This window comes from Alitiscatomonas aceti (genome assembly GCF_025567195.1).
Classification (GTDB): domain Bacteria; phylum Bacillota; class Clostridia; order Lachnospirales; family Lachnospiraceae; genus Alitiscatomonas; species Alitiscatomonas aceti.
Genome location: NZ_JAOQJF010000022.1, coordinates 1 through 55,254, shown reverse-complemented (window position 1 = coordinate 55,254; position 55,254 = coordinate 1). Strand labels below are relative to the sequence as shown.

Genomic DNA, 55,254 nt, shown 5'->3' with positions numbered 1-55,254 from the left:
GTACCCATCGTCCGAAAAATGCCGGATATTTCTCATGCCGTGCTGACGGGCATATTCTTCAAGGTACATTTTCTGAGATGGAATTTGTCAAGGGGCTTTTCTGCAAAACACAATGTTTCTGAAAATAGCGTTCAAAATATATGCAGAGCCGTTAGTCCGCAAAGGATGCGAATTATCGGCTCAATGGTTTTCTTTTATTTGTAATCATTACTTTTCCAATTCCAGATATTCTTGTCCCATGAAGAAGATTTTCAATTCGTTTTGATCTACTTCTATCTCAAATTCTACACTACTATTTCCCTGTGTAACACAGATTATATCCGAGTAAGAAAAACTATAATATGCGTCACCGCAGGATAGACCCGAATCGGGCATATCTTTACTCACAGCAAGTTCCCCGTTTTCTTGAAAGGTAAATATCTCCTCAGCATTTGCATCCTTCCATGTGCCAATAATATCTTTTTCGTTCTGAATGCGATTTACTTTACCAACACATACAATGGCAAGTATAACTGCACCAACAGTCAAAGCAATGCCTGCAACTCTCTTTACCAGTTTCTTTTTACGCAATTTCTATTACCTCTGTTTCAGTTGCTTTGTTAGATTGAATGATTACATATTGCTCAATTTCAGTTCCTCTACAATTTCCACCTTTGATACGCTTCTAACAGCAAACAGCATAGCGATACATACCATAGCGCCGACAGCCATAACTGCAAGAGCATAAATACCGCCGTTCATATAAAAAGCAAATGGTGTCATACCCGACGATATGAAGTAGTAGATAGCACAATGAATCAAAAAGCTCACAGGCAACGCAAGAACCAATGCTTTTACGCCGTACAAAACAGCTTCGAGCAATAGCGTACATTTTAATCCTTTGGCAGTCATACCAACAGAACGCAGAACAGCAAATTCGCTTCTTCTCAAATGAATCGTATTCGAGATAGTGTTACAAACATTCAAGCTGATAATAACCGTCATCAGGATCGAGAACAGGCAGATTACCAGTTTTGCAATCGTATATACCTGTCTGGAATTATTCGTTGCGGCTGCAATGTCCACAGTTTGCGGAAATCCTCTGTCAGCCAGACATTCCATTGCTTCTTTATGCTGTGCTGTCTGTATTCTCATTTCCACATAGGCGTTATCATCTATCAGCAAGTTAAAATAACTTAAAGGCACGATGAGGACAGCTCGATCTCTCACAAACATGGATTGGATATTTGCATTTTCTTCTGAAACGATTTCTTCCACGATAATCGGCAAGGCATCCTCGGATGCCCCCAGCGGAATGATTTCTGTTCCCGGTTCAATAAGAAACGGTGAGCCTGCAATTACCCGATTTTGTGCCGAATTATAGTATCCCATAGTCTGATTGAGCAAAATTCCATGATTGAAATTTGTCACATCCAGACTGAATCCATTTTCATCGCAAAAAGAGACAAAATGTTCTTCGTCCAATCCTACGACATATACCTCTGCTTTCGTACCATTGATAAAATATCCTTGCATATCAGGATTGATTTGTTCCTGCGAAAATTCAGCGGTCATATATCGCTGAAAAGAATAGGAAACATCCGCAGTGATATTTTCATCCGATAATGCCCCGATTGCGACAGGAATATCTTTGTATTGAATCATCGAAATCACATCAGTATAACAGGAACCGTCCTCCTTCATATCCAAGGATGTCTGATAAAGCATAAAATCAGAGAAACTATATAAGGAAAGGGCAATTACCACCGACAAGAAAATAGAGCCGGTAATCGCTCGGAAGCGTTTTGGATTACGCTTAATATTTTTTGCTGCTAACGAACCATAAATGCCAAAAACCAAAGAAACGATTTTTCCGTCACGGAATTTCTTTCTTGATACCGCATTGTTAGACTGGCGGATCGCTTCAATAACTGTAATTTTAGCTGCTTGCTTCACAGGCTTTCTACTTCCGAAGTACAAAGAAGCAATGCCGGATAATCCGCTGACGAGCAGGATCAATCCGTTTACCTTCAAGGACAGTTCTACGATGCCAAAAGTGAATGTTTCTCCAAAAGCTGCCCTGACCACACTTAATAACAGAGCAGATAGCAGGATACCAACAACCAATCCAAAGGGTATGCTCACCACTCCCAAAAGGAAGGCTTCTAAATATACGCTAAGGCGTTTTTGCCCTTTTGTGGCTCCAATACTGGATAGCATTCCCATCTGCTTAATTCGTTCCTGTAAGGAAATGGAGAGGGCGTTGCTGATCATTGAAGCAGATGCAGCCATCAAAAGACAAACGACCATGACCACCAAAGCAATCAGTTTTGCAGCTCCTTTACCCCCGGTAATTCCATGATAGACTAACAATTCCGAATGAAACTTTGCTACATGACTGTCTACTGCCGCAGCCACTTCTTCGGCTTCTGTATAGATCGAATTGGATAAATTCTTTGCCTTGACATACGCAGCAAAATCGGATGCCGTTTTGTCAACACCTGCAAAGGCATTATAGTTTGCTGCGATTTTTGAGTCATTCACATCTGACAGAATACCAACAACTACATACGCTTTCTCTTTTGTTGGAACGAAGCTTTCTTCTTCGCCCCTATAATTTGTCAGCCCGGAAAGCTGGGCATTATATTCATCCCAAATTCTTGAACCAAGAGTTAAAGAAATCGTATCTCCAATCTCTGTATTCATGTTGTTTTTCTTCAAAAAAGATTCTGAAATAACAATCTCATTTTCATCTTGCGGGAAACGCCCTGCAAGCAAATACTGATTTAACGAAAATCTTTGGGTAAAGTTCTCGTCAATCTCGCCAACGGAGAGCATTGTACTGTTGGATTTCTCCCCGTAAAAACTGTTTCCGGCAAAGCGGAGAAGCGAAACTTCGCCTACATTGTTTTGACTATATAGCTCTTGAACCTGCTCCCAAGTCAAATCCTCCATGTAGTAGTCATAATCGCCACCATACACTTTTTCTTTCTCTTTCAAAAAATCAACCAACGACCATCCCCCACAGAGAATAGCGGTTATCATACTGATTGACAAAAGAATGGTTAAAAGTGTGAGTAGGGTACGCTTTTTATTCGACAACAGATTCCTGAGTGTAAGCATGAAAATCATATTCATCAGCGTATCACCTCATCCCTCACAAGTCTGCCATCCTGAATTTCCAGAATACGGTCTGCCTGCATTGCGATTTCACGGTCATGGGTAATCAGGATCATTGTCTGGCGATAGACTTCATTGGATTCACGCAGAAGTTTCATAATATCCCTTGTGTTCTCCGTGTCCAGATTTCCCGTTGGCTCATCCGCAAGGATAATCGCAGGTGCGTTAATCAACGCTCGTCCGATTGCCACTCTTTGTTGTTGACCGCCGGATAACTGACTTGGCAGGTGCTTTCTACGCTTTACCAGTTTGAGTGTGGATAGCAGTTCTTTCAAACGCTCCTGATTGATTTTACGCCCATCCAATCGAATCGGCAGCGTGATATTTTCCTCGACAGTCAAAACCGGGATCAGATTATAAAACTGATAGACAAGCCCAACCTGCCTTCTTCTGAATACAGCCAATTCATCTTCATTTTGCTCATAAACATCCTGTCCATCCACAAATACTTTTCCCGAAGTCGGTCTGTCAACACCACCTAAAATGTGCAACAGGGTAGACTTGCCAGACCCAGATGCTCCAATGATTGCAACAAACTCTCCTTTATCGACGGAAAAAGAAACATCTGACAAAGCATGGACAGGAGCATTGTCCATTTCATAGGTTTTGCAGATATTCTCTACTCTTAATATCTCCATAAAAAGTTCCTCCATATATTTTTGCAATTCAGTATAGCAAAGCCAAGTGACTGCTTCATTACTTTTTCATTACAAAAATGTCACTTAAAAAGGGGCTGCATTAAGCAGTCCCCCGATAAAAGCAGATTTCAAATTTTGCACCGCCTGACTCCCGATTTTTCGCTTGGATGACACCACCCTGATTGACAATGATCGTCTTTGCCAGAGCCAACCCCAAACCGGCATTACCGATTGTAGAGCCACTTCCTTGATAAAATCGGTCAAATAAATGGGGGATGTCTTTTTCCTGAAAACCTGTTCCGCTATCCTCTATAATGATCTGTGTCAAAAGAGGTCTTTCTATTGCCTTGATTTCGATAGTGCTGCCCTCTGGTGAATGTTCGATACAGTTTTTGATTACATTCCCCAAGGCTTCAGCAGTCCAATCAGTATCAAGAGATAGTTTTAATTCTGCCGGAATCACTTGCGTGATTGTCTGCATTTTTAATTCTGCCGCAATCTCCAGAGGACGAATTGCTTTTTCTACCACATCTTTTAAGTATACCGCCTGTGGCTTTAGAGTAATCGTTCCTGCATCCAGCTTGGATATTTTCAGAAGTGTGGCTATCAGCCACTCCATTCTTGATAAGAGCATAGTCTGTTCGCGGATCAGCTCATACCTTTCTTCGTCAGTCAGTTCCTCATTACACAGAGAAGCATTTAAGATATTCAGCGATGTCAAAGGTGTTTTTAATTGATGTGAAATATCGGCTAAAGCATTTGCCAAATTACCTTTCTCCATTTTCAGAGCTTCTGCCTGTTCAATAAGCCGTCTTGTCATCTTGGATATTTCATCATGTAAAACAGATAACTCACCTTCTTGAAACTGCCCAAAAGAAATTTTTTCATCTCCATGTAACAGCCTATCAATATGCAAACTAAAATCAGCAATTTTCTTGTATCTCTGATATGTGAAAAAGAGGGAAACTGCACTGGATGAAATGATAGCCGACAGAACAATCCACACAGCTTTGCTATCAACGATAATGCCAATGCCGCCCCAAAATAGAATAAGAATACTGCTGACAACAATTTGCCTTTTAACTTCTTTATTTCTGATAAAGTCCATATCAACCCACCTTATAGCCAAGCCCACGAACGGTAATTATGATTTCCGGCTCCTGCGGATTGGTTTCAATTTTGTCACGTAGCCTTTTCATATAGACAGTCAATGTATTATCATTGATAAACTCCCCAGTAGTGTCCCATAAAAGCTCCAACAATCTTCTGCGAGAAAGGACAATACCTTTGTTACGCAAAAAGACTAACAGCAACTTATATTCCATAGCAGACAACAAAATCTCTTTCCCATTCTTTGATACGGTTGCTTGATTTGTGTCCACAACTAAGTCGAGGTAACTGATAATGTTTTGTGTGTTCTTAGTTCTCCTTAATACGCTGTTGATCCTTGAAAGCAGTTCTCTTGGTCTGAACGGTTTGCTGATATAATCGTCAGCCCCCATATCTAACCCAGCCACAACACTATATTCATCATCAGAAGCCGTTAAGAAAATAACTGGCATAGTTCCTCTTTCTTTAATTGCAGAACAAACAGAAAAACCATTTCCGTTTGATAATTGAATGTCCACCAAGGCTATATCGTATTGGTCGCTATCCAATTTTTCTATTGCTTCTTTTTGACCGGGAGCATTTTCGATTTTGAACCCTTCATTTCCTAAATAGTCTGATAATGAGGATACGATACTTTGGTCATCCTCCACTAATAACAATTTACTCATCGTGTGTTCTCCTTGTTGTCAGCTATAAATTCATTTTTATTTTGTTTATATCTTCCATCAGCCGGCTTTTGGGCATCTTGGGGAATTAGCCATGCACGAGGTAGCCGAACAATTCCATCAATGCGATTCTCCTCACACAGCTTTTGAACACGACGCACCGATATTCCCCAAAGTTTAGCCGCATCCTGTACTGTCATGTATTCAAACATAGTTTACCTCCGCATCAAATAGTTATATATATTATATACGCACAAACGAACAATATCAATGGGCTGTTTGTAAACACTTAAACACTAACTGTGTACGAATTAACTCGGCGCTAACAATTTCCGTCATCCTGTTTCGGATATTATTTATTTTTCCACCCAACCCATTCTGTCCGGGCAGCTACCTTTAATTTTTTGTTACGCCTCCTCTGCTGCGAGCAACTCTACCAAAACCGAAGGACCATATTTTCAGACTGCCGAGCGACCTCGACTGGTGCCAAACGATTTTGCTGAGGCGATAGAAAATAGAATTGCAATGTACTATAATAAAGGTGTGAAATTTTCCCTCGCTTCTGTAAGATTGTCCGCCAGATCCATAGTACATAGGTGAGGAGGTGGATACCTTGTTAGAGGATGTGAAGATCATTGAACTGTTCTTTGCTCGTACTGAGCAGGCAATAGCTGAACTTGCTGCAAAATACGGTTCAACTTGCAAAAGAATTGCAAACAACATTTTGAAATGCGAACCCGACGCAGAAGAATGTGTAAATGATACATACCTTGCTGCGTGGAATGCAATTCCTCCAGAAAGACCTGACCCACTCAGAACCTATATTTTTCGTATTACCCGCAATATCGCTACCGCAAAATACCACGCAAATACTGCACTAAAGCGAAACAGTTACTATGATGTTGCACTTGATGAGTTGGAAGAGTGCCTAACTTCTGCATCTACTATTGAACAGGAAGTGGATGCAAAGGAGCTGTCACAGGAAATTGATCGTTTCCTTGACAGCTTGGATCAGGAAAGCAGGGTTATGTTTGTAGCAAGGTATTGGTACTCAGATAGCATTACAGAAATTGCAAAGAGGCTTCGTACAACAAATAACAATGTGTCTGTTCGCCTTTCCCGAATCAGAAGCAAACTTAAAAATCATTTACAGAAAGCGGGGTATGATTTATGACACGAAAGAACATCTCTGACGCCGTTGGTGGCATTGGTAGCCGTCATATCGAAGAAACGGCGAGTTATCAGGCAAAGAAACAAAAAAGCATTTGGCTGAAATTTGGGGCAATTGCTGCGTGTCTCTGTCTAATCGTGGTGGGAGTGTTTAGTATGGGATTATTCGGCAAAAGTACAGAAACAGCTACATTAGGTGATGGAACTACCATATCTTTCACTAAAGCAGATACGGTAGCCTCTGCTCTGAGTTTGAACTTGCAAGCACGAGCATTGACCAAAGATGAGGTTCAGACTATTTTCGGTGATCTTCCGATTTCCGGAGATGCCCTCTTTACCTTGGACGATGTAGCATTTGTTGGCTTTGATGGTCATTACAGCGATATGAAATTTGTTGTTTCGCTGTCTGGGAACAATCTTATGGATACTACCGTAATTGGCAAGGGAAATGTATCTATGGTTGGAGATACGCCAGTTAAAGCTGGCTACTTCGTTACAAATGCAAACAGCGAAGGAATTAAGACTGTGATCTATTACGCCTATATCACATTTGATAACTATTCCATCTATATCGAAAATGCAGGCGGAGAAAGTGAAAGAGAGGCTGTTCGAGCGGAACTGATGGCAGCACTTGATAAGTTGTTGGAAAACTCTTTTGATTTTAAGTGATAGAATTCGATTAAATATTGCAAGCACCGGTATGGAAAACCCATACCGGTGCTTATTTTACGCTTGACGTATAGGGATTATCTCCATCCCCCTATGTCACAGACTTCACCTGAAGTTTCAACCTCCAGCACTTTTAACGTTCCATATCTCTGTTTTTCATCTTACGCTCAAGCCGCTCCGATCGCCGCCTTTGCCGCAGTTCTCGATCCATTGTCTTTTCCTGTGCATATTCGTCAAGATAGCCAGACACATCCCGTAGGCCACTCTCCATCAACCACCAACTGAACTTGTCGCCATAAGCCGCTTCAATGCGTTGGGCTGCTGCTTTCTCTCTGTCAGGTCGAAGTGCCTTCCGCTCCAGATAAAGCTGCAAGGAATCAAAGCCGGAAGCTTGCTCTTTCAGCTCGGCATACTCAGACAATGCAGCCTCCAGCTCTCCGGCATACTTATTCTCCTGCGCCTCAAGCCGTTTGAGATTATCTTCATAGCGGTCAATCTGGCGCTGGAAGATATCGCTTGTGGCGTCCTCTGGGTATTCCAGAGAATGAAGCAGCATAGCCTTTTCGCTTTTTAGCTCCTCTAACTTTTCCGTCAACTCGGCTATTTTGGAGGCAAGCTCACGGTGCCTGACAAAGTGGATCGCAGGAAGGGATTTCTTTTCAGCCAGTAGGGACTTCCGTTCTTTGGTTGTTTCCTTTATCTGCTGCACAAGGGAGCGGTACTGTGCCAGATTTGGCTTCAGAATATTCAAGGCACCGGTCATCTGTTTCTTGCTGCTGCGGATATGCCCTAACTGATAGCAGAAGATCAGCATATTTTCCCGCAGCTTTTCCAACGCTTCTGCAATAGCGGGCAGCGTGTTCTTCACCGCCTCCGTAATTTTCTTGAACTGCGCCTTCAGTTCCCGCAGGAGCCTGTTGTCCGCCTTGATCTGACGGTTGAGTTCGCACCTGTCGGACACGATACCTTTCTGTTCCAAAGCACGGGCAATCACGCCCTCGTGGATGGTGGGCTGCTCGTCAATGCCTCGCTCGACAAAGCTGCGGTGGTCGATGCGCTCCTCATGACCGTATCGCTCCAAATATTTGTTTGTCACATCTGCCCATGCTTTGCGCCAGATAAGGAGCTGTTCCTCGCTGTTCCAGCGTTCAGAAATGGGATTCTGTCTCCCGTATTTGGTGCTTTTGGGATACTTGCTGGCACGCTCATATCCATGTTCCTCAGCTGCGGATGGTGTCATATACACTTTCTTCCTGCCTACCTTGTACTGGTACTGTTTCTCCCATCCGTCAGCCTGTGCAGCCTTAAACTCGGCAGCGGTAAAGCCCCGTTCCTCACCGTCACGGCTGCAGAGATATTCCTTCTCCGTTTTGTATTGCCATTTGCCGCTTTCATCAAGCGGGCGCACCGTCAAGAGAATGTGGGCATGTGGATTATGACCCGGTGGATCAGGATCGTGGATTGCCAGATCGGCGCACATCCCGTCTGCGACAAATTGGTTTTGTACGAAGTCCGTCAACAGCGTCTGCCATTGCTCTAGGGACAACTCTATGGGCAGGGCTACCACAAACTCACGGGCTAAGCGGCTGTCCTTGGTTTTCTCGTTTTCCTCCACGGCGTTCCAGAGAACCTCTCGGTCTTGCCATGCGGGTGGGGCCATGTCCGGCAGGAATACCTCCTGCCACACAAGCCCCTGCTTTCGGGTGTAATCGTGCTGTACTCCGTCATAGTCATTGAGGATGTGGGAGCAGCTGAGATAAGCGGAGGCTGCACAGGCGGAGCGTCCGGCTCCCCGGCTGACCACCTTTGCCTCCAAGTGGTAAATTGCCATTTGCGTTCACCTCGATTCGTATTTTGTGAGGGGGTGGTAAAACGCCACCCCTTGGTTTCTGTTTCTCTTTGCAAAGAGAAAATGGGCTGCATTGCTGCCCATATCTGCGATAAAGCTGCCGGTGGCAGGTTTTCGCAGGCAGGAGGCGGGCAGAGTATCTGCCGGATTGGTGCGACAAGCAGCAATCTCTGCATCAGCAGAAGCGCCGACTGCACAGGGAATGCTGACTTGCGGCATTTCCTGCCCTCTCTGGAGAAGTGTCCGATGGACAGTTCGTGAAGAGCGCACGAGCCCGACCAACGGAAGGGATACCACCGCCTGCTTCGCAGGTGGTGAGTAAGTGCGCCCTTCGGGATAAAAAAGGAAGGGACGCCCCGGTTGCCCGGAACGCCCCTCGCAGATTAGTGTAGCTTCTCATATAACAAGTCCTCTAATTTTTCAAGCTCCATTTGCTGAGCCTCTGGAAATACTTTCTCCAAAACAGCGCCCTCCTGAATCAAGCGTCTGGTACGGGCCTTTCGCTCTTTCGCCCGATCCCGCATTTGTGCCTCCTCCAATCGGTGCTTGGCCTGCAATTCTTCCTTGGTCATGATCTTTTTATTTGCCATATCTGGCTCCTTTCTGCCGCTGGGCGGCTTCGTGATAGTAAAAAGCAGGGAACTGGTATCACACAGATACCAACTCCCTGCAGAACTGATGGTAAATTGTTTTCCTCATTCTGAGAATTGCCAATTTGGTAGCAAAGACGGATTGTATTGCCACCAACATAGTAGTAAAATCAAGAAAAGTAATTTCAAAAGCCGTCTGCAAAATCCAGCGCAGCTGAAATGTCCTCCTCGGTTTCCTCCGAAACAAGAGCAGCGGCAGGCTGTGCGCTCTGCATAAGCTGTAGGATACCGCCAAGGCTTACCGGCGTACAGCTCTGCAAGCTGCGTGAGATGGTATCCTCGATCCGGCTGAGGAAAGCGTCCTCCTTCTCCCGTGTTTCCAGATAGGGATCATCGGCAAGCTGCTTGCTACGGTCAAAGTAAGCGTTGACCGCCGAAACGACTGCCTTGCTGACTGAACGATATTCTCGCCTGTCAAGGCTCTGCAAATGCTCCCACGCCCTGCGGTCTGCTTCGTTCTCCAGATTCAGCCGAAGTGTTGTTGTGTAGATTTGCTTCATACAAGATCGCCTTTCTTTTGCATTTTCTGTGCAGACAGCAGCTCATAGCCCTTGGCTGTGGCGCAGATGTCATCATTGATCATCACCCGGCTGGCATCATATTCTCCGAAATTCTTCACCATGCAGCTTCCACCGCCGACAACATAGAGCCTCATCAGTTCCGGGTCATACTCATGCTCACGCAGTCTGCGGAAGATGCCTGCGGTGTAATCCCTCGCTGTGTTCTGGATAGCAGTTAGGTAGCGTTCGCTGATGTCTGCCGTCCCAAAGCGAATCACACGCTCCAGAATCGTATCATCTACCGATGCGCCAAACTGCCGCATGAGATTTTCCCGGACAGCAATCATGCACTGGTTTGTCCCGTACTTCTCCGTGAAGCACTTCTGAGATAGCGGACGGCGCTCGTTGATATACATGACATTCATCGTTCCGTTGCCAATGTCGCAAAGCATATTGATGCCCTTGAATCCCCGCAGTCTGTCCGCCACAGCGGAGAAGCCCTGCGGGAAGATGTCCGCTCCGGCAAACTCCACATGATAGCTGACACCACGGAAAATGAAATCCGCCATTTCATTCTGCAACAGGTACGCCTTGAAGCTATCCTTCTGTTCGCTGACCCAAGTAAGAGGGAGCCCCGCCGCCAAATGCACACGGGCAGAGGTCTGCTTGCGGATATTCAGCTCTCTTGCAATGGCAGCAAGGGTCAGAATATAGTAGTCACCGTCTGTCATTTTGTCAGAGATAAACTCCTTGTGACCTTCGCCCACGGTGTAATAGCTGCCGTTGTAGACAAGCAGATTGCTTTTGAAGGTCGGCTCCTTGTCAGAGATGATCACGCCCGTAGGAAAGCAGCAATGTGCAGTCTTGATATTCCCATAGCCGTGGTCGATGCCGATGATTATAGGGTTATTGTTCATATAGTTCATAGTTTGTCCTTTCTGCCGCTGTGCGGCCTTGAAAATAGATTGTTTGTGTACGGCTCTGTACGGTAAACGCCAGTGCTGTACGCCGCTGTACACCGATTGGTCTTTGGATTTTGCGTTTGCTTTGTCAAATCGCTGTTTATACCGCAAGAAAATGCGGTAATCGCAGCACATTGCACATAAAGAACGCTGATTTTGCGGTAAAATAGCTTTTTGAAAACGGAGTTGAGAACTGCCGTACATCGTGTACGGCATGTACGGCAGTTTTGAAGTCCAGTTCTCATATTTAATAAGGAAGCAAGTTCATCGCCTCCACTCCGATAAATCCACGCACCCGCTTTCCGGCTGCGTACACATTGTTGGTAGCCTCCACATTATAAAGCCGTTCATTCTGGGCCAGCTCTGAGCTGATACGATTTGCTGACATAGGCTTTTGTGCGTTGTCCTCGCACCAGCGGAGATAGGCTTCATAGATAGCCTTGGAGCTGGCTTCGCTGTCGGCCTTAAAGCGGATATAGCCCTCGGATTGCAAAAACTCGATCACATTGTTGCTGCTGCGCTTTACTGTCTCCATATTTTCTTTGGCTCTATCGCTGATGGTGAACTGATACTCGTTCCCAATCAACCGCCGCAGACCCTCCAGACACCACAAAAAGATGCCCTCACGCTCCTGTGTCAGCTTATCCACCAGAAATGGATCATCGGCTCGTCCTGCTGGCCTGTCCTTGGTGGTCAACACGATCTGCCTGCGGAAGAAGCCGTCTGACTTGTCGTGCAAAGCGGTTAAAGCGCCGTTGCCGAAGCAAAGAAAGCGGACATAAAGCTGGCTCTGATAGCTTTGAACACCCTTGCGTTCCATATCCATCTTGCACTCTGAGGTCACGATGGATTTGATATAGTTGGTCTTGGGCAGGGCACTCATATCCATATCGTCATCCACCATCAGCAGCTTGTTTTCCAGGTCTGCACGGCTGAAACGGTTGTTCTCTACCTTCTGGATGCTGGTGGTATTCATGTTATCTCCCAGCATGGAGCGCATTACAAGTCCGATTCGACTCTTTCCTTCGCCGCCCTTACCAATCATCAGGAGCATTTTCTGCCCCTTTGTGGTAGGCAATAGGCAGTAGCCCATATACTCCTGCAAGGTGGGAATGTCCTCCGGGACAAGCAGCTCGGATAAAAATTGCAGCCAGCGCACAGGCGGCGGTGCATCGGGGAGATAGGCCACACTCAGACGGTTGTTGCAATAGCTTTTGTCCTCGGTGAAACGCCCATCCAGAAAGAGTGTCCCGTTTGCCACATGGATACGGTCAGTCTCGATGGGCAGGGGCGGCGAATAGGCTTGCAGCTTGATACTGGCCAGCAGATTTGCCACCACCTTGGAAAGCCCGGAGGTCAGACAGCCGGAGATCTCCTCCAGAATGAGATTGCCGATTTGCGCCTCGTCCTCAATCAGTCCATCCACTGTGAACAGCCTTCCTCTGACACATTTCATGGGATGCTTTTTTAAGAACTGCTGACAAAACAGCACTTCGTTGATGCGTTTTCCATCATACCAATCGGGAATGCTTTCTTCAGGCGGCATAACCATTGGGGTATTCAATTCGTCCATAGGTTTCCTCCTTTCGCAGTTGTTCCAGACGCTCCTTTAGTGCTATGATTTCACCATCCGTCATCCAGTCCTGTACAATTTCCCGACGCTCATAGCTGTCACCAAAGGTGAGAATGTTCAGTTCATATTCAATCTGACTGAGCTTGTGGCAGGCTTCCACGAATAAATCATGGACTGGCTCATCCGGCGTTTGCGGCGCATAGTATGCTTTCCATTCCTCCAAGCAACGGTAATAGTCCGATAAAACAGAAAAGCACAGACGCTCGTTTTCTTTGAGCTTCTGTGCTTCTGTTCGGATACGCTTTGCATTGAGTGCCGCTGCGCTGGGCGGCTTGTCCGGGTCAAGATGAAAGTCTATCACCAGCTTCATGGCTGCGTCGTAGGGCTTGAGATCAAACAACCTTGCAGTGAAGTCAATGACATCTCCATGCTCTCCGCAGGTAAAGCAATAATAATGGTCGTTTGCCACATACAAGCTGGGGTGTCTGTCATTGTGAAAGGGGCAGAGCGCCTTGCCGTGCCGGTTGACCTCAAGGCCATACGCCTGTGCCGCTTCCCGCAGGCTGACGTTGTTTTTTACGGTTTCGAATAAATTCATGTGTCCTCCTTTGCGTAGAAAAAGCGGCTTGCCCTGATATAAGGCAAACCGCTTCCTCAAAATTTATTGTTTTATTGGAAATATTAAGCCGGAGAGGTAACTGTCTCCGCTGCCAGTTTTTCCTTCCTGTTCGCTGCATTGCGAACCCGCTGGCCTTTGATATGCCCCTCATATCGGCACTCATCACTGCAATACTTGACATTGCTTCTTGTGGTGGAAAAGGTCTTACCGCAGTTTTCACAAGTGCAGTCACGCCGCCTGTTTTCTGCCGCTTCCTGCCGGTAGAACTTCGCCCGGCAATTCGGTCCGCAGAACATAGCAGCCGAGCTTTTGGATTCAAATCCCTGACCGCAGCACTTACAGGTTAGCTGAAAAGGCTGCCCAACGGTGTGCTTCCCGGCCTTAATCAACTGATAGCGCTCCCGGCTTTTGATGCGATGCTGGCGTAGCTGCTCCTGCCGCTTGATTTCCTCTGCTGTCAGCTCCGGGGCAGGAAGTTCAAACTTTCCGATGAATTTCAGGAAGATTTCTACCTCCTGCGTTCTGTCCCCGTCGATGCGCTCCGGGGCATGAACGATGATTTTATCAATAAATTCATTGATCATCGGTGTAGTCAGCTCGGAGAAATCGGTGTACTTTTCTGCCAAAGCAAGGAACTGCTCTACACGGGCAGTATCTTCCTCATAGCTCGTCAGGCTTTCCTCCGTTTCTGCAATCTGTGCGGAAAGGTTTTTCTGTTCGACTTCGTACTCAGCAAGCAGGCTGTCAAAGCGTTCCTCAGAAATTCGGCCTACGGCAAAGGATTCATAGAGCTTTTTAATGATCGTATCCAGCTCACTGTGGCGCTTACGGTCTTTGTTCAGCTTTCGTTTGGCATCTTTGGCCGCCTCCACCTGCCTGACCTGTGAAGCGGCTCGTATCTTCTCGGTGAATTTTTCCCGATCTGCTATGGCAAGCTGGCTGACAGTGCGGATTGTCTCTAAAATAAGGATACGCAGCGACTTAGTGGTAATATAGTGCCCGCAGCAGTCCTTTCCATGCTTCTGATGTGCCAGTGTATAAGAGGAGCAGTCAAAGAAATCCGACGGATACGGAGTGCCTTCTGTACCGCCTCTGGAACGATGATTATACATCTTTGCGCCGCAGTCCGCACAGTATAAAAGCCCGGTCAGGGGATTGGCTTCGCCTATGGTATCAATACGCCGTGGCGTTTTCCGCAGTTGCTGAGCAAGCTCCCATGTTTCCGGCTCGATAATGGCCTCATGGGTGTTCTCGAAGATCAGCCAGTCCTCCTTGGGATTAGGAATAGAGGTCTTGTCCTTATATGACAGCTTGTGGGAACGGAAATTGACCGTATGCCCCATATACTCAGGCTTAGACAATATCTGCCCCACAATATAGCCGCTCCAGTTATAAGGATATGCGAACTCGGTCTTACTTTTCCAAACGCCAATGCCTTTCCTTGCAAAATAGACCGCCGGAGCTTCTACCTTATCTTCAAAAAGGATTCTGGCAATGTCATAGGGGCCTTTTCCCTCGATGGTCAGACGGAAGATGCGCCGCACAACGGCGGCGGCCTCCTCGTCAATCAACCAATGGTGCTTGTCGTTCGGGTCTTTCTTATAGCCGTAGATGGCACTGTTGGTGGTAGGCTTGCCTGATTCCCCCTTCACACGGATAGCGGTTTTCTGCTTGCGGCTCAGATCACGCAAGTACCACTCGTTCATGATGTTGAGGAACGGAGCAAATTCATTGCTGTTCTGGTCGTTGCTGTCCACGCTGTTGGCGATGGCAATAAAATGAATGCCATGCTGACGGAACATAACCTCCGTGTAAAAGCCGGTCTGCAAGTAGTCACGTCCGATTCGGGACATATCCTTTACGATCACACGAGCCACCTTGCCAGCTTCAATGTCTGCCACCAGCTTTTTCCATGCCGGTCTTTCAAATGTGCCGCCTGAGAATCCGTCGTCCGTGTAATGGGCAAAGTTTGTGTACCCCTGCTGTGCGCAATAGCCCTCCAAGTATTTCTTTTGATTCACAATGGAGTTGCTATCCCCAATCTGGTCATCGTCACGGGAAAGTCGTTCGTATAAGGCGGTGATCTTGTCCTCAGTCTGAATGATGCTCATGATGCGCTCCTTTCAGACTGACGGCTCATTTGTGGTACACCAATTATATCACAAGTTCCGTCGTTTGTAACTACTTCGTTGCGTATCATTCGTAAAATTTTATCCTCCATTGTCTCTTTCCCACTTTCACTGAAAGCGACTCTCACCTTGTAGGTGGTGCCGCCAATACGTCTTATCATATACTGTGCCTGTTTGTTTTTATCCATAGCGTTCCTCCTTGAAAAATTCATGTTCGTTTGATATACTAATGGTGGTTCCGACTGATGTAAGTCGGTGGCATCTTGTGTCATGTTTCATAAAGCTACCGCAACTTGCGTCCTCCTTTCTCTTGATACGGGTTGAAAAAGTAACCTAAATAACCGCTTATCAGATTACCCTCTCACTAATAGGAGAAATCCGGGGTGTAAATCGGAACTGTTTTTGAAAGAAATTCAAAAAATTTTCGGAGGTGAGGTCATGACAGATGAAAATAGAACATTTCTCCTGTTCCCGGATGACGGTGATGACCTAACCGAATGGGATGAAGCCTCCGATCTGACGATACAAAACGAGCAGTTAGAGGAAATCCTCTCCGAAGAACGAGCCTTAGAGCTGGAAAGAGAGCTGGAGCAGGACGAAAACCCAAGGGACTACACCGTAGAACTGGAGGACGAAGAGGAAGAAGCTGCTCCTGTCAGCGAAAAACGCTTAAAGCGCCAGATACGGGCAGAGGCGTTGGCACGGCTGGAGGATGCTGCAAGAACAGAGGACGACTTTCGATACGTTGTCAGCGAATGGGACAGGTTGGATCGGAATCGGGAACGACGGGAGCGTGACCATGAAAATCTCCGGGGAGATGTTCCGTTAGAATACATGGCAGTTCCCAATCCGAAGATGATTCCGCTGTATTTGAATCTGCCACGATACCGCCAGCTTGCCAGCGGCAATTTTCTGGATATCATTTTTTCTTGCCCCTATGAACTGCATGAGTTGGTTGCAAGCTCATTTATTTCTGAGCTGATACGCAGCCTTACCATTGATCAGAAGGAAGTGCTGTATTACCTGTCCATCCGGCAGTACAGCACCATACAGGTGGGTATGATACGGGGACAGACAGACCGAAACATTAGAAAGCTCCGAAAGAATATCCACAAGAAGCTGCAAAGAGCGGTTTATGATTACCTTTTGGAAAAACAGAACGACTGTGGAAGCCTAACGCTGCGGGAACGGCAGTTCTTAGAGGAATATGGGCTTTTGCTGAAAGCCTATGGCAAGGACGCCGTTATCCTCCGGGAGAACAAATCAAAGCCGAGGAAAAAGAAAGCTGCCCTTGGCAGCAGCAAGGACAGCGAATGATCTGATTGAATTTGATAAGCAGATGACCGAAAGGAAGGATTTGCGTTATGAATACATTTTTTGAGCAATCCCGTTCCCATTGGGTGCGGTATGAACGCTATGAAATCAAAACAGGCAAGGACGGGAAGAAATACATCACCCCGGCAAAGGATGCCAGGCCGGATGTCTATAACCCACTCAAGGAAGCCCCGGACATTGTGCTGGATGCTCTGAATGTGGGGATGCTGATGATGAACGGCAAGAAAAGCTCTGAGCCAGAGGTAGAAAAGGCAATCTTGGAATTTATTACCCACTATGGGCTGCTGGGCCTGATGACGGCCCTGCCCACCACGCCGTCCTTTATGGATTATGAGGCGGTATATCTGCCAAAGAACCATTTTATCAAGGAAGAAACGATGGAGACGGAGAAGTATCTGTCCCTGTTTTACCCCTTTGATAAGCTGGATGTGGTCAAGAACGGTGTGGAATCCAGTTGGAATGTGTCCAGCGACCGGGCAATGATTGCACTGACCATGACCTTTATGGACGAGCCGATGGCAAAGACCATGAGCTTCCAGCGGGCGTATGCAGAGCCTTACGATTGGGTGGCACAGCAACTCAAGGATTGGGCATTTAATATGCTGACCTCTTTCTTCTATTATAATGACTATGATTCCATGGAGGAAGAAAGCCGGAATATGCTGCGTAAGTCTATGGCTGCATTTGGCGGCATTGCACCCACCTATCATATAGAGCTGTTGGATAGGCCAACGATCTATTGGGATTTCCATTCCCTGCTGTTGGGGATTCAGATGATGTTCAGCTTCATGCTGGTGGACAGCACAAAGCCGTTGCGGATGTGCAAGCAGTGTCAGAAAGTGTTCCTGAGTAACCGGGCTAACTCCGCTTTTTGCAGTGCAAGGTGTAAAAATCAGTATAATGTTTATAAGAGCCGGGGAAAGAATAAATCAGAGGATGGTGATAATAATGCCTGAAAATCAGAACATAGAATGGAAAGCTAAGTGGAAGGATGACTATCTGGAATGGATTTGCGGCTTCGCCAATGCACAGGGCGGCAAGATTTATATTGGCTGTGACGATGATGGAAAAGTTATCGGCCTGCCCAATATCCGCAAGCTGCTGGAGGATGTTCCAAACAAAATCCGAAATGCCATGAGCATCGTGGTGGATGTCAATCAGCTGGAGCGTGACGGGAAAGAATATCTGGAAATCGTTGTTCCACCATATCCCGTTGCCATAAACTGCAAAGGTGTCTATTATTATAGAAGCGGCAGCACCATGCAGACCCTTTCTGGCCCAGAACTGGAGAGCTTCATTCTACGCAAACGTGGTGCTTCGTGGGATAATATGCCCTTGCCGGGATTTACGTTGGATGATATTGATGATGAGTTGGTCAAGAGATTCAAGACCCTTGCCGCCAAGAAGGGCCGGATCGACCAAAGCGTTTTAGACGAGGACAAAGCGGATTTAATGGAAAAGCTGCGTCTGACCAATGCCGGGTATTATACCAACGCAGCGATGCTGCTGTTCTGCAAAGACCCTGACCGCTGGCAGCTGGGCGCATACACAAAAATCGGCTTTTTCGAGAATGATGCCGATCTCCGTTATCAGGATGAAATTCACGGCTCCTTGTTGGAACAGATTGACAAGATCATTGAAGTCATCCATCTGAAATATATGAAAGCGAAAATCACTTACGAAGGGATGCAGCGCATTGAGCGTTATTTTGTTCCCGACGCTGCCCTGCGTGAAGCCCTTCTTAACGCTCTATGCCACAAGCAATATGAAAGCGGCGTTCCGATTCAGATCAGCGTGTATGAGGATAAGCTGTATATCGCTAACTGTGGTAGGCTTCCAGACAACTGGACGGCAGACAGCCTGATGTCCAAACACGCATCCCGCCCTTACAACACGGCGATTGCGAATGTGTATTATTTGGCCGGCTTCATCGAGAGCTGGGGACGTGGTATTGAGAAAATCTGTCAGGCTTGCAAGGAAGATGGAAGCCCGCTTCCTGCGTACACCGTGCATCCCGGCGATATTATGATTCAGTTTACAGCGTCAGAGGATCGGGTTATTCGATCTGCCACCTACAAGGTGACAGAAAAGGTAACAGAAAAGGTAACAGAAAAGGTAACAGAAACCTTGGATGAAAAATCCATGCAAATTCTGGCCCTGATTTCCGAAGATCCTGCATACACATCTACCACCATAGCAGATAAGCTATCTATCAGCAGAAAAACAGTTTCTCAGCGTCTGAAGGAGCTGAAGGAAAAAGGAATCATCGAGCGCATCGGGTCTGACCGAAAAGGCTACTGGAATATAAAGAGCTAAGTGATACAGAATTAGCCCCACACCAGCGTTCATTCATGCTGATGCGGGGCTAACATGTGTTTAGCAATATACAAGCTCCGTCAGAACAATTTCCTCTGCACGGTTATGAATGTTGTTCATGCGCCGTACCCATTCCATTTGATCGGTAGCTTTAAGTGCCTCGGTCACACCTTCCAGTCGTGCCATAGCTTCGCACATGATCTCCATACGCTGATTGCAGGATTTGTCTATCTCTGCAAGATGTTCATGCAGGGTGCAGCTTGTTAGGTAGTGTGCATAAAGGACGGGACGATGCTCTTTCAAGTAGCGGCGGCGCATACGGCCATACTTACCGATCTGATATTCCTCGGTCTCCGGCAGCGCAAGGTCGGGGATATAGTAATCGCCAACCTTCGTATATGTGCCGCCCATTTCTTCAAAAATAGACTTCATTTTCATGCTCCCTTCGTGCTAAAATGTCAGCAGTTATGCGGATTTTTTTCCTTTCCCACAACTGCCAGACCAATTCACCACAAATGAGCCGCCAGTCATGTAATAGTATTAGGCGGTAGAAACCACCCTCTACATATTACATCTTGATTCTGGATACTGTTGGATTCTCCGACCTGTTCATCATCTCTGGACAGTCGCTCATACAACGCTGTGATTTTGATTTCTTCTTTCTTTGCCACGGTTTTAACCTCCCTTCGTTATGTACTTTTATCTCGTGTGACACACCCTTTCTCTATCCTCTCCAAGTATAGCCCTTGGGGTCAGTGACCACATAGGAACTGTGCATCTGGAGAAGGTTTGGCTTCAACCAAAAGCGAGTTTTACCAGAACCCGAACCGCCGATAATCAGAACATTCTTATTTCGGGCATTGGCAGGATTCTTCGGGCGATTGCTCATCATCAGCCGCTCCGTTTTCGTCAAGATCACATTGTCCTCGAATTTTGGTGCAATAAACGGCTCAATATCTTTTGCCGTTCCCCAACGAGCAGACCCGTACTCAACATTGTGTCGGTACTTCTTTGCGTTTTTGCCTTTTAGATAGACAGCCAGCCGAAGTCCTGCGCCGCAGAGAATACCAATCAGCAAATCCAACGGGTGAAAGCTGGGCAGCGGATTGTTCAGGGCTATCGGAAGGGCATGAAAAAAGCTGAGGATTTTCGCAGATGAATCTGCACCCTCAGCCAATCTCCATGCTTCTCCTAAATTCGTAGCGAACAACCCTACCAGAAAATACGGTAAATTCAGAATCAGGAGCTTTTTAATTTTTCTCTTATCCATTACAGATCACGCTCCTGTTTCTTCTCTCGAACCTTCTTCGGAATCGCTGCGACAACTTCCTTGAACTTCTTCAGCTGCGCCAGAACGCTCGGTTTTTCATTCTTGGTTAATGCCCTTGCCTGATGTTCCTTGCAGATCGCATCCAAAGCATCTGCATCTTTGGAACGAACAAAGACAAGAAACCGGGGAGGATCAACGGACTTATCTTTTCTTACGGCAAAGTCCACGCCGTACTTCTTGGCGAGCTTTTCAAAATCACGGACACTCTCTTTGTCGATCTCAACATTCGTAGCACCCTGATTCTGTCCCAAAAGCTGTTTCACGGATTGCTTTCCATGAACGGCAGGATCTCGTGCCTTTTTCATCTTCACTTTTTCCCGGTGCTGCAAATACTTGCGGATACCGGCAATGATAGTGCGCCCCGTCAGCTTGGTTGTGCTGATCGCCAGGTTTACTGTTCTGTTTTCAACTTCTTCCTGCATGATTCATCACCTCCTGCAAGCAGTAGAGTGAACAGATTATCGTGCCATATCTCTGTGGTCGTAATACAGATTGCCCTTGGCAACTGCGGCATGGCTAATAATCTTGATATTGCCAGCTTTCTGGTTATCCAGAGCCTTCTGATAACCCACATCGCTCAAATACAGGCGATTTCTTTCGCCTTTCCAACCGACAGGCGATTCATCGGTCAGCACATCGAAAATAATCATGTGCCTGGTGGCTTCATCAAATCGTGCCAAGTCCATATAGGTGTGTCCCTGGTACTCCTTGGCACCATCTTGAATCCGCTTTCGCTCCATCAGCTCTCCAATCGTCGAATTTCTTTGCATAAGAACCTCCTTACAGAACATCTCGGTCAGGGTTGTTTTTGTGGGGAACCGAATCAGCTTTGACAGGTGTATCTTCTTTCCTCACCATGTCATCCGGCAGGGGAAGTGCCATAATGCTGCGCCCCATGCGTACAAAAGTCTCAGGCTGGTGAAAGTGTTCCTCAAACTGCTTCATCAGTTCCGGGGACAGAGAACAAAAATCATCCTCGCCCAATCCCACAACCAGAAAATCACCGGCGATAATGTCATAAATATCGCCGTCATCATCACGCAGCGCACGGTTCAGGTCTTTGCCTACGAGTTTACCTTCGTCGTGCATCACCAGTGCAACCGGCTCATTGAACGGATAAGTTGCCTCAATATCGCCACCTACGGCTTTCTGCAAATCCTCCAGCTCACAGCCGATCTGCACAGCCTGCGGATACATGAACGGCTTTACCAGCAACACATTCATGGTATCTGCCTGTTCTTTCTGAACCTCCCGTTCCTCGGTCGTGCCGAACTCAACACCGGTAAAGTTTTCGGAGTCCAGAATGTACTCCGAATTGTAATAAGCGGCTCTAACCTGTTCCTCTGCCGCATCGTGAGATTCTGCTTGTACCGTAACCGTTTTCTCCAAGGTTTCGGTAATCTTCACATCGTATTCTTTCAAGTTTCGATACCTCCGTTTCTTTGGAAATAAGAAAAGCAACCATCCATGAACCTGTTACAGTTCATAAATAGTCGCTTCATGCTCCCACTGGGGTACGCACATGGATTCCAGTTCCTCAATCAGTGATTCAGGGGAGAAGAACAGATCCTCCGAAATTTCCAAGGGCTTTTTGAATGCCCGATACTCTGTCACATATCCTGTATCCTCAGAACCAATCTTCATCTTGACACAGTGAACGATAGCAAAGCTCATATCCTCCAGAAGCCAAAGTTCCGTTGCATAGGTCGTTTTTGCTTCATCAAAGACCATCTGCTCTACATCAGAAAGAATCAGACAGCCACGCTGATTGAACAATTCCACGCCACGGTAGTCAAAGCTCTTTTCGTATCTGCCGGTTACGGAATACTGATAAACGGTCTGTACCGCATCTTTCAATGCCATACAGACTTCCGGCAGGCACAGCCCACCGGCATAGCCGATTTCTTCCTCGTCAAAAGCTTCGTAATCGGACGGGGAAAACAACTCAAATAATTTTGCGAGCGCAAGGCTCATTTCTCTTTCGTTAAACAACAATGGTTCACCTTACCTTTCCATAGATTTTTCTCTTTTTTTCTGCCATTGCTCCAAAAGCTGAATGATTTTATCCTCCATCTGCTTGTTGGTATAGGACTTCGGGAAGTATTTTCGCAACGAATCCGTTTTGAAGGTTACTCTATCCAGCTCTCCCTTTTTGATTTCGTTCATAATCTCGCACATCGCATCCAGCGTACACTCGCCCTCCTGTGCGAGCTTTTTAATTCGCTGTGCTTGCGAAAGGGAAGGAGCTGCTTGAGCATAATCCATTGCAGAAAGAAAATCCTTCTGTTCTTCACTTGCCAGATAGGAAAGCTCCACCGCAGGATTGAATTTGATCTGACCCGTATCTACCATATCCAGCAGTTCCGGAATCAGTTCGGTCAGACGGATATAACGGTGTACCTGATTTCTGCTTTCTCCTGCCTCCTGACCAACTATATCCATTGCCTGCAACTTCATCCCAACTTGGGATGAAGTTAAATCGGTGCGTTGACCTTGATGTTTAATCGCATCCAGCTTCATCTTATAAGCAAATGCTCTTTCACTCGGCAGGATACTCTCCCTCTGCAAATTCGCATCGACCATCAAAATAATGGCTGCATCATCGTCCAGGTCACGAACAATCGCAGGCATGGTTTCCTTACCCGCAAGCTCCGATGCCCGGTGCCGCCTGTGACCAGAAACGATTTCATAACCACCGTCGGGGTCAGGACGGACAATCGCAGGGGTGAGAACTCCGAAATCTCGGACGCTCTCCGCAGTTTTCATCATTTCCTCATCATCAACCACACGGAAAGGGTGTCCCTCAAAGGGGTGTAACTCAGAAAGCGGAATTTCCTGCACACGCTCCTGCTGGGCTTCAGCTCTGGATTGATCGGTGGAGAAAATATCATCGTACCCCTTCAAGCTGATGTTTGCGCCTTTTTTCTGCATTGTTTAACACCTCCTTCGTTAAAACTCGGTAGGCATCCGCCACTTTTCCTTTCGGATCATGCTGAAAGATACTGTGTCCTTCAGCGCTGATTTCCTCTGCACGGACAGAACGGGGAATATCTGTCTTGTAGACTTTCAGCTTTCCGCCGTAGCTCTCCCGAATCAGATTACTGATGTCTTTGGAATAGTTGGTTCTGCTGTCCACCATCGTCAGAAGAATCCCTTCAATCCTCAGTTTCGGGTTGATTTGTCTCTTGACCTTGTTGATGGTTCCAAGCAGCTGTTCCAAACCCTTTGCAGGAAGATACGCCGCCTGAACCGGTATCAGCACATTGTCGGCAGCTGCCAACGCATTGACGGTCAGCATACCCAAAGAAGGCATACAGTCCAGAAGAATGAAATCATAATTCTGTTTGACCGTATCCAGGTACTGACGAAGAATAGTTTCTCGGCTCATTGCATTGACCAGTGCTACTTCCATACCTGACAGTTCAATGTTCGCTGGCACCAAATCCACACCCTCTGGATGATGAATAATCCCTTCACCGGGAGCAATGGGTTTCTCCATCATAATCTTTCCCATCAAATCGGAAAGTGTCGGAGACAGGTCATCCGGATATGGGTTGCCCAAACTGACCGTTAGGGAAGCCTGGGGATCGGTGTCTACCAGAAGTACCTTTTTTCCTTCAAGCGCCAAGCCAACGCCCAGATTCTCGGTAGTGGTGGTCTTGCCGGTTCCTCCTTTCTGATTGACCACCGCAATGATGGTTGCTTTTTTCGACATTTTTCGTCACTCTCCTTCCTCTCGCTTCATTTTCAATTTTTTAAATCCTCCTTCCAAATATCCGTGTGACATATCGTGCCGAACAAGAGCATCGTAGTAGGTGTCTATTGTCGTCGGCGCATTGTATATCGTAGTCAGCATATACTGACGGATATTTCTAATCTTTGTGGTGTTCTCCTTGAAGCAGTCCATAACATATCGAATGTGTTCGGCATTCAGTTTCATAAACCGACTGCGGACAATTTCTGCCGGACGCTCCTCTGCACCAATGCGAATCAACGGTCGCTTCGTGCAAACTGTTTCAACGATCAACTCCAGAATGTTATCCAACATTTCGGAATCGTAAGGGTAATCCTTCTTCAACAAATCCATACTGAGCTGATCCGAGAAATAATCAAAGTATTCTTGATACCGGTCATTCTCGTCCATCATTCCACCATTTCCGGAAGGAAAGATAGAATCAGTATCATTAAATTCAGTATTATTTTTATCAGTATTATTACATTGTGATTTTGGAAGTTCTTGAGTTGTGATTTCCATTGTTCCAGAATTGTGATTTTCACAATTCAAGAGTTGTGAATCCACAACAGAGATAAAGTTCTTCACATAGATCAGGTTGGGCTTTCCCAGACCTTGGCGCTTGCGTTCAATCAATCCTGCTTTCTTCTCAAGTTCACTGAGCAGCTTGACAGCCTTTTGTTCAGCACAGTTCAGAGCCATCTTCGCTTCGTCGATTGTAAAAATGATATACACTCGACCGTTTTTATCTATCCAACCATTCTTGGCAGACAGGCTCATGCGGTCAAGCAAAATGCCATACAGCATCTTGGCATCGGCAGAAATATTCCAGAACCTCTCGTTCGTGAACAACACCTTCGGAACTCGATAGAATGTGAATAGATCGGATTGCTGACCGTAAAAATAATCAAAACTCACACGGCTTCACCACCTTCTTTCTGCGGAAAACTTTCTGTTGTCAGCGGAATGCTGCGGAAAGTCATATCCGTCTGTTCGTAAGGACATCGGGCAAAATAGCAGAAGCGGTATTCCTGTTCATACACATCCATATCAACGAAGCCCCACTTCACGCATAACCTTCTTCGTACACCAACCAATGCACGGGTGATCTCGCCCATAGGGACAGCCATCACATTCCGACTTGGGTTTCGGCGGCAAAGAGATTAAGTAGTAGCAATTATTTCTACCCAGACGGCAGCCCTTTCTGCCATTCGTCCAGAAGTAGCAGTAATGACAGTCGCTCGGCTTGTCTGCGGTATAAACAGGCTTGCTCAAATAAAACACCTCCAATCTCTTGTATTTGCCCATGGGTTTGGGCATAAAAAAAGAGCGCCTATCCATCCCCAATGCGGGGCAAATAGACGCTCTATGTACATAACGATATTTAATTTTATCTGCTATAACTGCATGGTATTCAAAACATCCGCCTTTTTTGATTAGCTGGATTTTTGGCACGATTTTGGGGCTGATTAGCAGGAAGGGCATTTTCATTAGCAAGAACAGCCCGTTTTCTGCTAAAAATTAGCTGGCGATTTTGTCTTATAACAACCGTTCGATTCTGGAGGGGTTGTCAAAAATCAAATTTTGGAGTAGAATTTTATCTCATACAGTGAAAGAGCTTTTTCGTAGCTTTTTATATAAGAAAAGCCGAAAACCCTTGAAAACAAAGGCTTTCGGCGTTGTTCACTGGCGTCCATAAGAGGATTTGAACCTCCGACCCCACGCTTAGGAGGCGTGTGCTCTATCCAGCTGAGCTATATGGACGTGTCTGATATATGATTATAGCCCGACCAAAGTCGAACTGCAATCCCTTATTTAGTTTTTTTGAGGTGGCCGTTGTAACGCAACCTTAGGAGGCGAACGCTCTATCCTACTGAGCTACGGAGACAATATTCAGATGAGCAATGAGTTTTCTTGTCCAAATCATCCATTCAACTCAACACTCCTCATATTATTTTATCAAACCCATCAAGGAATGTCAAGCAAAACGCCAGCAAAAATCATCCAAAAATCGAAATCAAAACTCAAACAACTCAAAGCCAAAAGATCCAAACCTTCCAGCTCCTCCTAAACTCCAATCCTTCCCAACTCTGGGCATAACCTCTATCTAGTTCCCTGTACGCCCAAGTTCCTGGAAATTAAGAATCCCCTGCATCCAGATCTGTCCCTTGAACCTCCGTCCCACGGCCGGCTCTCCCAGAAGATCCTTGCCATTGATGCAGATAATGAAATTCAGGTCGCTGCACTCCAGATTCAGCCAGTATATTTCTTCATTTGTATATTTATTCTTAATTTTCTGAATTTCTTTAATTTCTCCAATGACAGAGTACTGATCGCATTCGATCCCGCATGGCATAAAGCAGGAATCAATGATGGAATACAGGTCCTCCTTCATGGCACGGCGGGAGATCTTAGAATACAGGTCGATATCCTCAATGGTCAGCGTTTCCATGGCGTCCTCGTCGCCATTTTTCGCCGCCTCAATCAGATTATTCCTGTTTTTAGCCGCCACCTTTGCCATCTGGATCTGCTTCTGGGTCTTTTTGATGGGAAGAAGGATCTTCCCGCCAGTGGAAAATCCAGCCAGGCTGATGGAGCGGATCTTAAAGGCCTCTCCCTTTTTCAGTACCTTCTCCCTGTAATCCAGGAAGTTCTGTACGTAGAAGATCAGTGAGATCCCCACACAGGATTCGTCCACCATACCGGCATACGTTTCCTTTTCCACATGTCTCTGGACCGAACATTCTGCTGTGGAACTTTCCTGGGCACATTCCACATAGGGAAAGTAAAACTCCCTTTCAAAGTCTCCTTCCTCGTTCAGCTCACCTACAATGGAAAGCCCGATGCCGGGGGCGATCTCCGTCCGCATCTCGCAAACGTTGGTCTCCTCATCGATCTGAACACATTTTGTCACTGATGGCTGCGTCTCCAGCAGATCCAGAAGCTTTTCAATATCCTTTTTCTTCTGGTACATGCTGAAGCCAGCCGCACGCAAGAATTTATGCATATAGATTAATATTCCCCTTCATTCCTTTCGGGCTCCACGCCATCCATGTCTTCCATGTCCATGATCTCGTCCATATCCGCCCCGATGGCCTCCCGCTGCTGTCTCCTCAGTTTCTTCATCCGCTCGCTCTTATTTCTCTCACTTCCGGAAATCTCAATGGACTGTTCTCCAGAGCCGGAATACACGTCTTCTGTCTTTTCTCTCCGTCCTCTTTTTCCGTCCCCATCTGAGATAGACGGACGTTTCACGTAACCCAGAGCCTGCTCCAGGGCCTCCTGCTCTTCACTTCCCAGAAGTACCTCTGTGGCCCCTTCCTCCACCTCTTTCAGATAGATATAGCAGCCCTCCCGGCTGTGTACCACATCCAGGACAAAGCCGGTGTTATTTCCGTCCAGCATGGCGATGACAAAGCTGAGATTCCCGCCCATTCCCTTAAAAGCATTATATTTGACAAATCCAAATTTCTGGAATGAATCCTTTACCTGCTTGGACAGCCGTTTCATAGCGTCCTTGCTGGCCCGGTCCCTGGACTGGCTTTCCTTTAATTCCTCCAGGATATCCTCCAGCGTATCCTCCAGCGTTTCTGCATCCTTTCCACGCATGAAAAGATCATAACGCCGGTACAGCTTATTCATTTTAACAATACAGACGATCACGGCGATCAGTAAAACCACCGATAGTACGGAAAATCCCACGATCAGAAGCATTGGATCGATGGGAAGATGATACAATAGACTATTTTCCATATATTTTCTGTCTTCTGTCCTTCCTTATTTACAGAATTTAATTTTTATTGCCTGGCTATGGACTCCATCATCTCGATCAACCGTTCCAGTTCCTCCTGGGAGTAATACTCGATCTCGATCCTGCCCTTATTTTTATCCTTCCTGTTGATAAGAACCTTAGTGCCCATAATGGACTTCAGCTTGTCCTCGATCTGCCGGTAGATCAGATTGATGTCCGGCCCCGTTTCCGCTTCTTTCTTTGGCTTCTCCGGGCGGTTTAAGAGTTTCACCAGTTTCTCCACGTCGCGGACGCTTAATCTTTCCTCTACGATTTTCTGGGCAGTCTGGAACTGGCGTTCCCCATTTTCCAGTCCCAGAAGGGCACGGGCGTGGCCGCTGGAGATCTTTTCATCGATCAGAAGCTGCTGTACCCTGTCATCCAGCTTCAGAAGACGCATACTGTTGGTAACCGTGGCTCTGTTTTTTGAAACGCGGGCCGCGATCTCCTCCTGAGTCAGATGGAATTCCTGGATCAGCCGCTGATACGCCTGCGCTTCCTCAATAGGGTTCAGATCAGCGCGCTGTACATTTTCGATCAGTGCGATCTCCATGGTCTTCTGCTTATCATATTCACGGATCATCACAGGGACCTCGGTAAGTCCGGCCAGCTTGGCCGCTCTCCACCGGCGCTCCCCGGCTATGATCTCATAATGACTGTCCTTTTTCTGGACGATCAGCGGCTGAAGCACTCCATACGTCTTAATGGAATCTGCCAGCTCCTGGAGCGCAGCCTCATCAAAATTTTTACGGGGCTGTGTCCCATTGGGTTCGATCAATGATACCTTTAATTTCTGCTCCACTGGCTTTTCTACGATCTTTTCAACAATGATCTTTTCTGCTTTTTTCCCGTTTCCGGTGCCAGAGGATGTTTTTCCCTTTTCTTTTTTCTCCACAGCCGAAGGCTTTTCTTCCTTTACAGCTGCATTTTCTTCTAACGTGACTTCTTCACCAAACAGGGCTCCCAGGCCTTTTCCCAATCCCCTTTTCGCCATTATACCTCTTCTCCTCTGCTTATGACTTCCGCGGCCAGAAGCCTGTAATTTTCTGCACCAGTGGACCGGCTGTCATACATATTGATGGGCATGCCATAACTGGGGGCCTCCGCCAGACGGACGTTTCTTGGAATGATCGTTTTATAAATATTCTCATTCAGATGTTCTTTTACATTTTCCACTACTTCCAGTGAAAGATTGGTTCTGGAATCATACATGGTGAAGACCACGCCTTCCACTTCCAGCTCCGGATTCAGTTTTTTCTGTACCAGATTCACAGTCTTTAAAACCTGGTTCAGGCCCTCCAGGGCGTAGTATTCACACTGGATCGGGATCAGCGCCGTATTGGCAGCCGTCAGAGCATTGATCGTCAGCAGGCTTAAAGAAGGTGGACAATCAATGATGATAAAATCATAGTTATCTTTTACCAGATTCAGATTTTCCTTCAGGATATTCTCCTTATCCTTCATATCCAGAAGCTCGATCTCTGCTCCCGAAAGATCCACATCAGATGGCATCACATCCAGGCGCTCCTGCACGCTGGGCATGATACAGTCCCCCACCTGGCACTCTCCCATAAGCAGTTCATACACCGTATTATCAATATTTCCTTTTTCCAGTCCCAACCCACTGGTGGCATTGCCCTGAGGATCGAAATCCACAGTCAGCACCCTCTGCCCCGCTTCTGCAAGGCAGGCCGAAAGATTGATCGCCGTAGTCGTTTTTCCAACTCCGCCCTTCTGATTTGTGATCGCTATAATACGTCCCATATATCTCAAGTATCCTTTCCACAGACCAAAAACGCATTCTGCTTTTTATCCAGTTCACACTCATTTCATCCATTGAACTGTTACATGGACTTAAGTATAACACATTTCATTTCATTTTCCTATGGTTTCATAAGAGAAAAATGTGTATGTTTCACGTGGAACATCCTACATTTTCTACAATGACGTTTTTTCTTGTGTTTTCTCCTGTCTTCCAGGCTGCACAAGAAAGAAGCCTGATTGCGGGCTTCTCCGCCTGCGGCGAGCCGCTTCTGCGGCATAATTCCCTTCCGCCGCATGGCGATCCCCACGGAGCGTTCTTTATGTCATAGGACGCACTTTCCTATGGCATAAAAAGCTGATTTCCGGAGAAAAGATCGGAAATCTGTACAGGGCAACCTCAAAAATGCTCCTTAATCTTATGCTTATCCAAAATCATGTATACAAAAAATCCTCTTCTCACTGAAAAATAGCGTTTTTATAGTGAACATAGAACGTATTTGTGAAAACTTTTGAAAATTTCGTGAGCACATTATGCGGAATAAGCCGACGTCAGAAAGAATAAAATCCCACTAGCCCCAATATAAAAATTGTTTCCATGAAATTCTTTCTTATTCTTCTATCTAAATTTTTACCTCAATTTAAGTTTCTGATCTCTGTTTTCCTCGCCCAAGCTTCTCTTTTTGACTTTACACAATTCCCCTCCCCTGCGTCTGGACTCCAATATTTGTATATTTCGGGGGACTATCTTCTTTGTGACAACCTCCCAAAATTTTTTTCTTAAAGTTTCCCTCTGTTTCACATAATTCAAACCTTGATTCATATACACAGTTCCATATTTTCACATCCCTCTAATCTTCCAATAATCGTATCTCCTGATAACCTCATTTTCCGCTTTCATTGTTTGACCGCAAGAATGTTTCACGTGAAACGCCCTGCTTTCCATTCTCACTTCTTCTATATATCTATTATCCGATGTTCCACGTGAAACACTACCTGTTATATATTTCGCTGTTATATTCTCTTCCGTCTTTTCCCTCAAAAATACCATTTAACTGCGAATATTTCAAAGCAAGCTGCTGTCTGTCTAGGTTATCCCTTTCCGCAAAAACTGCCATTCTTGTCTTTTGCAGAAGGAAAAATCATTGCTTATTGGAATTGATCACAAGCCCTTAAGCAAATTTAAGCCGTTTTTTATACTTCTTAATATCATTAAATCGGCTTTTTCGCCAAATACATCACATACGTGTCAAAAAATATAACCTTTCCTCCAGCTTCGTTTACTGCACATTTAAGACCATCATAAAACTTACTCTTATACGGTTCAGAAAGTACAATATGGTCGCAATGCGTTCCGCAAAAGGCAATGTATTCATCTGTTGTAAATTCTCGCTTACCATGATATTCACGTTTTTCAAAATCTACATATCCGTAATTTACAGCGTTTGAATAAACAAACGAACCCTGTTTATATTCTATATCAGGCTTAAAATAAGCTGAATAAACTTGCTGGATTTTATTGTAAAGCTCTTCGTTCGGCGTTTTATAGTCCGCTTTCGTCAAAAGCATTGCAAGTACCCCTCCAGGATTTAACAAATCGAACGTTTTCTGAAAGGCTATATCCTCTGGAATCCATTGTATGGTTGCTGCAGAATAAATCATATCAAATCTCTGATCTCCAAAATCGTGTATGATAAAGTCAGCGTTAACAATATCAAAGTTTGCAAACTTTCCGTATTTTCTTTTCATCATATCAGCCAAATTCCCGCCAAGTTCAATCGCGTAATAATCGCATCCAGTATTTAAAATTGGTTCTGTAGCCTGACCTGTTCCTGGACCAAGTTCCAATACTTTTTTGCCTGGTTTGATATCGGCATAGGAAACCAGTTCCGCAAACAACTTCTCACTATATCGGGGCCTATACTTATCAAATTGTTCTGGAATTGTATCGAATACTTTTCTAAACTCCATGACATTCTCCTTTACACGCTTTTAGATTCTCAATCTTGCTCAACACACACATTATATCACATATATGATTTTTGATTTTATTCCTGCTCTCTATGTAACAACCGAACGAGATCGACGAGTGCTTTCGCCCTCAAATAGTATGGCTCTTCTTATATCTGCCCGTATCGTTTTATATCTCTATGGGAGATCCGGGCACCATTTTGAGACCAAAGGATCAAAAATAATAGCAATTTTCAGCACCTGACACTCCTAAAAATTCAGTATTTGCAAGAAATTTCACAGATCAATACTTTTTGACGGCACAAATTCTAATACTATTTTTTATATCCGTCTCTCCCCCCATCCGAGACCCATCCAATGTTTCACGTGAAACACAAATGTAAAAACATGACCCAATGTTCCACGTGAAACATGAAACACAATCCAGTATTTTCCATAGCCATGTTTTTTCACAATCCTATTGTCATGCCATGCCGCCTATATTATAATAGGGGAAAAGGATCTACAGACTCTCTTTTCAGGAGGTTCATATTATGAAATCTAAAAATAAGATCATCACAGCGGTCCTTCTGGCTGCAGGAACTGCTGCCGGTACTGCTCTGATCAACAAATACATTAAGGTATCTGCCACATCCAAGAAGCTGCTGAGCCACCCGGAGCCTTCCATCTATAAATGGCGTCTCGGTGATATTTATTATGCAAAAACTGGTACCGGAAAACCCCTTCTTCTGATCCATGATCTGACCCATGCATCCAGCGGCTGTGAGTGGGACAACCTGATCCCATTCTTAAAGGACAATTATACGATCTACACCATCGACCTTCTGGGCTGCGGAAGATCAGAAAAGCCCAATCTGACCTATACGAACTTCCTCTATGTACAGCTTTTAAATGACTTTATTAAATCTGAGATCGGACGCCGTACCAATGTGATTGCCACCGGAAGTTCCTCCTCCCTGGTGACCATGGCCTGCAGCTATAATCCGGACTTATTTGAGCAACTGATGTTCATTAATCCGGAAAGCTTTACCTCCTGCTCGCAGATCCCGGGAAGATCGGCAAAGCTTTATAAATTCCTCATTGATCTTCCCATTGCGGGTACTCTTCTGTACCACATTGCGTCGGCCAGAAAGCACATGGAAGAGGCATTTTCCTCCAGCTATTTCTATAATTCCTTTGATGTGACGCCATTTTATGTGGATAAATATATGGAATCCGCCCACCTGGGAGACTCACCCAAGTCCGTTTATTCCAGCGTGATCTGCAATTATACCAAATGCCGGATCAGTCCGGCCCTGGAGAAGATCGACAACAGTATTTACATTCTTGGCGGCGGAGAGGAGCCTGACATCGATCAGATCATCCAGGAATATACACTTTGCAATCCGGCCATCGAAGCATCCAAAGTTCCTGGGACCAAACATCTGCCCCACCTGGAAAAGCCCCAGGAGGTTTATAAACTCGTCAATATGTTCTTTCATTAGGACCGCCCGCTTATAAACGTATAAACGGTCTTCTAAAAAATAATTCCCGGAAACTGCGGCCAATTTCTGGGAACATGACTGATTTCCGAAAGCCGCTGCCGCAGGCCGCAAACGTATTCTGACACACAGAAAAACCGCCAGAAAGGATCGGAACATCTCATGTTCCAGATCCGTCTCTGGCGGCTTTTTTATTTCAGCGGCTCCTTTCCAGGCATCCCCGCTTTGCGGGGATATTTTTTCGGAGTCACATTTATTTTATCAATGGGAACAAAGGTCCGGTCCACGTCTGTCCCGGGAAGTACAAGGGTCTTCGTCTCTCTCATAGAGCCTCCCAGCTTCTTTACAGCGCTCTCAGCCTCTCTGGCCTCCTCTTCCACCTTTCCGGATTTATAAGGAAGGAATTCTCCTCCTGCCTTCACAAAGGGAAGACAATATTCCGACAAGGTGGAGAGATTCGCAACTGCTCTGGATACACAAAGATCAAACTGTTCCCTATACTCTTTGTTCCGTCCAAAGTCCTCTGCCCTTCCATGGACCGCCGTGATCCCCGTCAATCCCAGCTCCTGGATCACGGTGTTTAAAAAGCCCACCCGTTTGTTCAGAGAATCCAGAAGCATGATCTGAAGCTGTGGAAATGCGATCTTTAAGGGGATTCCGGGAAATCCGGCTCCGGTCCCCACGTCGATACAGGAATACGCCTCTGTACGGATCCCATCGAACACCTTTACCACCAGGAGACTATCCAAAAAATGCTTTGTGACCACCTCCGGCATTTCTGTAATGGCCGTCAGATTCATCACCTGATTCCACTCCGTTAAAAGCTGAAAATATTTAAAAAACTGCTCCTTCTGCTTTTCTGTGAGAACGATTCCCAGCTCTTCACAGCCAGCATCCAGAAGTCTTATAAACTCTTCCATCCTATCTCCTTCCTGCCTGCTCTAAATACACCATGAGGACCGAAATATCTGCCGGAGACACGCCAGAGATCCGGGACGCCTGACCGATGTTCAAAGGCTGATAAAGGTTCAGCTTCTGTACCGCCTCATTCCGGAGGCTTTTCACAGTGGAGTAATCAAAATCCACCGGCAGCTTACGGCTCTCCAGCTTCTTAAACTGTGTCACCTGCTGCATCTGACGCCGGATGTATCCCGCATATTTAAGATTTATGTCAACCTGTTCACAGACATCCCATGGGAGGCTGGGCCTCTCCGGATCCAGCTCCTTTAATGCCTCATATCCCAGCTCCGGCCGCCGGATCAGCTCTGCAAGGGTCGTACCGGATTTTAGCAATGTGCTGTTATGCCGTGCTAAAAAGTCCTGTACCTGCTCTCCGGCTCCCACAGTCCTCTTTTCCAGACGCTCCATTTCCTTCTGTATAGCCTCTTCCTTCCAGAGAACGTACTGATACTGCTCCTCGCTCACAAGTCCGATCTCATGACCGATCTTCCTCAGCCGCAGGTCCGCGTTGTCCTGACGCAGGAGCAGCCGGTATTCGGCCCTGGAGGTCATCATCCGGTACGGCTCATGGTTTTCTTTAGTCACCAGATCGTCGATCAGCACGCCGATATACGCCTGGGAGCGGTCTAAGATCACAGGCTCCTTTCCCTGCAGCTTCCTGGCGGCGTTGACACCGGCCATAAAGCCCTGGACAGCCGCCTCCTCATAGCCGGAGCTGCCGTTGAACTGGCCGCCGGAAAACAGGCCGCTGATGGCCTTAAATTCCAGGGATGCGTCTAACTGTCTGGGATTGATACAGTCGTATTCAATGGCATAGGCGTTCCTTACGATCTTCACGTTCTCCAGCCCCGGCACCGTCCGGTACATGGCGTACTGGACGTCCTCGGGCAGGGAGCTGGACATGCCGCCCAGATACATTTCATTGGTGTACAGTCCCTCCGGCTCCACAAAGACCTGATGGCGCTCCTTATCGGGGAATTTTACCACCTTATCCTCAATGGACGGACAGTACCTGGGGCCAGTCCCCTCGATGGCCCCGGAAAACAGTGGGGAACGGTCCAGATTTTCCCGTATGATCTCATGGGTCTTTTCATTCGTATAAGTAAGCCAGCAGGAGACCTGCTCTCTCTGCACCGTCTCCGGATCCGTGGAGAAGGAAAACGGAACGACCCGTTTATCTCCAAACTGCTCCTCCATCTTTGAAAAGTCGATGGAACGGCGGTCAGCCCGGGCCGGAGTCCCCGTCTTAAACCGGTACATCTCGATCCCATGCTCCTTCAGAGAATCCGTCAGATGGTTGGCCGCCTGAAGGCCGTTGGGCCCGGTAGGATTGCTCACGTCCCCGTACACACATCTGGCTCCCAGATACACACCGGTGGCCAGCACCACAGCCCGGCAGTGGTACACAGCGCCCGACAGGGCCTTCACCCCTGTGATCCGCTTTTTCTCTCCGCCCTCTTCTGCCGGTTCAGTTAAAATTTCCGATATTTCCGCCTGCCGGATGGTCAGATGGTCCGTATTCTCCAGAACACGCCGCATCTCACTGGTATAATCCTGTTTATCGGCCTGGGCCCGCAGAGAATGGACCGCCGGCCCCTTGGATTCATTTAACATTTTTGACTGGATAAATGTCTTATCGATATTTTTGCCCATCTCGCCGCCCAGAGCGTCCAGCTCCCTCACCAGATGGCCCTTGGAGCTGCCGCCGATGTTGGGGTTGCAGGGCATGAGAGCGATACTGTCCACGCTGACCGTGAACATAATGGTCTCAAATCCCAGTCTGGCTGCCGCCAGCGCCGCCTCACATCCGGCATGTCCGGCTCCTACGACGGCAATGTCGTAGCTTTCCTCTAAAAAAGGCATATACTTCCTCTTTTCTAACTCTCTATTTTCCCATACAGAACTTACTGAAGATCTCGTTGACCAGATCGTCCTCCACCGCTTCTCCCACAATGAGCCCCAGCTTTTCGTAGGCATTCATCAGATCGATGGAAAAGAAGTCCTCGGGCATTCCGCTTTCGATGCTGTTTTCCACCATACGGATGCTGTCATAGGCTTCCCGCAGGGCCTCCGCGTGGCGCACATTGGTGATCAGGATCTGATCGTTGAAGTCGATCTCCCCCTCGTAAAACAGGGACTTGATCTCCTCCTCCAACTGGTCGATCCCCGTCTCCTCCTTGGCTGAAATGGAGATCACCCGGTGGCCCGATTTTTCCGCGATCTCCTCCAGGGATACCACCGGCTCCAGATCGCTCTTATTTAAAAGGACCACAGCCTTCCGCTCCCGGATCAGCTCCATGATCTGAAGGTCGTTTTCATCCAGTTCCCTGGATCCGTCCACCACATAAATAATAAGGTCCGCGTCCCTAGCTGCCTCCATGGCCCGCTCCACGCCAATTTTTTCCACCACGTCGCTGGTGGAGCGGATCCCGGCCGTGTCCACCACGTTGAGGCTGATCCCCTGGAGATAAATATGCTCCTCCAGGATATCCCGGGTTGTCCCGGCTATATCCGTCACAATGGCCCGGTCCTCTCCTACTAAAACGTTCATCAGAGAAGATTTTCCAGCGTTGGGCTTTCCCAGGATCACGGTCCGGATCCCTTCCGATACCACGCGTCCATTGGCTGATGACCGGATCAGCCTGGACAGCTCCTGCTCCATTTTCTGGACTCCGATGAGCAGTCTTTCCCCATAGCCATCCAGAGAAATATGCTCCGGATCATCCAGGGCTGATTCAATAAAGGCGATCTCATACAGGATCTTTTCCCGTAATTCCCTGATCTTTTTTGAAACGCTCCCCCGGAGCTGGCCCACCGAGGATTTCAGCGCATACTCATTTTTCGCGTTGATCACGTCGATGACGGCTTCCGCCTGGGACAGGTCGATCCTTCCATTTAAAAACGCCCGTTTTGTAAATTCACCGGGTTCTGCCAGCCTGGCGCCTGCCTTTAATACAGTTTCCAGGATCCGCCGTGTCACAAGCATGCCTCCATGGCAGTCGATCTCCACCGTATCCTCTGCTGTAAAGCTCCTTGGCCCCCGCATCAGCATCACCAGGACCTCGTCCACCACCTGGTCCCCGTCATAAATATATCCGTAATGGATCGTATGGCTGGGAGATCCCTCCAGCGTCTCCTGTTTTCCTTTTTCCTTAAAGATCCGGTCGGCAACCGCCACGGCCTCCTGGCCGCTGATCCGCACAATGCCGATGCCGGAATTTCCCATGGCTGTGGCAATGGCCGCAATGGTATCCGTATGAATCATACTCTTCTCCTGTTCCAGGGCATTTTTCCTCAATTATCGTCCTTTATAATAGCACAAAGGGGCTGCCCCAGGCAACCCCTTCTGATTTTCTTATATGCTTTTACTCTTCCGGATTTCTGCTGCGGTCCGGTCTGGGCCGTCTTTCCCTGCGCTCTTCCCTTTTTAATGAGATCACCACATGGCGGAACGGCTCCTCGCCCTCGCTTCTTGTAAACACATATTTATCGTTCTGTAAGGCGGAATGGATGATCCGTCTCTCATAAGGATTCATGGGCTCCAGAGCGACAGAACGCTTCGTTCTCTTTACCTTATAGGCAATATTCTTCGCCAGGGTCTCCAGGGTCTCCTTCCTTCTGGCACGGTAATTTTCCGTATCCAGCTTTACCCGTAAATACTCGTCAGTCTTTTTATTGACCACAAGACTTACCAGGTACTGTAAGGAATCCAGGGTCTGTCCCCGCTTTCCAATGAGGATCCCCATTTCGCCGCCGGTAAGATTTACCTCCAGCTCCTTTTCCTCCTCATTGAGCTTCGTCTCCACATCAACGGAAATGCCCATGGCGTCAAAAACGGAATTTAAGAACTCGACTGCTTTATCATCGACGGTTTCTTTTTTTTTCGCACGGATGATCGCCGGCCGGGAGCCGAAAAGTCCGCCCAGCACACCTGCGCTTCCCTTTTCAACCACCTCATACTGAAGTCTGTCGCTGCTGACGCCCAGCTGCACCGATGCCTGGGTGATGGCATCTTCCACAGTCTTTGCCGTTACTGTAATCATTTCCATAACAGAATCCCCCTATTTGTTCTTTCCACGCTTTTCATGTGCTTCGTTATACTTCTGGACCATGGCCGCCTTGGCTGCAAGGCTGCCCGGCTTCGCAGTCTCATTGTAAAAACGCTTGGATTCCTCGATCTGCTTTGCAGTCTTTTCCCGGCGGATCTCCTCCGCAGCCTTTTCCCTTTCCTCCTCTTCCTTAATGGATTTTAAGGAAGCGGTAGCATTCTGGGTGATCTTTGCCGGAGGAAGTCCCTGCTTGGCACGTTTCTTATTCACCTTTTCCAGATTCTTCTTCACCATCTCGTCGATATCGATCTTATCCATATAAGAATTTACAAGAAGCTGCTGGATGATCTGCACAACGCTGGTGGCGATCCAGTAAATACCAAGACCGGCCGGCATGGTGATACAGATAAAGGCAGAGAACAGAGGCATGGTGACCATCATCATCTGCATGGACTGGGCTGTCGGGTTATCCGGATCCGGCTTAGGCTGCTGGCCCTGCATCAGCTTTGTACTGAGCCACTGGGTAAGGGCTGCCAGGATCGGAATGCTCCATGCCAGAGACGGAGCCCAACCGGGAGCTTCGGCCATATTTAAGCCGCAGAAGGTGTTCATCCGCTCGATCACGCTGGCATTTTCCGCGATCACACTGGAAATAGCCGGGAACAGTCCCTCTAACTCCTGCCACTGAGCAGTCGTGAATTTATAAAGCAGGTCCACCATCTTGTCGGCGTTGGCAAAATCAAAGGTCTCAATGGATTTCACCGCTGCTGCTGTGGCAATATTGGTAATGCCCTGCATCTTTTCTGCGTAACCGGCCTGTCCCATTAACGGGATGACCACATTGTCAAAATATACCCGGACAGACGGAACGTAAGCCGGAATATTATAGATCACACGGTATAAGGCAAACAGGATCGGCATCTGGATCAGCAGGGGCAGACAGCCGCCTGTCATGCTGGTGCCGTACTTTTCATAAACCGCCTGAACCTCCACGTTCTGGCGCTGTAAGGACTCGTTATCTGTTTTTCCCTTATACTTTTTCTGGATCGCCTGAATTTCAGGGTTCATCACAGACATGAGCTTCGTAGTCTTCTGCTGCTTGATCGTAAGAGGGATCATCAGAGTCTTCATTACGATGGTAAACAAGATGATACATAAGCCCACGTTGAAAATACCAAAGATATCCGTAAACCGGAACAGGATATCCATGATATATCCAAGGACGGTAGCAATCGGTCCTAAAATAGACCCTGCTTTTGTCAATATCATAGCTGTAACCTCCTGGGTTTCCTACGGAACTGGATCATAACCGCCTTTTGCAAACGGATGACAGCGAAGGATCCGCCTGCAAGCAAGATACGTACCCTTTACAGCGCCATACTTTTCCAGTGCTTCCAAGGCGTATTGGGAGCACGTAGGCGTGTAGATACAGTGAGGGCCAATACACGGCGAAATAAACTTTCTGTAAAACCTCACCATGCCCATTAATACTTTTTTTACCAAACCTCTCACTTCGATTCTTTTAAAATGTTATGAAGTCCGCATAAGTGCAGAAACGCACTTTCAATTTTGTCGAATTTTTTGTCTCTGGCCGCGGCCCGCGCAACCACAACGATGTCTTTTCCATCCTCCAGCATGTCTTCGTTTAAACGGAAGCTCTCCCGCACAAGCCTGGCAAACCGGTGTCTTACGACGCTGTTGCCGACCTTCTTACTGACAGAGATCCCGATCCTGGCTCCCTTTCGGTCCGTATCCAGCACATACATGACCAGGTACTTATTTGCATAGGACTTTCCCTGGCGGTAGACCGCCTGGAACTCGCTGTTTTTCTTTAACGAATGAAATCTCCTCATAGAAACCTCAAAAAATAAGAGTACCCAAAAGTTTTCCTAAACTTCCGGATACTCTCTTGGATTCATTAAGCTGATAATCTGGCTCTACCTTTTGCTCTTCTGGCAGCTAAAACTTTTCTTCCGCCTGCGCTGCTCATTCTCGCTCTGAAACCATGAACTCTTTTTCTCTGAGTATTTTTCGGCTGAAATGTCATCTTCATAATCCCGGCACCTCCTCTTACTATAAATTCCAAGTACCTTTTTTCATGTACTGTATAAACTTAGACATGATGAAACATCGTTTCAATTATATAGAAGTTATGCGGCTTCGTCAAGACTAAATTTCGGGAAAAAGCCAAAAAAGGAGCGGGAAATTCCCGCTCCGCAAGAAAATGTATTTATTTTCTTATTTGTCACTATATTTAGTATCTTCCTATTATATAATAAGAAACGTTTTTTTTAACTAATGGTTTTTTACCTTTAAAAGCGCCTTTACAATGGCTGTGGTCAGGATCGCCGCCACAATGGCCTCCGGGATCCCGAAGCCCACGATCACTCCCAGGATCATATCATAAAGGCGGGCCACCACTTTATTTGAGGCTGCGGCATAGCTGTTTCCAAAGAAAAAGTAGATGCCGTTCATTACCAGGATCGTATTGGTCATGGAACCTGCGATACCAGCCAGGCCAAGGGCCACGGTCTGGCCGCCCTTTTTTCCACGGGCGAGCTTTAAGACCAGCTCATACACGTAGTACGCCGCCACTCCGATCAGGACTCTGGGGACGATGGAGATCACCACGCTCCACATATTCCCGCTGTATCCGCCAATGGTCACAAAGGGGCTGAATACAAAGGATGTCACCGTAGGCGTAAGCGTCGCCCGGACCAGACTGGTGATCCCGAATACAAGGCCCAGATACGCGCCGTATTTAGGGCCAAGAAGGAGCGCGCCGATGATGACCGGGACATGGATGATGGTGGCATTCATAAAGCCAAGGGGGATGTAGCCCAGGAACGGTACTACTGACATGGCAATGATGACGGCCGTGAAGATCCCGGCAAGGGACATGTCTAAGACTTTCTTTTCAATTTTCATGATCTTCCTCCTGCTACTGTTCTTTTCTTATAAAAGATACAATGCAATATAGTCACACACGCATTATACAAAACCATGGGAAAATGTCAATAAAGTTTTCCCCATTCCTATGAAAAATAATTATCCCCAATTTGTGGACAAACTGTGGATAACTTTCTGGATAACCTGCGGATAATTTGTGGATTGAATCTTTTCATTGAAAATTCCATCGGATTATTGTAAAATGATATTAGATTGGGTTTATGTGCTTTTGTGGACGGGTCCAAAACTTATCCACAGTTATGCACAGGTTTATACACATATTTAGGAGTACAGATATGCTGGAGAAAATTTTAGAGAAATGGGACGCGATCCTTTTAAATATCAAGGAGGAGCACGATGTCACCGATGTGTCCTACAAGACGTGGCTGCTGCCTTTGAAGCCATATTCTGTGGATAAACATATCCTCACCATCCTGGTGCCCGACGCCCTGTTTCTGGAGTATGTGAAAAAAAAATACGAGTTTTTGTTGAAAGTTACCATTGAAGAGCTGACCGGGATCTCCTGTGAGATCACATTTATCCCCAAAGACAGCATCAAAGAGGAGGAACCGGAAAAAAAGCTGATCCAGAACCACACGGCTGCCGTTAGCCAGCTGGCGATCCAGAACGCCAATCTGAATCCCCGCTATACCTTTGACACCTTTGTGGTGGGAAAAAATAACAACCTGGCCCACGCCGCATCCCTGGCTGTGGCCGAATCCCCAGGAGAGATCTACAATCCGCTTTTTATTTATGGAGGCGTGGGACTGGGAAAGACCCATCTGATGCATTCAGTGGCCCATTTTATCCTAAAAAATAATCCCAGCGCCAAGATCCTCTATGTGACCTCTGAGAAATTCACCAATGAGCTGATCGACGCCATTCGTAATAAGAACAACGTTTCCACCACGGAATTCCGTGAAAAATACCGGACCAACGACGTCCTCCTCATTGACGATATCCAGTTCATCATTGGAAAAGAAAGTACCCAGGAGGAATTTTTCCACACCTTCAACGCCCTTTATGAGGCCAAAAAACAGATCATCATCTCCTCAGACCGCCCGCCCAGAGAGATCGAAACCCTGGAGGACCGTCTCCGCTCCCGGTTCGAGTGGGGTCTGACTGTGGATATCCAGCAGCCAGACTATGAGACACGGATGGCGATCCTTCGGAAAAAGGAGGAGCTGGAGGGCTATAATATTGATAATGAAGTGATCAAATACATCGCCTCCAACATTAAATCCAATATCCGTGAGCTGGAGGGAGCCCTTACAAAAATTGTAGCCTTAAGCAAGCTGAACAACCGCGAGATCAATATCGAGCTGGCGGAGGAGGCCTTAAAGGACCTGATCTCCCCCAATGCCGTGAAGGAAGTGACTCCCCAGCTGATCCTTAATGTGGTAGCGGAGCATTTTGGGATCAATACCCTGGATATCATCGGCCAGAAGCGCAGCAAGGAGCTGGTATTCCCCCGGCAGATCGTGATGTATCTCTGCGGTGATATGACGACCGAGTCCCTCCAGAATATCGGCAAAGCCCTGGGAGGCCGCGACCACACCACGATCATCCACGGAACGAAGAAGATCGCCGACCGTTTAAAGACCGATGAAAATCTTCAGAACACTGTGGATATCTTAAAGAAAAAGATCAATCCTCACTGATCTGTGGACAGCCTTGTGGAATACCCGTGAAAAATTTGTGGATAAGCAGCTGAAATTTTTTTCAGATTTTCCCCTTGTGGATACTTCTTAAGTTATTCATCCTGAATCTTAAGGTTACCCACAGCTTGTTCAACGTGGAAAATCCTTTATATTTCAGCAATTTTACGCTTATTCACAAATTCACAGCCCCTACGACGATTGCGACGAAAATCTTTTATATATTTCTCTATTAAACCTGTCGCCAGCCAGAAAGGAAGTTATCAACATCTATGAAACTGACATTTCAAAAAGCCGCTTTACTAAACGGCATTAATATTGTTTTAAAAGCCGTTCCCTCAAAAACAACCATGCCTATTCTGGAATGTATCCTGATCGACGCATCCACCGATGTCATCAAGCTGACCGGTAACGATATGGAGCTGGGGATCGAAACAAAAGTTGAAGGAAATATTCTTGAAAAAGGAAAAATCGCCTTAGATGCAAAGCTTTTTTCTGAGATCACCAGAAAATTATCCGATGGAGATTCCATGGTGACCATCGAATCCGATGAAAAATACAACACCACCATCACCTGTGACAACTCTGTATTCCGGATCCAGGGAAAAGACGGGGACGAATTCTCTTATCTCCCCTATATTGAAAAGAATAAATATATCTGTCTGTCCCAGTTTACATTAAAGGAGCTGATCCGACAGACGATTTTTTCCATTTCTGTCAACGACAGCAATAAAATGATGACCGGAGAGCTGTTTGAAGTAAACGGCGATTCCTTAAGAGTGGTATCCTTAGACGGCCACCGGATGGCGATCCGGAAGATCCTTTTAAAAGATACCTATGAAAATACAAAGGTCATCGTTCCGGGAAAAACCTTAAACGAGATCAGCAAGATCCTGACTGGAGACAATGAAAAAGAGGTGCAGATCTACTTCGGCGCCAACCATATTTTATTTGAATTTGACGATACGATCGTGGTTTCCCGCCTGATCGAGGGAGAATATTTTAAGGTGGACCAGATGCTGTCCAGCGATTACGCCACCAAGATCTCTGTAAATAAAAAGGAATTCTTAGACTGCATCGAAAGAGCCAGCATCCTGATCCGGGAAAATGATAAAAAACCGATCATTTTAAACATCGAGGAATCAAAAATGGCCCTGAAGCTGAATTCCAGCTTTGGAACTATGAATGCAGAGATCCTGATCCACAAGACCGGCCAGGATCTGATGATCGGCTTCAATCCCAAATTCCTCATTGACGCCCTGCGGATCATCGACGACGAAAATGTGACGCTTTATATGATGAACCCCAAGTCCCCCTGCTTTATTAAGGATGAGGAGGAAACATATATTTACCTGATCCTGCCGGTGAACTTCAACGCAGCGGCGGTATAAACATATACCTGGTAATGGTATATACTCCTGGTATGGAATAGAAAGGAAAAAAATGGAAAAGATTCATTTAAAGGATGATTTTATAAAGCTGGGCCAGGCTCTTAAGCTGGCCGGCCTGGTGGATTCCGGTGTGGAGGCCAAGATCGTGATCCAGGATGGAAAGGTTTCTGTCAACGGAGCGGCGGAGCTCCAGAGGGGAAAGAAGCTTTATCCGGGCGATGTGGTATCCTTTGGCGGAAAGGAATTTCAGATAGAAAAATAAGGGTACGGTTTCATGTTCATTGAGTCGATCGAGCTTCTGAATTACAGGAATTATAAGCAGTTACATATGGACTTCCACAGCGGGACCAATGTGCTTTACGGCGACAATGCCCAGGGAAAGACCAATATCCTGGAAGCCGTTTATGTATGCAGCACCACCAAGTCCCATAAAGGGAGCAAGGATAAGGAGATCGTCCGGTTCGGGGAGGAGGAATCCCATATTAAGATGACCGTCCGGCGGGACGGGATCCCATACCGGATCGATATGCATCTGAAAAAGAACCGGACCAAGGGCGTGGCCGTCAACGGCGTCCCAATAAAAAAGGCCAGCGAGCTGTTTGGGATCGTCAATGTGATCTTTTTCTCCCCCGAGGACTTAAACATCATAAAAAACGGACCGGCTGAGCGGAGAAGGTTCCTGGACCTGGAGCTCTGCCAGCTGAACAAGGTGTATGTATACGATCTGGTCCAGTATAACCGGGTGGTGGTCCAGAGAAATAAGCTTTTAAAGGAGATGGATTCGGATCCGTCCTTAAAGGAGACCTTAAATATCTGGGATTCGCAGCTGGTGCGGTTCGGAAGCGAGCTGATCCGGCTCCGGACCCGTTTTGTGGAGGAATTAAACGAGCTGATCCGTGAGATCCATTTTCATCTTTCCGGTGAAAGGGAGGAGCTTGAGATCCGGTATGAACCCAATGTGACGCCGGAAACCTTTGAAGCAGAGCTTTCCCGGAACCGGAACCAGGAGCTGAGGCAGAGACTCACACTGACAGGCCCCCACAGGGATGACCTGAATTTTATTGTCAATGGCGCAGATATCCGGAAATTTGGTTCCCAGGGCCAGCAGAGGACGGCGGCCCTGTCCTTAAAGCTTTCGGAGATCGAGCTGGTGAAAAGGACCGTGAAGGATTATCCGGTTCTGCTTCTGGACGACGTGCTGTCTGAGCTGGACGGAAAACGCCAGGAGCACCTGCTGTCAGAGATCAGCCATATCCAGACGCTGATCACCTGCACAGGACTGGATGAATTTGTGAACAGCAGATTTCAGATGGACAAGATTTTTAAGATCGTTGAAGGAACCGTTGAGAGTGAAGAGCTGTGTGTGCAGTTGTAACAGAATTTAAAGGAGGAACATCATGAGCACAGAATATGGAGCCGACCAGATTCAGATCCTGGAAGGCCTTGAAGCAGTAAGAAAAAGACCTGGAATGTATATTGGGAGCACTTCCTCCAGGGGACTTCATCATCTTGTATATGAGATCGTAGACAATTCCGTGGATGAGGCCCTGGCGGGATACTGTGATTCCATCGACGTCCAGATCAACCCGGATAATTCCATTACGGTGGTGGACGACGGCCGCGGGATCCCGGTGGACATCCAGAAAAAGGCCGGGATCCCGGCGGTGGAGGTGGTATTTACCATCCTTCATGCCGGAGGAAAGTTCGGCGGCGGGGGCTATAAGGTTTCCGGCGGGCTCCATGGCGTGGGTGCATCGGTGGTAAATGCCTTGTCCGAGTGGCTGGAGGTGGAGGTACGCACAGGCGGCCATGTATATAAACAGCGGTATGAACGGGGAAAGACCATGTATCCCTTAAAGATCGTGGGAAGCTGTGGGGCGGAGGAGCACGGCACCCGGGTCACCTTCCTGCCGGATAAAGAAATTTTTGAAGAGACCGTTTACGATTTTGATACCTTAAAGATCCGTTTAAGGGAGACGGCCTTTCTGACCAAGGGGCTGAAGATCACTCTGAGGGACGGACGGGAGGAGAAAAAGGAAAAGACCTTCCACTATGAAGGCGGGATTCGTGAGTTTGTGGAGTATTTAAACCGCAGCAATGTGCCCCTGTATGAGCAGGTGTTTTACTGCGAGGGCCAGAGGGACGGCGTGCTGGTGGAGGTTGCCATGCAGCACAATGACTCCTATACAGAAAATATATACAGCTTCGTCAATAACATCAACACGCCTGAGGGCGGGACCCATCTGACCGGCTTTAAAAACGCCCTCACGAAGACGTTCAACGACTACGGGAGAAAGAATAAGCTTTTAAAGGAAAATGAACCGGCCCTTTCCGGTGAGGATATCCGGGAGGGACTGACGGCTATCATCAGCATCAAGGTGGAGGATCCCCAGTTTGAGGGACAGACCAAGCAGAAGCTGGGCAACAGCGAGGCCAGAGGAGCCGTGGACGGCGTGGTCAGCGAGCAGCTTACCTATTATCTGGAACAGAATCCGTCGGTGGCCAAGGCCATCATTGAAAAATCCGTCCTGGCCCAGAGAGCCCGGGCGGCTGCCAGGAAGGCCAGGGATCTGACAAGAAGGAAGACGGCCCTGGACGGCCTTTCTCTCCCTGGAAAGCTGGCGGACTGCTCCAGCAAAAATCCGGAGGAGTGCGAGATCTACATCGTAGAGGGAAATTCCGCCGGCGGTTCGGCCAAGGATGCGAGAAATAAGGCCACCCAGGCGATCCTGCCGCTGCGCGGAAAGATCTTAAACGTGGAGAAGGCAAGACTGGACCGGATCTACGGAAATGCAGAGATCCGTTCCATGATCACGGCCTTTGGAACCGGGATCCACGAGGAATTTGATATTTCCAAGCTGAGATACCATAAGATCATCATTATGACCGATGCGGACGTGGACGGCGCCCATATCAGCACCCTGCTCCTGACGTTTATATACCGGTTTATGCCGGAGCTTATCAAACAGGGATACGTTTATCTGGCCCAGCCGCCTCTTTATAAGCTGGAAAAGAATAAGCGCATCTGGTACGCATACAGCGATGAAGAGCTCAATGAGATCCTGAAGGAAGTGGGCCGCGACCAGAATAATAAGATCCAGCGCTATAAGGGTCTGGGAGAGATGGACGCGGAGCAGCTCTGGGAGACGACCATGGATCCCGAGCGCCGGATCCTTCTTCGAGTGACCATGAATGAAGAAATGACATCAGAGATCGATCTGACCTTTACCACCTTAATGGGCGATCAGGTGGAACCCAGAAGAGAATTCATTGAATTAAACGCCAAATACGGAACCCTGGATATTTAATCCCGGGATATGGAGAGGCCCTTGGGGCCAAGAAGGGTGGAAAAATAAATGGAACCGAATATTTTTGATAAAGTGCATGACATTGATCTGAAAAAGACAATGGAAAAGTCGTATATCGACTATGCGATGAGCGTCATTGCCGCCCGAGCGCTTCCGGACGTGCGGGACGGATTAAAGCCGGTGCAGAGAAGAGTGCTGTACTCCATGGTGGAGTTAAATAATGGACCGGATAAGCCCCATAGAAAGAGCGCCCGTATCGTCGGTGATACCATGGGTAAATACCATCCCCACGGCGACACCTCCATTTACGGAGCCTTGGTAAATATGGCCCAGCACTGGTCTATGCGGTATATGCTGGTGGATGGCCACGGAAACTTTGGATCTGTGGACGGCGACGAGGCGGCGGCCATGCGGTACACCGAAGCCAGATTAAGCAAGATCTCAACGGAAATGCTGGCGGATATTTATAAGGACACTGTGGACTTTGTTCCCAACTTTGATGAAACAGAAAAAGAGCCGGTGGTCCTGCCGTCCAGATTTCCAAATCTTCTGGTCAACGGCGGAACCGGCATTGCCGTCGGCATGGCCACCAATATCCCGCCCCATAACCTGCGGGAAGTGATCGCAGCGGTGGTAAAGATCATCGACAATAAGGTGGAGGAGAACCGGGAAACGACCATGGAGGAGCTGCTTTCCATCATCAAGGGACCGGATTTCCCCACGGCGGCTACCATCCTGGGGACCAGGGGCATAGAGGAGGCATACCGGACCGGACGCGGAAAGATCAAGGTGCGTGCGGTGACGGACATCGAGACCATGCCCAACGGAAAGAGCCACATCATCGTCACAGAGCTTCCCTACCTGGTCAATAAGGCCCGCCTGATCGAAAAAATGGCGGAGCTGGTAAAGACAAAGAAGATCGACGGCATCACGGCCATCACCGACGAATCCAACCGGGAGGGCTTAAGGATCAACATCGAGCTGAGGAGAGACGTCAACGCAAATGTGATCTTAAACCAGCTCTTAAAGCACACCCAGCTCCAGGATTCCTTCGGCGTGATCATGCTGGCCCTGGTAAACAACGAGCCCAAGGTCCTTACCCTGCCCCAGATGCTTACGTATTATCTGGATCACCAGAAGGACGTGGTGACCAGAAGGACCAGATATGACTTGAATAAAGCAGAGGAACGGGCCCACATTTTAGAGGGACTGTTAAAGGCCCTGGATCATATCGACGAGGTGATCCGCATCATCCGGGGTTCAGCCAACGTGGGAGAGGCAAAGACCCAGTTAATGGCCCGTTTTGGCCTTTCAGATGTCCAGGCCCAGGCCATTGTGGACATGCGTCTGCGGGCGCTCACCGGTCTGGAACGGGAGAAGCTGGAGAATGAATACAAAGAGCTTCAGGCCAGGATCGCAGAGCTGAAGGCCATCTTATCAGATGAAAACAAGCTCTTAGGCGTGATCCGGAAGGAGCTTCTGGTGATCTCTGACAAATACGGGGATGACCGCCGGACAAAGATCGGCTTTGATGACGACGTTTCCGTGGAGGATCTGATCCCCGACGACGACGCAGTGATCGCCATGACCAACCTGGGCTATATCAAGAGGATGTCCGTGGACAACTTCAAGAGCCAGAACCGGGGCGGCAAGGGGATCAAGGGAATGCAGACCATCGAGGAGGACTTCATCGAGGACCTTCTGATGACCACCAATCACCATTATATCATGTTCTTTACCAATACAGGCCGCTGCTACCGATTAAAGGCCTATGAGATCCCGGAGGCCGGAAGAACGGCCAGGGGCACAGCCATTGTCAACCTCCTCCAGCTTCAGCCTGGAGAAAAGGTAACGGCGACGATCCCCATGAAGGAGATCGACAATGAAAAATATCTGATGATGGCCACAAAGAACGGTATGGTGAAAAAGACCCGCATGGAAGAATATACCAATATGAGAAAGACCGGCCTCCAGGCCATCCTCCTCCGTGAGGATGACGAGCTCATCGAGGTAAAGGTGACTGACGATACGGAGGATATCTTCCTTGCTACAAAATACGGCCTTTCCATCCGCTTTAAGGAGAGCGACGTGCGGATCACCGGACGGGTCTCCTACGGTGTCATCGGCATGAAGCTGGATCCAGGCGACCAGGTCATCGGTATGCAGATGGAGAGCCAGGGCGAATATATGCTGGTGGCTTCCGAAAAAGGATATGGAAAGAGGACCCGCATATCAGAATTTAAGAGCCAGCTCCGGAATGGCCGTGGCCTTTTATGCTATAATGTGACGGAGAAAACAGGGTGCCTGGTGGGAATGAAGCTGGTGGACGATGAGCGCGACATCATGCTCATCACCAACGAGGGCATACTAATCCGCATGAGTGTGGACGATATTTCCGTCATTGGAAGAAATACGTCAGGGGTAAAATTAATGAGCATCGATCCGGATTCCAACGTGCGTGTGGCCACCATCGCCAAGGTGCGGGAAAGCAGCCATGGGGACGGAGAGGAAGACGGTGAAGATATAAAAACGGATCTGGAGAATGGGGACCAGAACGAATAAAACAGACTGAGGGAGGTAGTCTTATGGGAATTTCAAAAAAAGAGGCCTTACAGGCGATCGAGCGGGAACGGGAAATGATCTGTGCAGCCAGCGATGCAGTCTGGGATCATCCGGAAACTGCATTCCAGGAATTTAAGTCCACAGAGATCCTCTGTGAGCTCCTGGAGAAGGAGGGCTTTTCTGTGGAGAGGAATCTGGCCGGGATCCAGACAGCATTTTCCGGCCGGTTTGGCCATGGAAAGCCGGTGGTGGGCATCCTGGGTGAATTCGATGCCCTTTCCGGCCTTTCCCAGGAGTCGGAGAGCATTGAAAAGGTGCCTGTATGTGAGGGGGAGCCGGGTCACGGCTGCGGCCATAACCTGCTGGGAGCCGGATCTGTGGCTGCGGCCATTGCCGTAAAGGAATACCTGGAGAAGAATGGAAAAGAGGGGACTGTGGTATTTTTCGGCTGTCCCGGTGAGGAAGGCGGCTCCGGCAAGGGCTTTATGGCCAGGGACGGTGTCTTTGACGAGCTGGATTTCGCCATCAGCTGGCATCCCGGCGACCAGAATGAGGTTTCTGTGGGAAGCTCTCTGGCCAATTACCAGGTATTTTACCGGTTCTTCGGAACGGCGTCCCATGCGGCGGCCTGTCCGGAGCTGGGAAGGAGCGCCCTGGATGCTGTTGAGCTTATGAACACCGGCGTGCAGTATTTAAGAGAGCATGCCATCCAGGAAGCCAGGATCCATTACGCCATTACCAACACCGGCGGCTATTCTCCCAATGTGGTGCAGCCATTTGCGGAGGTCTTATACCTGATCCGTGCGCCTAAAAACGATCAGGTGAAGGAACTGTTTGAGAGAGTCAATGACATTGCCAGGGGAGCGGCTCTGATGACTGGTACCCGGATGGAAATGCAGTTTGTGAAGGCATGCTCCAATGTGGTGGACAATACGGTCCTGGAGGAGGTGCTCCAGAAAAACCTGGAAGAAGTAGAGCGGGAGCCCTATACAGAAGCGGAGCTGGAGTTTGCGAAAAAGCTTGCGGGTACATATGGCGGCGGTGAGCTGGATGTCCAGGATCTCCTGAAGCGGTATGAGAAGTCCAGAAAGGCAGAGGTGGAGGCCTTCTTAAACGCCCATAAGGACGATGTGATCTGCGATTATATCGTGCCCTTAAAGGATACAGAGACCGTTATGGCCGGTTCCACAGATGTGGGCGATGTAAGCTGGGTATGCCCTACGGCCCAGATCAACGCAGTGACCGAGGCGGCTGGAACACCAGGCCATTCCTGGCAGCAGGTGTCCCAGGGAAAATCCTCTATTGCCCATAAAGGCATGCTGTTTGCCGGAAAGGTCATGGCTGGAGCCATCATCGACGTGCTGGAGGATCAGAGGCTGATCGGCGAGGCGAAGGACGAACTGAAAAAACGGGTCGGCGAAGCCGGCTATGTGGCTCCGATCCCCAAGGATGTAAGGCCTATGGCCATCAATCCGAAAAAATAATGGAGCTGTTTGAGGTAAGATGTGATGAAAGCATGGGAAACGTTTAAAGAGTATTTTATGATCACGGTAGGAGTGGCGATCGTGGCGGTATCCGTTTATTTCCTTCTGGTTCCAAGCCATGTGACTGTGGGAAGCATCAGCGGTCTGTCGATCATCCTGGAATATTTTATTCCTCTGCCGCTCTCAGTGATCACCTTTATCCTGAATGCCATCCTTCTGGTGGTTGGATTTTTACTGATCGGAAAGGATTTCGGGATCAAGACCGTTTATACGTCTCTGATGATGCCAGTGATGATGGGAGTCCTGGAGCGGATCTATCCGGATGTACAGTCCATTATGAAGGATCCGTTTCTGGATATGATCGTGTATATTTTCATTGTAAGCATTGGACAGGCGGTGATGTTCCGCTATAATGCGTCCTCGGGCGGCCTGGATATAGTTGGAAAGGTCCTCAATAAATACATGCATATCGAGCTGGGAAGAGCCATTTCCATGGCTGGAATGCTGGTAGCCATTTCCTCGATCCTTACGTCTGATCTGAATATGGTGATCTTAAGTATTTTAGGTACGTATCTCAGCGGTATTATCCTGGATCACTTTATCTTTGGATTTAATATTAAAAAGAGGATCTGTATCATCTCCAAAAAGGAAAAGGAGATCACAGATTTCATTCTCCATGAGATGCACAGCGGAGCTACCATCTATGAGGCCAGGGGCGCTTACGACAATACGGTGCGCCGGGAGATCATAGCCATTGTATCGAAGAATGAATATTCCAAGCTGATGAATTTCATTACGAAGACGGATAAGGACGCGTTCGTTACGGTCTATACAGTCAATGAGGTTTTATACAGACCGAAATTCTAAAGGAACAAAGGAGAGGCCATGAGAGAGGTTTCAGTAAGCGAGATCACAAAAAACATAAGGGAGATGTGCATTGAAGCCAACCATTTCCTGTCTCCGGACATGAAGCAGGTCTTTGATGAGGCTGTAAGCAGGGAGGAATCCCCTCTGGGAAAACAGATCTTAAACCAGCTGGAGGAGAATCTCCGGATCGCCGGGGAGGACATGATCCCCATCTGCCAGGATACCGGAATGGCCGTGGTATTTTTAAAGGCGGGCCAGGAGGTACACTTTACCGGCGGCAGTCTCACGGAGGCGGTCAATGAAGGCGTCCGCCAGGGGTATACAGAGGGATTTTTAAGAAAATCCGTGGTGCAGGACCCCATCGAGCGGGTGAATACCGGCGACAATACACCGGCCATTCTTCATTATGAGATCGTGGAGGGAGACTCGGTGGAGATCACCGTGGCTCCCAAGGGCTTTGGCAGCGAAAATATGAGCCGTGTGTTCATGCTGAAGCCGGCAGATGGCATTGAAGGCGTTAAGGAGGCCATTCTGACAGCAGTCCGGGATGCGGGGCCCAATGCCTGTCCGCCCATGGTGGTGGGCGTCGGCATCGGCGGTACCTTTGAAAAGTGCGCCCTTATGGCAAAGCATGCGCTTACTAGAGACCTCTCTGAGGAAGCTCCGGTCCCCTATGTGCGGGAGCTGGAAAAAGAGATGCTGGAACGGATCAATGGCCTGGGAATCGGTCCTGGCGGCCTGGGAGGCCGTATAACGGCCTTTGCCGTGAATATTGAAACGTATCCTACCCACATTGCGGGACTGCCGGTAGCGGTCAATATATGCTGTCATGTAAACCGCCACGCCCACCGGGTCATCTGATCATGAAAAATCCGGTATCATCGGATAAAGGAGAGAGCCATGGATAAAAATATACATGTACCTATCAGCCGGGAGGACGCAGAGGGTCTGAGGGCCGGCGATTACGTTTATTTGACAGGCACGATCTATACGGCCAGGGATGCGGCCCATAAACGGATGAAGGAAACTCTGGACGCAGGAAAGGAGCTTCCCTTTTCCCTGGACCGGAATGTGATCTATTATATGGGACCGTCTCCGGCCAGGGAGGGCCGTCCCATCGGCTCTGCCGGCCCTACGACCGCCAGCAGGATGGATAAGTATGCTCCGGAACTTCTGGACCTGGGCCTGGGGGCCATGATCGGAAAAGGAAAAAGAAGTCCGGCGGTGGCTGACGCCATCGTAAGGAACGGGGCTGTTTATTTCGCTGCCATTGGAGGAGCCGGAGCTCTTTTATCGAAATGTATTTTAAGCTCAGAGGTGATCGCATACGGAGATCTGGGGCCAGAGGCGGTGAGAAAGCTGGAGGTAAAGGATTTCCCGGTGGTAGTGGTCATCGATTCCCAGGGGAATAATCTTTATGAAACCGCCGCAAGGGCGTATGCAAAGGAAGGATGACATGAACAGAATCGCTTATATGGTCATAAAGAGCCTGCCGTTTGTTCCGGCATGGTTTTACCGCGTATGCCGCCTGGGAAGAGATCAGGATCCCCATACGGAGCAGGAGCGGTATGATTATTTAAGAAAACTGGTTAAGAGGGTCAATAAAAGCGGCCGTGTGGCAATTGAGGTCCATGGCCGCGACAACCTTCCTGCCGCGGACGGCTTTATCATGTTCCCGAATCACCAGGGCCTCTTTGACGTTCTTGCTGTGATCGAGGGATGTCCACGCCCATTTGGTGTGGTCATAAAAAAAGAGGCAGCGGATATCATTCTCGTAAAGCAGGTAGTGAGAATGCTCAGAGGGATTTCCATAGACCGGCAGGATACCAGGAGCTCTTTAGAGGTGATCAATCAGATGACAGAAGAGGTCAGGAAAGGGAGAAATTATCTGATCTTTCCAGAGGGGACCAGATCCAGAAAGGGGAATGAGCTCCTGGAATTTAAAGCAGGTACCTTTAAAAGTGCTGTAAACGCCTGCTGTCCCATAGTGCCGGTGGCATTGATCAACAGCTTCAAGCCCTTTGATATCCGTTCCATCAAAGAAGAGACAGTCCAGGTCCACTTTTTAAAGCCTATTGAGTATGATCAATATATAGGAATGAAAACAAAAGAAATCGCACATCTTGTACATGACAGGATACAGGAAGAAATAAATAAATTTATCTAAAAAAAATTATTGACAAAATGTTTTTTCTCTTATATAATGACATATGCGTCTGGCGAATGCCAGAATTTAATAAGTGATTATTAGCTACGGTAATAAGGAGAAATACTCAAGAGGCCGAAGAGGCGCCCCTGCTAAGGGTGTAGGTCGGGAAACCGGCGCGAGGGTTCAAATCCCTCTTTCTCCGCTCACTGCAAGCAGCATGACGGCGCAGCAAACGCCGGAGCTGTCAGACAGTGGTACGCAAAGCAGGACAGAGTTTATATGGCCAGCAGAGCGTAAATGAATTTCTTCAAAAAAGAAATTCAAAAAAATAAAAAAAGTTCTTGACAAACAGAATACAACATGATATACTATCTAAGCTGTCGCTGAGAAAGACAAGAACAGCACAGAACCTTGAAAACTGAACAGTATGTAAAACCCTGAAAATTCTTATAAAATGGCCAAAAGGT

At 47.6% G+C, this 55,254-nt stretch carries 54 protein-coding genes, 2 tRNA genes and 2 pseudogenes; 18 read left to right on the top strand and 40 right to left on the bottom strand.

The window, feature by feature from the left end:
• Positions 1–207 precede the first annotated feature (207 nt).
• From OCV69_RS11180 to OCV69_RS11155, 6 genes are all read right to left on the bottom strand, one after another.
• Positions 208–570 (bottom strand): hypothetical protein, encoded by a 363-nt coding sequence (locus tag OCV69_RS11180; protein WP_055145343.1) that lies wholly within the window; start codon positions 568–570, stop codon positions 208–210.
• Between the two features lie 42 nt (positions 571–612).
• Entirely contained in the window at positions 613–3,117 is a 2,505-nt protein-coding gene (locus OCV69_RS11175; RefSeq protein WP_055145341.1) for an ABC transporter permease, read from the bottom strand.
• A complete protein-coding gene (locus tag OCV69_RS11170; protein WP_055145338.1) occupies positions 3,117–3,797 on the bottom strand; it encodes an ABC transporter ATP-binding protein in 681 nt (226 codons plus the stop codon). Before OCV69_RS11170 ends, OCV69_RS11175 begins: the two co-directional genes overlap by 1 nt.
• A 100-nt stretch (positions 3,798–3,897) precedes the next feature.
• Positions 3,898–4,905: a sensor histidine kinase gene (locus OCV69_RS11165; RefSeq protein WP_055145335.1), complete on the bottom strand. Its 1,008-nt coding sequence runs from the start codon at positions 4,903–4,905 to the stop codon at positions 3,898–3,900.
• A 1-nt stretch (position 4,906) separates the two neighbouring features.
• On the bottom strand, positions 4,907–5,575 hold the full coding sequence (locus OCV69_RS11160) for a response regulator transcription factor (RefSeq protein ID WP_055145332.1): 669 nt from the start codon (positions 5,573–5,575) through the stop codon (positions 4,907–4,909).
• Positions 5,572–5,784 carry a helix-turn-helix domain-containing protein gene (locus OCV69_RS11155; RefSeq protein WP_055145329.1) on the bottom strand — a complete coding sequence of 71 codons (213 nt, stop codon included), beginning with the start codon at positions 5,782–5,784 and terminating at the stop codon, positions 5,572–5,574. Before OCV69_RS11155 ends, OCV69_RS11160 begins: the two co-directional genes overlap by 4 nt.
• A 401-nt stretch (positions 5,785–6,185) precedes the next feature.
• Between OCV69_RS11155 and OCV69_RS11150 the strand changes: the two genes are divergently transcribed.
• On the top strand, positions 6,186–6,746 hold the full coding sequence (locus OCV69_RS11150) for an RNA polymerase sigma factor (RefSeq protein ID WP_055145326.1): 561 nt from the start codon (positions 6,186–6,188) through the stop codon (positions 6,744–6,746).
• Positions 6,743–7,411 carry a hypothetical protein gene (locus tag OCV69_RS11145; protein ID WP_055145323.1) on the top strand — a complete coding sequence of 223 codons (669 nt, stop codon included), beginning with the start codon at positions 6,743–6,745 and terminating at the stop codon, positions 7,409–7,411. The genes OCV69_RS11150 and OCV69_RS11145 overlap by 4 nt, the downstream gene beginning before the upstream one ends.
• Positions 7,412–7,544: 133 nt before the next feature.
• Here OCV69_RS11145 and mobQ read toward each other — a convergent pair whose 3' ends face one another.
• From mobQ to OCV69_RS11100, 9 genes are all read right to left on the bottom strand, one after another.
• Positions 7,545–9,242: a MobQ family relaxase gene (mobQ, locus tag OCV69_RS11140; protein ID WP_055145320.1), complete on the bottom strand. Its 1,698-nt coding sequence runs from the start codon at positions 9,240–9,242 to the stop codon at positions 7,545–7,547.
• A gap of 6 nt (positions 9,243–9,248) precedes the next feature.
• Complete coding sequence (locus OCV69_RS11135) at positions 9,249–9,479, bottom strand: hypothetical protein (RefSeq protein WP_055145317.1); 231 nt, start codon at positions 9,477–9,479, stop codon at positions 9,249–9,251.
• Positions 9,480–9,643: 164 nt separating this feature from the next.
• Complete coding sequence (locus tag OCV69_RS11130; protein WP_330375652.1) at positions 9,644–9,850, bottom strand: DUF3847 domain-containing protein; 207 nt, start codon at positions 9,848–9,850, stop codon at positions 9,644–9,646.
• A gap of 185 nt (positions 9,851–10,035) precedes the next feature.
• Positions 10,036–10,410 carry a hypothetical protein gene (locus OCV69_RS11125; RefSeq protein WP_055145314.1) on the bottom strand — a complete coding sequence of 125 codons (375 nt, stop codon included), beginning with the start codon at positions 10,408–10,410 and terminating at the stop codon, positions 10,036–10,038.
• A complete protein-coding gene (locus OCV69_RS11120) occupies positions 10,407–11,336 on the bottom strand; it encodes a ParM/StbA family protein (protein ID WP_055145311.1) in 930 nt (309 codons plus the stop codon). Before OCV69_RS11120 ends, OCV69_RS11125 begins: the two co-directional genes overlap by 4 nt.
• Before the next feature lie 283 nt (positions 11,337–11,619).
• Positions 11,620–12,945, bottom strand: coding sequence for a DNA primase family protein (locus tag OCV69_RS11115; protein ID WP_330375650.1), 1,326 nt, complete (start codon positions 12,943–12,945; stop codon positions 11,620–11,622).
• The gene (locus tag OCV69_RS11110; RefSeq protein ID WP_055145308.1) at positions 12,908–13,543 is read right to left on the bottom strand and encodes a CHC2 zinc finger domain-containing protein; all 636 of its coding nucleotides are present in this window, start codon (positions 13,541–13,543) and stop codon (positions 12,908–12,910) included. The genes OCV69_RS11115 and OCV69_RS11110 overlap by 38 nt, the downstream gene beginning before the upstream one ends.
• 83 nt (positions 13,544–13,626) lie before the next feature.
• Positions 13,627–15,675: a recombinase family protein gene (locus OCV69_RS11105; protein ID WP_055145306.1), complete on the bottom strand. Its 2,049-nt coding sequence runs from the start codon at positions 15,673–15,675 to the stop codon at positions 13,627–13,629.
• Positions 15,672–15,881, bottom strand: coding sequence for a transposon-encoded TnpW family protein (locus OCV69_RS11100; RefSeq protein ID WP_055145303.1), 210 nt, complete (start codon positions 15,879–15,881; stop codon positions 15,672–15,674). The genes OCV69_RS11105 and OCV69_RS11100 overlap by 4 nt, the downstream gene beginning before the upstream one ends.
• 250 nt (positions 15,882–16,131) lie before the next feature.
• Between OCV69_RS11100 and OCV69_RS11095 the strand changes: the two genes are divergently transcribed.
• The 3 genes from OCV69_RS11095 to OCV69_RS11085 are packed head-to-tail and all read left to right on the top strand — an operon-like array spanning position 16,132 to position 19,344.
• Positions 16,132–17,010, top strand: coding sequence for a hypothetical protein (locus OCV69_RS11095; protein WP_055145300.1), 879 nt, complete (start codon positions 16,132–16,134; stop codon positions 17,008–17,010).
• A 47-nt stretch (positions 17,011–17,057) separates the two neighbouring features.
• Positions 17,058–17,984 (top strand): hypothetical protein, encoded by a 927-nt coding sequence (locus OCV69_RS11090; RefSeq protein ID WP_055145297.1) that lies wholly within the window; start codon positions 17,058–17,060, stop codon positions 17,982–17,984.
• The gene (locus OCV69_RS11085; RefSeq protein ID WP_055145294.1) at positions 17,977–19,344 is read left to right on the top strand and encodes an ATP-binding protein; all 1,368 of its coding nucleotides are present in this window, start codon (positions 17,977–17,979) and stop codon (positions 19,342–19,344) included. The genes OCV69_RS11090 and OCV69_RS11085 overlap by 8 nt, the downstream gene beginning before the upstream one ends.
• Before the next feature lie 60 nt (positions 19,345–19,404).
• Here OCV69_RS11085 and OCV69_RS11080 read toward each other — a convergent pair whose 3' ends face one another.
• The 16 genes and pseudogenes from OCV69_RS11080 to OCV69_RS11005 form a co-directional block, all read right to left on the bottom strand.
• A complete protein-coding gene (locus OCV69_RS11080; RefSeq protein WP_055145291.1) occupies positions 19,405–19,776 on the bottom strand; it encodes a TnpV protein in 372 nt (123 codons plus the stop codon).
• 310 nt (positions 19,777–20,086) lie between these two features.
• A pseudogene (locus tag OCV69_RS11075) lies at positions 20,087–20,614 on the bottom strand (type IV secretory system conjugative DNA transfer family protein); the annotation flags it as partial.
• The gene (locus OCV69_RS11070) at positions 20,614–21,096 is read right to left on the bottom strand and encodes a PcfB family protein (protein ID WP_158359193.1); all 483 of its coding nucleotides are present in this window, start codon (positions 21,094–21,096) and stop codon (positions 20,614–20,616) included. The pseudogene OCV69_RS11075 and the gene OCV69_RS11070, both read right to left, overlap by 1 nt.
• A gap of 36 nt (positions 21,097–21,132) precedes the next feature.
• Positions 21,133–21,444, bottom strand: coding sequence for a DUF5720 family protein (locus OCV69_RS11065; protein ID WP_158359191.1), 312 nt, complete (start codon positions 21,442–21,444; stop codon positions 21,133–21,135).
• Between the two features lie 10 nt (positions 21,445–21,454).
• A complete protein-coding gene (locus OCV69_RS11060) occupies positions 21,455–22,096 on the bottom strand; it encodes a DUF3846 domain-containing protein (RefSeq protein ID WP_158359189.1) in 642 nt (213 codons plus the stop codon).
• A gap of 54 nt (positions 22,097–22,150) precedes the next feature.
• Positions 22,151–22,669: a hypothetical protein gene (locus OCV69_RS11055; protein ID WP_262563102.1), complete on the bottom strand. Its 519-nt coding sequence runs from the start codon at positions 22,667–22,669 to the stop codon at positions 22,151–22,153.
• A 9-nt stretch (positions 22,670–22,678) separates the two neighbouring features.
• Positions 22,679–23,605: a ParB/RepB/Spo0J family partition protein gene (locus tag OCV69_RS11050; RefSeq protein ID WP_002304314.1), complete on the bottom strand. Its 927-nt coding sequence runs from the start codon at positions 23,603–23,605 to the stop codon at positions 22,679–22,681.
• Complete coding sequence (locus OCV69_RS11045; protein WP_158359185.1) at positions 23,562–24,389, bottom strand: ParA family protein; 828 nt, start codon at positions 24,387–24,389, stop codon at positions 23,562–23,564. The genes OCV69_RS11050 and OCV69_RS11045 overlap by 44 nt, the downstream gene beginning before the upstream one ends.
• Before the next feature lie 6 nt (positions 24,390–24,395).
• The gene (locus OCV69_RS11040; protein ID WP_158359183.1) at positions 24,396–25,325 is read right to left on the bottom strand and encodes a DUF6017 domain-containing protein; all 930 of its coding nucleotides are present in this window, start codon (positions 25,323–25,325) and stop codon (positions 24,396–24,398) included.
• A complete protein-coding gene (locus OCV69_RS11035) occupies positions 25,322–25,525 on the bottom strand; it encodes a hypothetical protein (protein WP_262563101.1) in 204 nt (67 codons plus the stop codon). The genes OCV69_RS11040 and OCV69_RS11035 overlap by 4 nt, the downstream gene beginning before the upstream one ends.
• A 569-nt stretch (positions 25,526–26,094) precedes the next feature.
• Positions 26,095–26,171: transfer RNA gene (locus OCV69_RS11030), tRNA-Arg, on the bottom strand.
• Positions 26,172–26,514: 343 nt separating this feature from the next.
• Positions 26,515–27,414, bottom strand: a complete 900-nt coding sequence (locus OCV69_RS11025) for a DUF3881 family protein (protein ID WP_158359180.1) — start codon at positions 27,412–27,414, stop codon at positions 26,515–26,517.
• A gap of 239 nt (positions 27,415–27,653) precedes the next feature.
• Positions 27,654–28,160, bottom strand: a pseudogene (locus tag OCV69_RS11020) (DUF4446 family protein); the annotation flags it as partial.
• A 44-nt stretch (positions 28,161–28,204) separates the two neighbouring features.
• Positions 28,205–29,191, bottom strand: a complete 987-nt coding sequence (locus OCV69_RS11015; protein ID WP_158359178.1) for a ParB/RepB/Spo0J family partition protein — start codon at positions 29,189–29,191, stop codon at positions 28,205–28,207.
• A complete protein-coding gene (locus OCV69_RS11010; protein WP_022272816.1) occupies positions 29,191–29,961 on the bottom strand; it encodes a ParA family protein in 771 nt (256 codons plus the stop codon). The genes OCV69_RS11015 and OCV69_RS11010 overlap by 1 nt, the downstream gene beginning before the upstream one ends.
• Before the next feature lie 1,209 nt (positions 29,962–31,170).
• The gene (locus OCV69_RS11005; protein ID WP_158359176.1) at positions 31,171–31,929 is read right to left on the bottom strand and encodes a class I SAM-dependent methyltransferase; all 759 of its coding nucleotides are present in this window, start codon (positions 31,927–31,929) and stop codon (positions 31,171–31,173) included.
• Between the two features lie 533 nt (positions 31,930–32,462).
• On the opposite strand from OCV69_RS11005, the gene OCV69_RS11000 reads away from it, so the two are divergent.
• A complete protein-coding gene (locus OCV69_RS11000) occupies positions 32,463–33,413 on the top strand; it encodes an alpha/beta fold hydrolase (protein ID WP_158359174.1) in 951 nt (316 codons plus the stop codon).
• 188 nt (positions 33,414–33,601) lie between these two features.
• On the opposite strand, the gene rsmG is transcribed toward OCV69_RS11000, so the two are convergent.
• The 9 genes from rsmG to OCV69_RS10955 all read right to left on the bottom strand — a co-directional run bounded on the left by rsmG (position 33,602) and on the right by OCV69_RS10955 (position 41,347).
• The gene (gene rsmG, locus OCV69_RS10995) at positions 33,602–34,330 is read right to left on the bottom strand and encodes a 16S rRNA (guanine(527)-N(7))-methyltransferase RsmG (protein WP_158359172.1); all 729 of its coding nucleotides are present in this window, start codon (positions 34,328–34,330) and stop codon (positions 33,602–33,604) included.
• 1 nt (position 34,331) lies between these two features.
• Positions 34,332–36,233, bottom strand: a complete 1,902-nt coding sequence (mnmG, locus tag OCV69_RS10990) for a tRNA uridine-5-carboxymethylaminomethyl(34) synthesis enzyme MnmG (protein ID WP_158359170.1) — start codon at positions 36,231–36,233, stop codon at positions 34,332–34,334.
• A gap of 22 nt (positions 36,234–36,255) precedes the next feature.
• Complete coding sequence (mnmE, locus tag OCV69_RS10985) at positions 36,256–37,632, bottom strand: tRNA uridine-5-carboxymethylaminomethyl(34) synthesis GTPase MnmE (protein ID WP_262563103.1); 1,377 nt, start codon at positions 37,630–37,632, stop codon at positions 36,256–36,258.
• A 103-nt stretch (positions 37,633–37,735) separates the two neighbouring features.
• Positions 37,736–38,419, bottom strand: coding sequence for an RNA-binding cell elongation regulator Jag/EloR (gene jag / locus OCV69_RS10980; RefSeq protein ID WP_158359168.1), 684 nt, complete (start codon positions 38,417–38,419; stop codon positions 37,736–37,738).
• 12 nt (positions 38,420–38,431) lie between these two features.
• A complete protein-coding gene (locus OCV69_RS10975) occupies positions 38,432–39,688 on the bottom strand; it encodes a YidC/Oxa1 family membrane protein insertase (RefSeq protein WP_158359166.1) in 1,257 nt (418 codons plus the stop codon).
• A gap of 21 nt (positions 39,689–39,709) precedes the next feature.
• A complete protein-coding gene (gene yidD / locus OCV69_RS10970) occupies positions 39,710–39,904 on the bottom strand; it encodes a membrane protein insertion efficiency factor YidD (RefSeq protein WP_215653421.1) in 195 nt (64 codons plus the stop codon).
• A 23-nt stretch (positions 39,905–39,927) separates the two neighbouring features.
• Complete coding sequence (gene rnpA, locus OCV69_RS10965; RefSeq protein WP_158359162.1) at positions 39,928–40,272, bottom strand: ribonuclease P protein component; 345 nt, start codon at positions 40,270–40,272, stop codon at positions 39,928–39,930.
• A gap of 65 nt (positions 40,273–40,337) precedes the next feature.
• Positions 40,338–40,472, bottom strand: coding sequence for a 50S ribosomal protein L34 (gene rpmH, locus OCV69_RS10960; protein WP_158359160.1), 135 nt, complete (start codon positions 40,470–40,472; stop codon positions 40,338–40,340).
• 242 nt (positions 40,473–40,714) lie between these two features.
• Positions 40,715–41,347, bottom strand: coding sequence for an ECF transporter S component (locus OCV69_RS10955; RefSeq protein ID WP_158359159.1), 633 nt, complete (start codon positions 41,345–41,347; stop codon positions 40,715–40,717).
• Between the two features lie 317 nt (positions 41,348–41,664).
• Here OCV69_RS10955 and dnaA point away from each other — a divergent pair, with 317 nt between their 5' ends.
• The 12 genes from dnaA to OCV69_RS10895 all read left to right on the top strand — a co-directional run bounded on the left by dnaA (position 41,665) and on the right by OCV69_RS10895 (position 54,989).
• A complete protein-coding gene (dnaA, locus tag OCV69_RS10950; protein ID WP_022272196.1) occupies positions 41,665–43,029 on the top strand; it encodes a chromosomal replication initiator protein DnaA in 1,365 nt (454 codons plus the stop codon).
• A gap of 269 nt (positions 43,030–43,298) precedes the next feature.
• Positions 43,299–44,417: a DNA polymerase III subunit beta gene (gene dnaN / locus OCV69_RS10945; RefSeq protein ID WP_022272195.1), complete on the top strand. Its 1,119-nt coding sequence runs from the start codon at positions 43,299–43,301 to the stop codon at positions 44,415–44,417.
• 52 nt (positions 44,418–44,469) lie between these two features.
• On the top strand, positions 44,470–44,679 hold the full coding sequence (locus tag OCV69_RS10940) for an RNA-binding S4 domain-containing protein (protein ID WP_022272194.1): 210 nt from the start codon (positions 44,470–44,472) through the stop codon (positions 44,677–44,679).
• 12 nt (positions 44,680–44,691) lie between these two features.
• On the top strand, positions 44,692–45,792 hold the full coding sequence (recF, locus tag OCV69_RS10935) for a DNA replication/repair protein RecF (protein WP_022272193.1): 1,101 nt from the start codon (positions 44,692–44,694) through the stop codon (positions 45,790–45,792).
• Between the two features lie 22 nt (positions 45,793–45,814).
• Positions 45,815–47,725, top strand: a complete 1,911-nt coding sequence (gene gyrB, locus OCV69_RS10930; RefSeq protein ID WP_158359157.1) for a DNA topoisomerase (ATP-hydrolyzing) subunit B — start codon at positions 45,815–45,817, stop codon at positions 47,723–47,725.
• A 48-nt stretch (positions 47,726–47,773) separates the two neighbouring features.
• Positions 47,774–50,287 (top strand): DNA gyrase subunit A, encoded by a 2,514-nt coding sequence (gene gyrA, locus OCV69_RS10925; protein WP_158359155.1) that lies wholly within the window; start codon positions 47,774–47,776, stop codon positions 50,285–50,287.
• Between the two features lie 23 nt (positions 50,288–50,310).
• A complete protein-coding gene (locus OCV69_RS10920; protein WP_158359152.1) occupies positions 50,311–51,771 on the top strand; it encodes a M20 family metallopeptidase in 1,461 nt (486 codons plus the stop codon).
• A 24-nt stretch (positions 51,772–51,795) separates the two neighbouring features.
• On the top strand, positions 51,796–52,638 hold the full coding sequence (locus OCV69_RS10915; protein WP_158359151.1) for a YitT family protein: 843 nt from the start codon (positions 51,796–51,798) through the stop codon (positions 52,636–52,638).
• Between the two features lie 18 nt (positions 52,639–52,656).
• Positions 52,657–53,499 (top strand): fumarate hydratase, encoded by an 843-nt coding sequence (locus tag OCV69_RS10910; protein ID WP_158359149.1) that lies wholly within the window; start codon positions 52,657–52,659, stop codon positions 53,497–53,499.
• A gap of 39 nt (positions 53,500–53,538) precedes the next feature.
• On the top strand, positions 53,539–54,093 hold the full coding sequence (locus OCV69_RS10905; protein ID WP_158359147.1) for a Fe-S-containing hydro-lyase: 555 nt from the start codon (positions 53,539–53,541) through the stop codon (positions 54,091–54,093).
• Between the two features lies 1 nt (position 54,094).
• The gene (locus OCV69_RS10900; protein WP_158359145.1) at positions 54,095–54,805 is read left to right on the top strand and encodes a lysophospholipid acyltransferase family protein; all 711 of its coding nucleotides are present in this window, start codon (positions 54,095–54,097) and stop codon (positions 54,803–54,805) included.
• Between the two features lie 96 nt (positions 54,806–54,901).
• A tRNA-Ser gene (locus OCV69_RS10895) sits at positions 54,902–54,989 on the top strand.
• Positions 54,990–55,254: the final 265 nt, after the last annotated feature.

Coding starts and splice junctions, on each gene's coding strand:
- OCV69_RS11175 (WP_055145341.1), bottom strand. CDS start 3,117: ATGAATATGATTTTCATGCTTACACTCAGGAATCTGTTGTCGAATAAA.
- OCV69_RS11170 (WP_055145338.1), bottom strand. CDS start 3,797: ATGGAGATATTAAGAGTAGAGAATATCTGCAAAACCTATGAAATGGAC.
- OCV69_RS11165 (WP_055145335.1), bottom strand. CDS start 4,905: ATGGACTTTATCAGAAATAAAGAAGTTAAAAGGCAAATTGTTGTCAGC.
- OCV69_RS11160 (WP_055145332.1), bottom strand. CDS start 5,575: ATGAGTAAATTGTTATTAGTGGAGGATGACCAAAGTATCGTATCCTCA.
- OCV69_RS11155 (WP_055145329.1), bottom strand. CDS start 5,784: ATGTTTGAATACATGACAGTACAGGATGCGGCTAAACTTTGGGGAATA.
- OCV69_RS11145 (WP_055145323.1), top strand. CDS start 6,743: ATGACACGAAAGAACATCTCTGACGCCGTTGGTGGCATTGGTAGCCGT.
- mobQ (WP_055145320.1), bottom strand. CDS start 9,242: ATGGCAATTTACCACTTGGAGGCAAAGGTGGTCAGCCGGGGAGCCGGA.
- OCV69_RS11135 (WP_055145317.1), bottom strand. CDS start 9,479: ATGCCGCAAGTCAGCATTCCCTGTGCAGTCGGCGCTTCTGCTGATGCA.
- OCV69_RS11130 (WP_330375652.1), bottom strand. CDS start 9,850: ATGGCAAATAAAAAGATCATGACCAAGGAAGAATTGCAGGCCAAGCAC.
- OCV69_RS11125 (WP_055145314.1), bottom strand. CDS start 10,410: ATGAAGCAAATCTACACAACAACACTTCGGCTGAATCTGGAGAACGAA.
- OCV69_RS11120 (WP_055145311.1), bottom strand. CDS start 11,336: ATGAACTATATGAACAATAACCCTATAATCATCGGCATCGACCACGGC.
- OCV69_RS11115 (WP_330375650.1), bottom strand. CDS start 12,945: ATGGACGAATTGAATACCCCAATGGTTATGCCGCCTGAAGAAAGCATT.
- OCV69_RS11110 (WP_055145308.1), bottom strand. CDS start 13,543: ATGAATTTATTCGAAACCGTAAAAAACAACGTCAGCCTGCGGGAAGCG.
- OCV69_RS11105 (WP_055145306.1), bottom strand. CDS start 15,675: ATGAGCATCATTCAGACTGAGGACAAGATCACCGCCTTATACGAACGA.
- OCV69_RS11100 (WP_055145303.1), bottom strand. CDS start 15,881: ATGGATAAAAACAAACAGGCACAGTATATGATAAGACGTATTGGCGGC.
- OCV69_RS11095 (WP_055145300.1), top strand. CDS start 16,132: ATGACAGATGAAAATAGAACATTTCTCCTGTTCCCGGATGACGGTGAT.
- OCV69_RS11090 (WP_055145297.1), top strand. CDS start 17,058: ATGAATACATTTTTTGAGCAATCCCGTTCCCATTGGGTGCGGTATGAA.
- OCV69_RS11085 (WP_055145294.1), top strand. CDS start 17,977: ATGCCTGAAAATCAGAACATAGAATGGAAAGCTAAGTGGAAGGATGAC.
- OCV69_RS11080 (WP_055145291.1), bottom strand. CDS start 19,776: ATGAAGTCTATTTTTGAAGAAATGGGCGGCACATATACGAAGGTTGGC.
- OCV69_RS11070 (WP_158359193.1), bottom strand. CDS start 21,096: ATGCAGGAAGAAGTTGAAAACAGAACAGTAAACCTGGCGATCAGCACA.
- OCV69_RS11065 (WP_158359191.1), bottom strand. CDS start 21,444: ATGCAAAGAAATTCGACGATTGGAGAGCTGATGGAGCGAAAGCGGATT.
- OCV69_RS11050 (WP_002304314.1), bottom strand. CDS start 23,605: ATGCAGAAAAAAGGCGCAAACATCAGCTTGAAGGGGTACGATGATATT.
- OCV69_RS11045 (WP_158359185.1), bottom strand. CDS start 24,389: ATGTCGAAAAAAGCAACCATCATTGCGGTGGTCAATCAGAAAGGAGGA.
- OCV69_RS11035 (WP_262563101.1), bottom strand. CDS start 25,525: ATGGGCGAGATCACCCGTGCATTGGTTGGTGTACGAAGAAGGTTATGC.
- OCV69_RS11025 (WP_158359180.1), bottom strand. CDS start 27,414: ATGCATAAATTCTTGCGTGCGGCTGGCTTCAGCATGTACCAGAAGAAA.
- OCV69_RS11015 (WP_158359178.1), bottom strand. CDS start 29,191: ATGGCGAAAAGGGGATTGGGAAAAGGCCTGGGAGCCCTGTTTGGTGAA.
- OCV69_RS11010 (WP_022272816.1), bottom strand. CDS start 29,961: ATGGGACGTATTATAGCGATCACAAATCAGAAGGGCGGAGTTGGAAAA.
- OCV69_RS11005 (WP_158359176.1), bottom strand. CDS start 31,929: ATGGAGTTTAGAAAAGTATTCGATACAATTCCAGAACAATTTGATAAG.
- OCV69_RS11000 (WP_158359174.1), top strand. CDS start 32,463: ATGAAATCTAAAAATAAGATCATCACAGCGGTCCTTCTGGCTGCAGGA.
- rsmG (WP_158359172.1), bottom strand. CDS start 34,330: ATGGAAGAGTTTATAAGACTTCTGGATGCTGGCTGTGAAGAGCTGGGA.
- mnmG (WP_158359170.1), bottom strand. CDS start 36,233: ATGCCTTTTTTAGAGGAAAGCTACGACATTGCCGTCGTAGGAGCCGGA.
- jag (WP_158359168.1), bottom strand. CDS start 38,419: ATGGAAATGATTACAGTAACGGCAAAGACTGTGGAAGATGCCATCACC.
- OCV69_RS10975 (WP_158359166.1), bottom strand. CDS start 39,688: ATGATATTGACAAAAGCAGGGTCTATTTTAGGACCGATTGCTACCGTC.
- yidD (WP_215653421.1), bottom strand. CDS start 39,904: ATGGGCATGGTGAGGTTTTACAGAAAGTTTATTTCGCCGTGTATTGGC.
- rnpA (WP_158359162.1), bottom strand. CDS start 40,272: ATGAGGAGATTTCATTCGTTAAAGAAAAACAGCGAGTTCCAGGCGGTC.
- rpmH (WP_158359160.1), bottom strand. CDS start 40,472: ATGAAGATGACATTTCAGCCGAAAAATACTCAGAGAAAAAGAGTTCAT.
- OCV69_RS10955 (WP_158359159.1), bottom strand. CDS start 41,347: ATGAAAATTGAAAAGAAAGTCTTAGACATGTCCCTTGCCGGGATCTTC.
- dnaA (WP_022272196.1), top strand. CDS start 41,665: ATGCTGGAGAAAATTTTAGAGAAATGGGACGCGATCCTTTTAAATATC.
- dnaN (WP_022272195.1), top strand. CDS start 43,299: ATGAAACTGACATTTCAAAAAGCCGCTTTACTAAACGGCATTAATATT.
- OCV69_RS10940 (WP_022272194.1), top strand. CDS start 44,470: ATGGAAAAGATTCATTTAAAGGATGATTTTATAAAGCTGGGCCAGGCT.
- recF (WP_022272193.1), top strand. CDS start 44,692: ATGTTCATTGAGTCGATCGAGCTTCTGAATTACAGGAATTATAAGCAG.
- gyrB (WP_158359157.1), top strand. CDS start 45,815: ATGAGCACAGAATATGGAGCCGACCAGATTCAGATCCTGGAAGGCCTT.
- gyrA (WP_158359155.1), top strand. CDS start 47,774: ATGGAACCGAATATTTTTGATAAAGTGCATGACATTGATCTGAAAAAG.
- OCV69_RS10920 (WP_158359152.1), top strand. CDS start 50,311: ATGGGAATTTCAAAAAAAGAGGCCTTACAGGCGATCGAGCGGGAACGG.
- OCV69_RS10915 (WP_158359151.1), top strand. CDS start 51,796: ATGAAAGCATGGGAAACGTTTAAAGAGTATTTTATGATCACGGTAGGA.
- OCV69_RS10910 (WP_158359149.1), top strand. CDS start 52,657: ATGAGAGAGGTTTCAGTAAGCGAGATCACAAAAAACATAAGGGAGATG.
- OCV69_RS10905 (WP_158359147.1), top strand. CDS start 53,539: ATGGATAAAAATATACATGTACCTATCAGCCGGGAGGACGCAGAGGGT.
- OCV69_RS10900 (WP_158359145.1), top strand. CDS start 54,095: ATGAACAGAATCGCTTATATGGTCATAAAGAGCCTGCCGTTTGTTCCG.